The following is a 55,902-nucleotide window of genomic DNA, read 5'->3' as shown; positions in this document are numbered from 1 at the left end:
GCCCCGGTTTCTGGTCCCGTCTCGGCCGCGGAGTGCAGCGCCGTCCGGTCGTGGTCATCGCGGCATCCGTCGCCGGCATCGCCGCCCTCAGCCTGGGCCTGATCGGCGCCTCGGTGGGTCTGTCGCAGGCCGACCAACTGCTCGGCAAACCCGAGTCGGTGCAGGCGCAGGCCATCGTGGAGGAGTCCTTCTCGGCCGGCCTCACCAGCCAGACCATCGTGCTGGTTCCGGATGCGGCGGCGGCCGAGGCCACCACGCTCGCCACCGAGACGCCCGGCATCGAGTCCGTCCAGCCCGGTGAGAGCGCGAACGGGCTCACCCGGCTGAACCTGTCCCTTTCCAGCGAGCCCGGAAGTGATGAGACCTTCGCCGTCATCGACACCCTGCGCGGCACCTACGCCGACGCGTCGGGTGACGTGTCCGAGGCGCTGGTCGGCGGCAGCGACGCCACGGCGTTCGACAACAAGACGAGCGCCCAGGCCGACCAGGCCCTGATCATCCCCATGATCCTGGCGATCGTCTTCGCCATCCTGGCCCTGCTGCTGCGGTCCCTGGTCGCGCCGGTACTGCTGATCGTCAGCGTGTTGGCGACCTTCTTCGCCAGCCTCGGCGCCTCCAACTGGATCTTCCAGAATCTGATGGGGTTCCCCGCCTTCAACACCAACGTGGTGCTCTTCGCGTTCCTCTTCCTCGTGGCACTCGGTGTGGACTACAACATCTTTCTCACCACCCGGGCCCGGGAGGAGAGCATCCGGTTCGGCACCAAGGAGGGCATGGTGCGCGCCCTGTCGTCGACGGGCGCCGTCATCACGAGCGCCGGCATCCTGATCGCGGCGGTCTTCGCCGTGCTGGGCGTGCTTCCCGTCGTGGCCCTGACCCAGATCGGCGTCATCGTCTGCATCGGCGTTCTGCTCGACACGCTGGTCGTGCGCACCCTCGTGGTACCCGCGCTGGTGTTCCTCACCGGAGACCGGTTCTGGTGGCCGTCAAGTCCGGCCGCGAAGGCCCCGCGGGCATAGCGAATTCGACGGAGATTCTGCTCTGAACCGGGCGTTCGGGCTCAGAAACGGGTGTTTGACCGAAAATCTCCGTCGAATTGGTTCGACGCCAGGCTCGGCGGGCCGGGCTCGGGCGGCGTGCGGTGCTGCCAGCGCAGCCTCCGCTCGAGCTGGGCGCCGAGTGCCAGCAGCGTGGCCTCGCCGCCCGGCCGCCCGATCAGCTGCACGCCCATCGGCAGCCCGTCCGCGGTTTCGGCCACGGGCAGCACGAGGGCGGGCAACCCGCTCACGTTGACCATGGAGGTGAACGGGGTGTACTGCACCTGCTGGGCGAAGTTGCGCTCCCCGTCGCCGGCGTCGTACCAGCCCAGCGGGCGGGGCGTGAGCGCGAGGGCCGGAGTGAGCACGGCGTCGAAGCGGGACAGCTGCCGGATGAAGGAGCGCTCGTAGGCCGACAGCGCGGTGAGCGCTTGGGCAAGGTCCCGGGCGGACAGCTCCCGGCCCCGGCGCATCAGCCAGCGGGTGAGCGGCTCGAGCAGATCCTCCTGCTCCGGGGTGTCGGCGGGGATCCCCGCCGCGCCGGCCTGCCAGATGGTTCGGAAGGCCGGAGCATACGTGTCGTCGGGCTCCAGCGCCGTCTCCTCCAGGCCATGGCCCAGGGCCGCGAACCCGTCGACGGCCACCGCGAGGGCGGCCAGGGCCTCCGGCGCGATCTCGATCGGGTAGGAACTGTCCCAGGCGGAGGTGGTCATCACCCCGAGCTGGAAGCGACCCTCTCCGCGCACGGCGGCGGCCAGCAGGGGCGCGTCGTCGCCGGGGGCGCGCAGGGTGAACAGGTGTTGCGGATGCCCGCCCCGGGGCGCGATCATCGCGTCCAGCAGCAGGGCGGCATCCGTCACCGTCCGCGCCAGCGGACCGGCCACACTGAGACCACCGAGCGCGTCGATCCCCGACGCGGAAGGCACCCGGCCACGGGACGGCTTCACTCCGACGAGGCCGCAGGCCGCCGCCGGGATCCGTACCGAGCCGCCGCCGTCGGATCCCGGCGCGAACGGAAGCAGCCGGGCCGCGACAGCGACGGCGGCCCCACCGCTCGATCCTCCGGCACCCCGGGAACGGTCCCACGGGTTGCGGGCCGGCGGCCCGGCCAGGGTCTCGGTGTACGACGGCAACCCGAACTCGGGAGTGCTGGTCTTGCCCAGGCTCACGCCGCCGGCGTCGTCGAGCGCACGCACGAGGTCGTCGGACTCGGCCGGGACGAAACCCCGCATGAGCCGCGACCCGAAGCGGGCCGGTACGCCGGCCCGGCGCTGCAGGTCCTTGTCGGCAAAGGGAAGCCCCCACAGCGGTCTGGTGCGCGGCACGTGCTCCTCGACGAAGCGGGCACGCTCCCTGGCGGCCTCCGGGGTCACTGTCACGAAGGCACCCAAACCCGGATCGAGCGCCTCGATCCGGTCGAGGTAGTGGTCGGTCAGCTCGGTCGGGCTGAGCTCGCCGCGCTGCAACGCCTGCCATTGTTCGAGTGCGGTCAGTTCGTGTGGGGCGGCCATCCCCCGAGCCTAGTCAGCCAGGCGGGGCGGCGAGGAGACGGTCAGGGGTGCGACAGCCCGGTCAACAACGCCTGGAACGACCGTGGCGACGCACGGAGAACGGATGCCGCCGCCCACGCGCCGGCCCACGGCAGCACCTGGGCGACGTTGACGATCTCGTACTGAACAAGCGACCCCGTCTCGTCCTCGGGCAGCACCTGGTACTCGCCGCGGTACCACCAGCCGCGCCGGAGCACGAGTATCCGTCGGCCGCGGTCGGTGTGCACGCTGCCGCCCCCGGATGCTCCGGCGGCCATGGCGGCCACGAGCCGGTTGAACACCGCATCGGGGCCGGCCTCGAGGTGGCCCGCGAAGGAGCGCAGCACGGTGTGGCGCTCGGGCAGGGTGGGAAGAACATCCGTCATCCCTTGATTTTACGCGCCAGACGCCCAGTAGCCTGAATCCATGCCCCACGCCGTCTTCACTCCGATCGGAACCACGGCCCTCGTCACGGGAGCCTCGAGCGGCCTGGGAGCCGGCTACGCGCACGAACTGGCCCGGCGTGGGGCCGACCTCGTGCTCACCGCTCGCCGCGGGGAACGTCTGGCGGACCTCGCCGCGGACCTGGCCGCCACGTACGGCACCGTGTGCACGGTCATCCCGCTCGATCTGGCCTGCCCCGGCGCCGTCGGCGAGCTGGTCTCCGACCTGGGCACACGCCGGATCACCGTCGGCACCCTCGTCAACAACGCCGGTTTCGGCACCTACGGCACCGTGCTGGATTCCGACCCGGAACGCGAAGCAGAGCAGGTGGCGCTGAATGTGCAGGCGCTGACCGCGCTCACGCACGCGCTGCTGCCCGGACTCATCCACACCGCCCAGACGACCCCGGGCAGCGCGGCCCTGGTCAACCTCGCCAGCACGGCCTCGTTCCAGCCGGTGCCGCAGATGGCCGTCTACGCGGCCACGAAGGCCTACGTGCGCAGCTACACCGAGGCACTCTGGTACGAGACCCGGGCCACGGGGCTCAAAGTGACCGCCATCTGCCCGGGACCGGTGAGCACGGAGTTCTTCGCCGTCGCCGGGCGCACCACCTCCTCGTTTCGCGGCATGCTCACGGTCGACGACGTGATGCGCACCAGCTTCGCCGCACTCGACCGGGCGTCCACCCCGCCGCACGCGGTCAGCGGCCGGCGCAACGCCCTGCTCGCCGGACTCTGCGCCCGGCTCCCCCACCGGCTGGTCATCACGGCCACCGGTCGCCTGAACCGCCCGGCCGGCTGACCTGCGCGCGCCTCCCAAGCGCGCGTCGAACCGACGAAAAAGGGGGGTGCGGATGCCCGCACACCCCTCAGACCTGTCGGTTCACCGCCGGGACGGCTACTTGAGGCTCTTCTGCATGAGCACGGTGCCGAGCCAGCGGTCGAACTTGAAGCCGACCTTGCCCATCCGGCCGATCTCCTCGAAGCCGAAGTCACGGTGCAGCTTGATCGAGGCGTCGGCACCCTGGTCGGCGACGACCGCGATGATCTCCTTCAGCCCGGCCGTTTTGGAGCGCTCGATCAGCTCGCCGAGCAGCATCCGGCCCAGGCCCTTGCCCGTGGACGCCGCGCCGAGGTAGATCGAGTTCTCGACCGTGAACCGGTAGGCGCGTTTCTGCTTCCAGGGACTGACCAGGGCGTAGCCGAGTAGCTGGCCGGCCGGGGAGACCGCCACGATGAACGGCATCCCGAGCTTGCCGAGGTAGTAGAACTTGCTGCGCCATTCGGCCAGCGTCATCGGGTCGACGTCGAAGGTGACGGTGCTGTTGGCGACGTAGTAGTTGTAGATCTCCCGGATATAGGGCAGATCGGTGATTTGAGCCTCACGCATGGTGAACCCGAACGGCGCCTCGTGCACGGGCGTCGGTCGCAGATGCCGGGGCAATTGCCGGCGCGGCTGGTATTCCTCTTCAAGCACAGCTAACTCCTCCAGAGAAGTCCAGATTACCCGAGGGACCAGTCCACCGGCGTCGCCCCGGCGCGGCCGAGGAACTCGTTGGCCCGGCTGAACGGCTTCGACCCGAAGAATCCGCGCTTGGCCGAGAGCGGGCTCGGGTGCGCGGATTCGATCACCGGGGTGTCGCCGAGCAGCGGCCGCAGCGTGCCGGCATCCTTGCCCCACAGGATCGCCACCAGTGGCCGGTCGCGGGCGACGAGGGCCCGGATGGCCTGCTCGGTGACGGCTTCCCACCCGCGGCGCCGGTGCGAGCCGGCCAGTCCGGCCTGCACCGTGAGCACGCGGTTCAGCAGCAGCACGCCCTGGTTCGACCACGAGCTGAGGTCGCCGTCGGTGGCCGTGACGCCCACATCGTCACGCAGTTCCCGGCAGATGTTGGCGAGGCTCCGCGGAAGGGGGCGCACGTGGGCCTCGGCCGCGAAGGCCAGGCCGATCGGATGCCCCGGAGTCGGATACGGGTCCTGGCCGACGATGAGCACGCGCACCGCGTCGAACGGCTGGGCGAAGGCACGGAACACGTTCTGCGGCTCGGGCAGCCAGACCCGGCCGCTCCGGGTCTCGGTGCCGAGGAACTCCCCCATCGCGTCGATCTGCGGCCCGACGGGCGCGAGCGCCGCAGCCCAGCCCGCGTCGACGGCTCCACTGCGGGTCAGATCCTCGGCGGTGAAGGGCATGCCGGCGTCAGGCGCCGAAGGTGCTCACAAGCACCCCGCCGTCGGCCTGGCTGACCCGCCAGACACTGCCGGCCCCGACGACGCCGAGGGCACCCTCGCCGACGACCAGCGCGGTGTTCTCGTCGATGGCGAGTCCGCCGTCGATCAGGCCGGCCTCGGTGGCCGCGACCAGCCGGGACAGTGTGCCCCACTGGGCTGCATGCACCTCCACCGTGACGTCGAGCAATCCGATGCCGGGTTCGATGGTGATCTCGTCGAGGCCCTCGGCGGCGTTCCGGCCGCTGACCTCGACCCCGCCCATCCGCCAGCCGCCGATCAGGGCACGCTCGGCGGCGATCATCGCGCCGGCCGAGAAACCGAGATACGGGATGCCGGCCGCCACCTGGCGCCGGATCTCGCCGGCCACCGGGGCCACCGCGGCGAGGTAGGCAGGGGTGACTCCGCCGCCGATCAGGATGCCGTCGACTTCCGCGAGAGCCGTCAGGGCGAACTCGTCGCCCGGGGCGACGACGGTGATCCGGGCTTCGAACTCGCCGGCCGCAGACACCGCGGCGACCAGGTTGTCGGCGTGTTCGGCGCCGTCCCCGTCGCGCACGACCAGGATCGCGAGGAGCGGGTCGGTGCGACCGAGTGCGGCTCCGCGCGCCGCGGCCTCGGTCAGGAAGGCGCCGTAGACGGCCGCGTCGGTCTGGGCGTTCCAGCCGCCGCCGACCAGGTGCACGCTCACAGTGCGGCGCCCGCGGCGCGCTCGACGCGCTCGACGACCAGGGGCAGGCTGGCGGCCAGCAGGCTGGCGGCAGGCAGAGAGTCGGCGGGCAGGCTCGCCCCCGCGAGGCTCTCGACCACGGGCGGCAGCGACGACCAGGGGAACACGATCCAGGCATCCGTTTCGCACCACGTGAAATCGGGCACCAGCACCGTGCGGGGCTTGGTGTAGAGGGTGGCGGTGCGCACCTCGCAGGCGGTCTCGCGCAGCAGCGCGACGACCATCGCGAGGGTGTGCCCGGAGTCGGAGACGTCGTCCACGAGCAGCACGCGCATGCCGGTCAGCGACGGAGCGTCGAGCATCGGTCCGGACAGGATCGGCTCGGGAAGACGCTCGTCGACGCCGGTGTAGAACTGCACGTTGATGCTGCCGCAATTCTTGGTGCCGAGCGCGTACGACATCGCCCCGGCGAGCAGCAGTCCGCCGCGGGCGATGGCGATCACGACATCCGGCCGGAAACCGCTCGCCAGCACAGCCGAGGAGAGCTGGCGGGACGCGTCCGCGAACACATCCCAGCCCAGCACTTCCCGCTCAATACCGGTCACATCACTTGCAGCGTCGTCCGCGTCGAATCCCATTTCCCAATGGTAGGTCACGGCGCGGCCGCCGCCGCCGCCGGGTCAGGCGAGGTGCCGCTCGTCGTGGCCGTCGTACAGTGAGAGCGGCCGGATCAGTGCGTTCGACGCCGTCTGCTCGATGATGTGCGCCGTCCACCCGGTCAACCGGGCCGCGACGAAGATCGGCGTGAACGTGAGGGTGTCGAATCCCATCAGGTTGTACGCCGGCCCCGACGGATAGTCCAGGTTCGGCAGGATGCCGGTGCGCGTCGTCATCCCCGCCTCGAGGGATTCGTAGAGCTCCATCAGGTCGGGCCGGTCGTAGTGCTCGACCAGGGTGACCAGCGCGGTGCGCATGGTCGGCACCCGCGAGTCCCCGTGCTTGTACACCCGGTGGCCGAAGCCCATCACCTTGCGCTTGGCGGCGAGGGTCTCGTTCAGCCAGGTCTCGGCGCGTTCCCCGGCGCCCAGCCCGAGCCCGATCTCGTCGAAGATGTGCATCACGGCCTCGTTCGCGCCGCCGTGCAGGGCACCCTTGAGGGCGCCGATCGCGCCGGTGACCGCGGAGTGCAGGTCGGACCGGGTCGAGGTGATCACCCGGGCGGTGAACGTGGACGCGTTGAAGGAGTGCTCCGCGTACATGATCATCGACACGTCGAACGCGTTCACGACCACCAGCTCGGGCACCTCGCCGAACGTCATGAAGAGGAAGTTGGCCGAGTAGCCGAGGTCGCTGCGCGGTTCGATCGGCTCGAGGCCGTGGCGGCGGCGCTGGTCGTAGGCGACGATCGACGGCATCTGCGCCCACAGCCGCAGGCCCTTGGCGCGGTTGGCCTCCGGCGACGAATCGGCCGCGTCGGGGTCGTTCGCCCCGATCAGGCTGACCGCCGTGCGCACGACGTCCATCGGGTGCGCCGTCATCGGCAGCTCGTCGATGACGCGCTTCACGGCGGGCGTGAGGTGCCGGAGCGAGCGCTCCTGCTCCTCGAACTCGCCCAGCTCGGCGTCGGTCGGCAACTCGCCGTGCCAGAGCAGGTAGGCCACCTCCTCGAAGCTTTTCTGCGCCGCCAATTCCTGCACCGGGTAGCCGCGGTACAGCAGCGAGTTCGTTTCGGGGTTGACCTTGGACACCTGGGTGCGGTCGACCACGACACCGGCCAGGCCCTTGTAGACGGTCGGTTCGTTCTGACTCATGTCGCTCCCTTGCGTTGAGACTGGATCTGCGGGCGGAACCGGGCTGCTACGAAGCAACATCCGGATTGAGGGTGAAGTTGAAGACGCCGGAATCGAAGTGGCTGTACGACTCGTAGTCGAGCAGCTCGTAGAGCTTCGCCCGGTGCTGCATCTCGGGCAGCAGGCTGGTCAGCGACCCCTCCGCCTCGATGGTGTCGAGGCCGCGTTCGGCGGCCCCCATCGCGAGGCGGAGCAGGGACACCGGGAAGATGACGATGTTCATGCCGACATCCGCCAACTGAGCGGTCGTGTAGAGCTCGCCCTTGCCGAACTCGGTCATATTCGCCAGCACCGGCACGTCCACGGCAGCGCGGATCGCCGCGAACTCGGCCAGCGACGCCATGGCCTCGGGGAAGATCGCGTCGGCGCCGGCGTCGACGAGCATCTTCGCCCGGTCGACGGCGGCGGCCAGGCCGTCGACGGCACGGATGTCCGTGCGCGCCATGACCAGGAAGTTCGGGTCCCGCCGGGCATCCACCGCCGCGCGGATGCGCTTGGCTGCCGTGGACTCGTCGACGACCTGCTTGCCGTCAAGGTGCCCGCAGCGTTTCGGATTGACCTGATCCTCGATGTGCATCCCGGCGAGCCCGGCATCCTCGAGGGACTGGATGGTGCGCGCCACGTTCATCGGCTCGCCGAAGCCGGTGTCGGCGTCCACGATGGTCGGCAGGTCGCTCATCCGGGCGATCTGCTGGCTGCGGCCGGCGACCTCGGTGAGGGTGGTCAGGCCGATGTCGGGCAGGCCGAGGTCGGCGGAGAGTACCGCTCCCGACACGTACACACCCTCGAATCCCTTGGCCGCGATCAGGCGGGCCGAGAGCGGGTTGAACGCGCCGGGGAAGCGCAGCAGCCGGCCGCTGGCCAGGTCCGCGCGGAACGCGGCCCGTTTGTCGGCCGGAGTGACGTTCGAGTACAGCATCAGAAGATTCCGTTCGGGGTGGGGAGCGCGGCGAGCAGGCCGTTGTGGGCCACGATGGTGAGCTGGCCGAGCTCCCCGGCACCGAGCCGCGGCAGGCGTTCGGCCGCGCTGAGGAACCGTACGATCTCGCCCTCCTCCACGACGTCCTGCGCGAGGGTGCGGAACTTGTTCACGTATTCGGCCCGGCCGAACGGCTTGGCGCCGAGCGGGTGGGCGTCGGCCACGGCGATCTCGTCGACGATCCGGCTCCCGTCGGTCAGCTCGATCTCGACGCGACCGCCGAAGGCCTTCTCGGCCGGGTCGAGCGAGTGGTACCGGCGGGTCCACTCCGGATCTTCCGTGGTGGTCACCGTGTTCCAGAGGGCGATCGTGTCGGCCCGGCCGGCGCGTTCGGGCCGGTAGGAATCCACATGGTGCCAGCTGCCGTCCTGCAGGGCGACCGTGAAGATATAGGGGATCGAGTGGTCGAGGGTCTCCCGGCTCGCCCGGGGGTCGTACTTCTGCGGGTCGTTCGCTCCCGACCCGATCACGTAGTGGGTGTGGTGGCTGGTGTGGATGACGACGGATGCGACGTTGGCCGGGTCGACCAGCTGCGGGTGCTCGCGGTGGAGCTTCCGGGCCAGGTCGATCCACGCCTGCGCCTGGTACTCCGCCGAGTGTTCCTTGGTGTAGCTGTCGAGGATGGCGCGCTTCGCCTCGCCGTTGGAGGGCAACGACACCTCGTAGGCGGCATCCGGGCCGTCGAGCAGCCAGGCGATCACGCCATCTTCGCCCTCGTAGATCGGGGTGGGGCTGGTCTCGCCGCGCATCGCCCGGTCGACCGCTTCCACCGCCATCTTGCCGGCGAAGGCCGGGGCGTGCGCCTTCCAGCTGGAGATCTCGCCCTTCCGCGACTGCCGGGTGGCCGTGGTGGTGTGCAGGGCCTGGCCGACGGCCTGGAAGATGGTCTCGACATCGAGTCCGAGCAGGGTGCCGATGCCGGCGGCGGCCGACGGGCCGAGGTGGGCCACATGGTCGATCTTGTGCGCGTGCAGGCTGATCGCCTTGACCAGGTCGATCTGGATCTCGTAGCCCGTGGCGATGCCGCGCACCAGGTCGCGCCCGGTCAGGCCGCGCGCGGTGGCGAGGTGTTGGGCGACCGCGACGACGGGCGGGATGTTGTCGCCGGGATGGGAGTACTCGGCGGCCAGGAACGTGTCGTGGTAGTCGAGTTCGCGCACGGCCACGCCGTTGGCCCAGGCCGCCCATTCCGGAGACACCCGGCGGGAGCGCTGTTCACCGAACACCGTCGCGCCCACCCCGTTGAAGGAGCGCGGATGCGCCAGCGCCTGCGAGCGGGCCGCCACCACCGGCTGCCGGGTCAGCGACGCGGCAGCGACCGCGGCGTTGTCGATGACCCGGTTGATGATCATCTCGGTCACGTCGTCGTTCACCGCGACGGGGTCGGCGGCGCACTCGGCGATCTTCCAGGCGAGCTGGTCGGTGCGGGCGAGGTTCTCGGAGCTGCGGTGCACTCGAACGTGGTGAAGCTGCACGATGGGTCCTTTCGGTTAGTCGGCCGGAACGGCCGCGGACGCCTGGACCGCCGCGAGGACGCTCCGCAGGCTCTGGTTGAGGTGGACATGGGTGGCATGGGCGGCCAGGGACGAATCGCCGGCCGCGACGGCCTCGACGATGAGCAGGTGCTCGGCGGCGGCGGCCCGGAGCCGGGCCGGGTTGTCCCGGGCGAGGCGACGGATGCGGGCGAGGTGAGTGCGCACTCCGGCGAGCGCCCCGACGAGGAAGGGGTTCGCCACGGCGTCGTCGAGGGCCTGGTCGAACTCGTCGATCAGTTCGTAGTAGCGGTGTAGTCCGGCTTCGCCGTGCTGGAGCAGGTCGGGAGCGGCGAGGAACTGTGTGTGGAGGGCCTCGAAGACCGCCGGGTCACGGCGCTCCGCGGCGATGCGGGCGGCGTGTTCCTCCAGGGCGCGGCGCACCTCGTAGAGCTCACGGATGCTGTCCAGGCTCATCTCGGTCACCATGAAGCCCCGGCCGGGGCGCCCGGCCACCAGGCCGTCGGCGATCAGCCGCGCGATCGCTGCGCGCAGAGGGGTGCGCGACACTCCGATCCGGGCCGATTGTTCCACCTCGAGCAGCACCGTGCCGGGCGCCAGGAGGCCGTCGAGGATCTCGCCACGCAGCTGCCGGTAGGCGCGCTCACTCGCGCGAACCGGGGCCGTGCTCCCCGCCGTTGGGGTTTCTGTATACACAGATCACATGTTATTCCCTTTATGAGTGATTTGTGCCAGACTTCACGAATTCTATGTATACATAGGAACTTCAACGGGGAGGTTCGAATGTCAGGAGAAGCGGCAGCGGGGTATCACGACCTGTGGCACCGCAGCGTCGACGCCGACACGCGTTCGGCGTTCTGGCTGGAGGCCGCGCAGGCCATCGACTGGGTCACTCCTCCGCAGACGGCGCTGGAGGAACGCTCCCCCGGTACCTGGCGCTGGTTCCCCGACGGCGAGCTGAACACCAGCTACAACGCCCTCGACCGCCACGTGCTCGCGGGCCGCGGCGATCAGACGGCCGTCGTCTACGACTCGGCCATGTCGGGCACCCGCGTGCGTCTGAGCTACCGGGAACTGCTCGGCCGGGTCGAGCGTTTCGCCGGGGTGCTCCGCGCCAACGGTGTCGGCCAGGGCGACCGGGTGATCGTCTATCTGCCGATGATCCCGGAGGCCATCGTGGCGATGCTGGCCTGCGCCCGCATCGGCGCCGTCCACTCCGTCGTCTTCGGCGGTTTCGCCGCCAGCGAGCTCGCGGTCCGGATCGACGACGCCCGGCCCACCGTGATCGTGACCGCCTCCGGCGGCCTGGAACCGGGACGCGTGCTGGAATACCTGCCCCTGGTCGAGAAGGCGCTCGCCCGCAGCAAGGGCTCGGTTCGCGCCGTGATCGTGCGCGACCGCGAGATGGTCCCCGGCTGCGCCGCCGACTACTCGGGCACCAGCGACGTGGCCTGGCTGGACTGGGCCCACGAGGAGGACGAGGCGACCCCGGCGGCGCCGGTCAGCCTGCGCTCCGACGACCCGCTCTACATCCTCTACACCTCCGGAACCACCGGCAATCCGAAGGGAATCGTGCGCGACAACGGCGGCCACGCCGTCGCGCTCGCCTGGTCGATGGCCAACATCTACGGTGTCAAGCCCGGAGAGGTGTTCTGGGCGGCCTCCGACGTGGGCTGGGTGGTCGGCCACTCCTACATCGTCTACGCCCCGCTGCTGGTCGGCGCCACGACGGTCATCTATGAGGGAAAACCGGTCGGCACTCCGGATGCCGGCGCGTTCTGGCGCGTGGTGCAGGACTACCAGGTGTCGGTCCTGTTCACGGCGCCCACGGCCATCCGCGCCATCCGCCGGGTCGATCCCGACCTGCGGGAATTGGCGCGGCACGATGTGTCCAGCCTGAACGGGTTGTTCCTGGCCGGCGAACGCCTCGACCCGGAAACCTACCACTGGGCCAATGACGGGCTGCACTGCCCCGTGGTCGACCACTGGTGGCAGACCGAGACCGGCTGGGCGATCTGTGCCAACCCGCGCGGCATCGCCGATATCGAGACGAAGCCGGGTTCGGCCACGTTCCCGGTTCCCGGCTACGACGTGGCCATCCTCGATTCGAAGGGCAAGCCGGTCACCCGGGCCGGCAAGGACGGCAACATCGCCATCCGCCTGCCGCTGCCGCCCGGCACCCTGCTCGGAATCTGGGGTAGCGATGACCGTTTCACCAGCTCCTACCTGTCGGCCTTCCCGGGGTACTACGCCACCGGCGACTCCGGCCATTTCGACGACGACGGCTACCTCTACGTGATGGGCCGCACCGACGATGTGATCAACGTCGCCGGGCACCGACTGTCCACCGGATCGCTCGAAGAAGTGCTCACCCTGCACCCCGCGGTCGCCGAATGTGCGGTGCTGGGTGTGCACGACCCGCTCAAGGGCCAGCGAGCGGCCGGATTCGTCACGCTCAAGGCCGGTGCGTCGATCGACCACGACACCCTCGCCGCAGAGCTCATCGCGCTGGTGCGGGAGCACGTCGGGCCGGTGGCTGCCTTCCGCGATGTGACCATCCTGGACCGGCTGCCCAAGACCAGGTCGGGGAAGATCCTCCGCAAGACCATCCGCCAGATCGTCGACGGCGAGCCCTACACGGTTCCGCCCACGATTGAGGATCCCACGGTTCTCGACGACCTGAAACAGGCCGTGCACGGCGTCAGCCCGCACCCCTGAACCACAGCCTGACCCCCCACAGATCACCCGGCACCACCCCACAGTCACATCCCTTCACCGGAGCAAAGGAGCCCGCATGACGGAATCGCTGCAAAACACACTCTCGGACGGAGTACTACCGTCCAGGATCGACTACGTCGCGTACGAGAAGACGCCGAAGTTCATCAAGCTGAAGAAGCAGCGACGCGGATTCGTCCTGCCGCTGGCCGCATTCTTCTTCCTCTGGTACTTCGCCTTCGTTCTCGTCGCGGCCTACCTGCCCGAGGTGATGGCGATCCCCGTCTTCGGCAAGTTCAACCTCGGACTGGTGCTCGGCCTCGGCCAGTTCGTCACCACCTTCGCCATCACCATGTGGTACGTGTCGTATTCGAACCGCCGTCTCGACCCCCTCGGGGCCGAGCTGCGTGCCGAGCTTGAGGAGATGGACAAGAAATGATCGCAACCAGCATTCTGCAGACCCTGCCGGGCCGGCTGGCCCAGGCGGTCGAACCCACGGAGAACAACCCCGTGCTGAACATCTCGATCTTCCTCGCCTTCGTGGCGGTGACCCTGATCGTCGTCATCCGGGCGGGACGCAACAACAAGACCGCGGCCGACTACTACACCGGCGGCCGTTCCTTCACCGGCCCGCAGAACGGCTTCGCCATTGCCGGCGACTACCTCTCCGCGGCCTCCTTCCTCGGCATCGTCGGGGCGATCGCGGTCAGCGGCTACGACGGCTTCCTGTACTCGATCGGTTTCCTCGTGGCGTGGCTCGTGGCCCTGCTGCTGGTGGCCGAGCTCATGCGCAACACGGGCAAGTACACCATGGCGGATGTCCTCTCCTTCCGCCTGCGTCAGGGTCCCGTGCGCGTGGCCGCGGCGACGACCACCCTGGCTGTCTGCTTCTTCTACCTCCTCGCCCAGATGGCCGGAGCCGGCGGCCTCGTGTCGCTGCTCCTCGGCATCAACGACAAGGTCGGGCAGTCCGTCGTGGTCACCGTCGTCGGTGGCCTGATGATCATGTACGTGCTCATCGGCGGGATGAAGGGCACCACCTGGGTGCAGATCATCAAGGCATTCCTGCTCATCATCGGCGCATTCGCGATGACTGTCTGGGTGCTGGCCATCAACGGCTTCAACTTCTCCGCCCTTCTCGACACGGCCGTCGCCGCCTCGAGCAGCGGTGCGGCCGTCCTGGTGCCGGGCCTGAAGTACGGTACCAACCCGCTGGACTTCGTCTCGCTGGCCGTCGCCCTGGTGCTCGGCACCGCGGGTCTGCCGCACGTGCTGATGCGTTTCTACACGGTGCCCAGCGCCAAGGAGGCCCGTCGCTCGGTGGTCTGGGCCATCTGGCTGATCGGTGCGTTCTACCTGTTCACGCTCGTGCTCGGCTTCGGTGCCATGGCGCTCGTCGGAGCAGACGTCATCCTCGCCGCTCCCGGCGGCGTGAACTCGGCCGCACCGCTGCTGTCCCTCGCCCTCGGCGGACCGCTGCTGCTCGGCTTCATCTCCGCCATCGCGTTCGCCACGATCCTGGCCGTGGTGGCCGGGATCACGATCACCGCCGCCACGTCGTTCGCGCACGACATCTACATGAGCGTGATCAAGAAGGGCAAGGGCGACCCCGACGCCGAGGTCAAGGTTGCCCGTCGCACCGTCGTTGTGATCGGCGTCCTCTCGATCGCCGGCGGCATCGGCGTGCAGGGGCAGAACATCGCCTTCCTGGTGGCCCTGGCCTTCGCCGTCGCGGCGAGCGCGAACCTGCCGACCATCCTGTACTCCCTCTTCTGGCGCGGCTTCACCACCCGCGGCGCCGTGTGGAGCATGTACGGCGGCCTCGGTGTCACCGTCGGACTGATCATCTTCTCGCCGGTCTTCTCCGGCACGGAGACGTCGATGTTCGGCGCCGGCGTCAACTTCGCCTGGTTCCCGCTCAGCAACCCCGGCATCATCTCCATCCCGGTCGGCTTCTTCCTCGGCTGGCTCGGCTCGGTCACCAGCACTCGCAAGGAAGACCCGCTGCTGGCCGCGGAGATGTCGGTTCGGTCCATGACCGGGTTCGGCGCCGAGAAGGCCTCCGAGCACTGAGTCACGCAGCACGCAACACGCCGGCACGACCGGTTTGACCTCTGCTCCCCTCGACTGCACCCCAGTCGGGGGGAGTAGTGTCGTCCGCGGGCTAGAGGGCCAGGTCATTCGCCTGCGCCGAGCCTACGACGCATTACTGGAGAAGATTCTCAATGAAAGCTGCACGTTTCCACGGCCGCAAAGACGTCCGGATCGAAAACATCGAGGAGCCAGAGACTCGCAGCGGCACGGTGAAGATCGCCGTCGCCTGGTGCGGCATCTGCGGCACGGACCTGCACGAGTACCTGGACGGCCCGATCTTCATTTCGGAGCCCGGTCACCCGCATCCGCTCTCGCACGAATCCCTCCCGGTCACCATGGGCCACGAATTCTCCGGCACCATCGAAGAGGTCGGTGACGGCGTCACGGACCTCAAGGTCGGCGACAACGTCGTCGTGGAGCCCTACTTCGTCTGCAACGAGTGCCCGCCCTGCAAGGCCGGCAACTACCACCTCTGCGAGAAGATGGGCTTCATCGGCCTCGCCGGAGGCGGCGGCGGCCTGAGCGAGAAGGTCGTCGTCGACCAGCGCTGGGTGCACCCGATCGGTGACATCCCCCTCGACGAGGCCGCACTGATCGAGCCGCTCTCGGTTGCGCACCACGCCGTGGTCCGCAGTGGCGCGAAGGCCGGGGACGTCGCCCTCATCGGCGGCGCCGGGCCCATCGGACTGCTGACGGCCGCCATCCTCAAGGGGATCGGTGTGACCACGATCATCTCCGAGCTGAGCACCGCCCGCAAGGCGAAGTCCCTCTCGAGCGGCGCCGCTGACTACGTCATCGACCCGACCACCGAGAACGTCAAGGCCCGGGTGCTCGAGCTCACCGACGGCGTCGGCGCGGATGTCGCGTTCGAGTGCGCGGGCGTCAACATCGTGCTCGACACTCTGCTCGACGCCCTGCGCCCGGCCGGCGTGCTCGTCAACGTCTCCATCTGGGGACGCCCGGCCACGCTGGACATGCAGAAGCTCGTGCTCAAGGAGATCGACCTGCGCGGCACCATCGCGTACGTGCGCGACCACGAGGAGACCATCTCGCTGGTGACGAGCGGCAAGATCGACCTCAAGCCGTTCATCACCGGACGGATCGCGCTGGACGACCTCGTGACCGAGGGCTTCGACACTCTCGTCAACCACAACGACACCGCGGTGAAGATCCTGGTGCACCCCTAGGTCGAATGCGTGACCACGTCAGTCTTTCGGTGCCAGCGGCCCCCGCGCGATTCGGGTGGGGGCTGCCTGCGCGACCGGCTTGATCACGATCAGGTCCAGATTGACGTGCGCGGGGCGTTCCACGCTCGACACGATCGTTTCCGCAATATCCTCGGCGGTGAGCGGAGCAGGCACCCCGGCGTAAGCCGCGGCGGCCTTCTCCGCGTCACCGTTGAACCGCACCAGCCCGAACTCCTCGGTGTGCACCATGCCGGGGGCCACCTCGATCACCCGGATCGGCTCACCGTTCAATTCCAGGCGCAACACTTCCATCAGGGCATGCGCGGCGAACTTCGCCGCGTTGTAGCCCCCACCACCGAGGTAGGCGACATGACCGGCGATCGATGTGACCGTGACGATGTCGGCGGAGCCGCCCTCGGCGCGGATCGTCGCCCGCAGCAGAGGCAGCACGGCGCTCGTGACCCGCTTGACCGCGAGCACGTTGATCTCGAACATCCAGGCCCAGTCCTCGATCAGCGAGTCCTCCACCGTGTCCAGCCCGATCGCCCCGCCCGCGTTGTTGACGAGCGCGTGCACCGGCCCGGACGCCGCCAGGTAGTCGCGCAACGCATCGACGTCGGCTTGCCGGGTGAGGTCTGCCGTGAAGACCTCGGCTCCGGTCTCCGCGTGCAGCTCCGCCAGACGGTCCGCTCGGCGGGCCACCCCCACCACGTCCCAGCCCCGCCGGCGGAACAGCCGCACCGTGGCTGCTCCGATTCCCGAACTCGCACCGGTCACGACGACTCTCTGGGTTCCCATGGATCCATTCTGGCCGGTGCCGCGCTGTGATGACTCCACGCACCGCCGGGGCGCCGCATCCGCCGCACCCGCAGAAACGCCGGGTACCGCTCTGGGACAACGCCCGCTGGATCGCCATCACTCTGGTGGTGGTCGGGCACGCCATCCTGAAGCTGATCTCCGAATCGGATGTCGCGTACGAGTTCTACCTGTTCATCTACGCCTTCCACGTTCCCCTCTTCGTCGCCGTCAGTGGATACTTCGCTCGGTCGGGACCGCTCGGAACGCGACAGTTGCACCGCCTGGTCACCGACATCGTGCTGCCCTATCTGATCTTCGAGACGATCTGGACCACGATCCGCTGGCTTCTCGGCGGCGAGTTCCACCTGGATTACTCGTCACCGTCCTGGACGCTGTGGTTCCTGATCGCCCTGCTGGTCTGGCGCCTGGCTCTCCCCTTCCTCGTCCTGCTGCGCTACCCGCTGCTGATCAGCGTGATCATCTCGGTCGGCGCCGGGTACTTCGCGTCGATCGACTCCACCTTCGCGCTGTCACGCACCCTCGGCCTGCTTCCGTTCTTCGTCTTCGGCTGGCAGTTGCGCCAGTGGCAGCTCACCACGCGCTGGCAGAACCTCCCCGCGGCAGCGGTCTGGCGTTGGCGGATCGGCGCCATCACGCTGTTCACCGCTCTGCTGGGTGTCATCGTGGCGAACATCGGCGCCCTACGGGAAGCGCAATTGCGCCAGTTCCTGCTCTATAACGAGGCCTACCCGACGTTCGGCTACGACCAGTTCTGGGCCGGAGGCATCCGTCTGGGCCTGATCCTGCTCGCCTTCGCCCTCATCATGGCGTTCCTCCTGCTCATGCCTCGGCGGCGCACCCCGTTCACGGCGTACGGCGCCGCCACCATGTACATCTACCTGCTGCACGCCTTCGTGCTGTTCCCGCTGCGGGAGACCGGGGTGCTGGGCGGCCCGCAGCCGGGCTGGGTGCTGCCGGCGATGATCCTGTTCAGCGTGCTGATCTCGGTCGTGCTCTCACAGCGGATCGTGCGCAAGGTCTTCCACCCGCTGGTCGAACCGCGCGCACGCTGGCTCTTCCGCAGGAAGGCGCGGACCGACACCGGCACGATCGTGCTGCCGCACCTGGAAGCGCCCGCCGAGACGCCCGCCGAATCACCCTCCGGGCAGCCCGCGCCCCCTGCCCGGCCGCCCGGCCCGCCCACGGAGTCGCGCTGATTCGTTTCGTGACGCTGTGTTGCAGAACCGTTGCAGCGCCAACACGACGCTACCTAAACTCACAGTCAGAGCGCTGGAGGGTCCACGCTCGTCGAGGATAATCAGGGAGACGACCTCATGAGCGACAACGCTGCCGACTGGAAGTTCGAAACCAAGCAGGTGCACTCCGGCGCCCAGCCCGACCCGACCACGAACGCCCGGGCCACCCCGATCTACCAGACCACGTCCTACGTCTTCAACAACGCCCAGCACGCCCAGAACCTGTTCGCGCTGGCCGAATTCGGCAACATCTACACCCGCATCCAGAACCCGACCCAGGCCGTCGTCGAAGAGCGCGTCGCCGCGCTCGAAGGCGGCACCGCCGCCCTGCTCCTGGCCTCGGGCCAGGCTGCCTCCACGTTCGCCGTGCTGAACATCGCCCAGGCCGGCGACCACATCGTGTCGTCCAGCTCGATCTACGGCGGAACCTACAACCTGTTCAAGTACACCCTGGCCAAGCTGGGCATCGAGACGACCTTCGTCGAGAACCAGGATGACCCCGAGGAGTGGCGCCGGGCGCTGCGCCCCAACACCAAGCTCTTCTTCGCCGAGACCATCGGCAACCCCAAGATCAACGTGCTCGACATCCGCCTCGTGGCCGATGTGGCCCACGCCGGCGGGGTTCCCCTCATCGTCGACAGCACCATCGCCACCCCCTACCTGATCCGCCCGTTCGAGCACGGCGCGGACATCGTCATCCACTCGGCCACGAAGTTCCTCGGCGGCCACGGCGCCGTCATCGGCGGTGTCATCGTCGACGGTGGCACGTTCGAATGGTCCAAGAACGTGGAGAAGTTCCCCGGCCTGACCCTGCCGGACCCCTCGTACCACGGTGTCAGCTACACGGGCGCGGTCGGGGACGGCATCGCCTACATCATCAAGGCGCGCGTGCAGCTGTTGCGCGACCTCGGTTCCGCGATCGCCCCGGCGAGCGCCTGGCAGCTCATCCAGGGCATCGAGACGCTCAGCCTGCGCATCGAACGCCACGTGCAGAACGCCCAGGACATCGCCGAATGGCTCGAGAACCACCCCGACATCGCCTCCGTCAACTACGCCGGGCTCCCGTCGAGCCCCTGGTACGCCGCCGCCAACACGTACGCGCCCAAGGGCGTCGGAGCCGTGCTGTCGTTCGAGTTGAAGGGCGGGGTGGATGCCGGCCGCGCGCTGGTCGACAACCTCGCCCTGTTCAGCCACCTGGCCAACATCGGCGACGTGCGCTCACTCGTCATCCACCCGGCCTCCACCACGCACGCTCAGCTCACCCCGGAACAGCAGCTCACCGCCGGCGTGACCCCGGGCCTGGTGCGGCTGTCCGTCGGCATCGAGAACGTGACCGACCTGAAGGCCGACCTCGAGACCGGCCTTGCTGCCGCGCGCGCGGTCGTGCACGCATCCCGCGCCAACGCCTAGACACCGCAGCAGTTCGCCCGGCCCCCGCATCCATTCGCCGGAGGCCGGGCGGCGGTGTGGGAGCGCCGGGCGCGGCGCGTAACAAAGTGCCGGAAGGGCTGTTCACCCGGCAGAATAGGGGGCCTATGGACTGGCAATATTCGGCAGACACCGTCCCGTCGAGTTTCGTGACCGAAGCCCAGGCGCGGTCGCTGCTCGGCAAGCCCCCGGCGACCGGCGCGTGGCGTGACGGCGACCCGGTCGGCAACCGCCGGTTCCAGGATGTGGGCCCCCTGCACTTCGAAGCCGGCGGCAGCCTGGGTTCCGTGCGCATCGCCTATGAGACCTGGGGTGAGCTCTCCCCCAACGGCGACAACGCCGTCCTCGTGCTGCACGCCCTCACCGGCGACAGCCACCTGGCCGGTCCGGCCGGCCGCGGCCACGCGACCGCGGGTTGGTGGAGCGGCATCGTCGGACCGGGACTGGCCATCGACACCGACCGCTGGTTCGTGGTTGCTCCGAACATGATCGGCGGCTGCCAGGGCAGCACCGGTCCCGCCTCCCTCGCTCCCGACGGCTCGGAATGGGGCATCCGTTTCCCCTATCTGACCATCCGCGACCAGGTCGCCGCCCAGGTCGCGTTCACAGACCGGCTCGGAATCGACCGCTGGGCCGCCGTCGTCGGCGGTTCGATGGGCGGGATGCACGCGCTCGAGTGGGCGGTCGAACATCCGTCGAGGGTGGCCCGTCTGGCGATCCTCGCCGCACCGCCGGTCACGACCGCCGACCAGATCGCGCTGAACTCGGTGCAGATCGAAGCCATCCGGTGCGATCCCCTCTTCAACGCCGGGGACTACTACGACGCCGCGGACGGCGACGGCCCGACCCGGGGACTCGCCCTGGCGCGGCGGATGGCGCTGCTCAACTACCGCAGCCCGGAGGAACTCAACCTGCGCTTCGAACGCGGCTGGCAGAGCGAGATCAGCCCCCTGGGCGCCGGCGGCCGGTTCGCCGTCGAGTCCTACCTCGACTTCCACGGCAACAAGTTCACCCGGAGATTCGACGCCAACAGCTACATCGTGCTGGTCGAGGCGATGAATTCGCACGACATCGGCCGCGGCCGCGGCGGGGTCGCCTCCGCCCTGGCGCGGATCGAGGCGGTCAGTGTGGTCGTGGGTATCGACAGCGACCGGCTGTTCCCGGTCGAGGGCCAGCAGCGCATCGCCGCGCACCTGCGGGCCAATCTCGACGGCACGGATGCGGTGGTGCTGCACTCGGGCTTCGGCCATGACGGTTTCCTGATCGAGAACGCGGCGATCGGTTCCCAGCTCAGTCGGGTCCTGGCCCAGCCCGCTGCCCTCCCTCGGGGTTGACACGGTCCCGGTTGGGGACGATTTTGACAGTCAGTCTCACCAGGCCGAGAGGATCTGCCATGAAACCCGGATTCATCCTCATGCTCATCTTCGGCACGATCCTCTCCCTGCTCGGGTTCTCGCTGGCCCTGGCCGGCGGAACCGCCGCCGTGGTCACCGCCCGCGGTGACGACGGCTACCTGATCAGCCCGGCGCGCTCGTTCTCCGTTCAATCGTTCGCGCTCACCTCGCCGCGAATGAGTGCGATCGAGGTCGCGGAGGTCCCGGTGAACCTGGGTACCCTCCGGCTGCGGGCCGCTTCCACCGCGGGAGACGACGTCTTCATCGGTATCGCGCGGCAGGCCGACGTGGACCGGTACCTGGCCGGGGTCAACCACACCGAGCTGCGGAGCGTGAACGTCACCCCCTTCCGCGCGGTCTACCGGGAGATCCCGGGCACCGCAACGCCCCAGGATCCCGGCGAACAGACGTTCTGGGCCACGGCCGCGCAGGGCCCCGGTACGCAGGAGATCGACTGGGACCTGGCCGGCGGCAGCTGGTCGGTCGTCGTGATGAACGCGGATGCGAGCCCCGGCGTCACCGTCGCGCTGCAGGCCGGGGTGCGCTTCGGGTTTCTCGGCCCGCTGGCCGTCGGGTTGCTGCTGATCGGACTCGTTCTCCTGCTCCTCGGACTGCTGCTCACCGTGTTCGGCGCGATCGGCCTGGGCCGCGGCGGCCCGCCCTCGGCCCGCTCGGCGGCCGGGCCGGGGCCGGCCCCCGGCTACCCGGCGGACGCGGCCGAGTCACGCTATCCCGCGCGCCTCCACGGCACTCTCGACGTCGGGATCTCCCGCTGGCTGTGGCTGTTCAAGTGGATCCTGATTTTCCCCCACGTGGTGGTGCTCTTCTTCTTCTGGTTCGGGTTCGTCGTGACCACGATCGTTGCGGGGTTCGCCATCCTGTTCACCGGCCGGTATCCGGTGTCCCTCTTCCAGTTCAATGTCGGCGTTCTGCGCTGGAGCTGGCGGGTGTCCTTCTACGCCTATTCGGCGCTCGGCACCGATCGGTATCCCCCGTTCAGCCTGGCTTCGGACCCGGCCTATCCGGCGGACCTGGAGATCGAGTATCCGGAGCGCCTCTCGCACGGACTCGTTCTGGTCAAGTCCTGGCTGCTCGCGATCCCGCACCTGCTGGTCGTCGCCGCCTTCACCGGCACCGCGTCGACCTGGCTGGTCGACGGGGGCGACTGGGTCACCGGCAACACCCCCTCCCTGATCGGGGTGCTCGTGCTGATCGCGGCCGTCATCCTGCTCTTCACCGGACGGTATCGACCGGCTCTGTTCGATGTGATCCTCGGCATCAACCGTTGGATCTTCCGGGTCACCGTCTACACGGCGCTGTTCCGCGACGAGTACCCGCCGTTCCGGCTGGATCAGGGCGGCGCCGACGCGCTGGTTCCCGTCCCCGCCTCTGCTCCGGCCCCTCCCGCGGCTCCGGCCGCCGCCGCTGACCCGGTCACGCCCCCCGCCGCGGCGGACTAGCGGGGAACCGGTACCGGGCCGGTAAGGTTCAATAAGGAGCACAACGAGGGGCGACTCAGCCGGCATGCAACGTATCTACAAGGAACGTGACCGCCTGCTGCGCAAAGCCGCTCGACTGGGCGGGCTCGCCGGTTCATCCGCCGTGCTGCTCGTGATGCTCGTCCCCGGCGGCCTGAGCGTGAGTGTCCTGCTCGGGTCCCTGCCGCTCCTGCTGCTGCTGGTCGTCGGCCAGTATCTGCTGGGACGGACCGGGCGGATGCGCTGGGTCACTCTGATCCTGATCTCCGGCAACGCCCTCATCCTGCTCGTCGGGCTGTCTGCCCAGCGCGCCGCGGGACTGAACCTCGTCGAGGAGGCCGTGATCGGCGCCGTGGCAGCCGGTGCGCTCAGCTGCGTCGCCCTTGTGCTCGTGGTCAACGGGCCGCGCATGCTGCTGCTGCTCGCCGCGTTCTGCGCGACCGTGGCGAGCGTTCTCGCTGGCACCCGCGCCGCCGAGACCGCCGTCGTGCCGCTCCTGCTCACCCTCAGCTGCTGGACCGCCATCGCCGTGATCGCCTGGTGGCTGGCCCAGAGCGTTCCCCGCGTCATGCAGCGCATCGACGAGATCGGCCGGGCGCATCTGGCCGAGCGCCATGCCAGCGAACTCGAGGCGCAGCGGCGCCAGGACGCCCGCCTGCTGCACGACACCGTGCTGGCCACCCTCACCCTTCTCGCGCATTCCGGTGTCGGCGTCAGCCCGGCCGCGCTGCGGGACCAGTCCGGCGACGACGCCCGGCTGCTGCGGCAACTGCGCCTCGGCGGCCTGCCCACACCCCGCCGGTCCGGGGTGTACACGCTCGAGCCGGCCACCGAGTCCACCCTCGGCAGCACCCTCGAATCGGTCAAGCAGCGGTTCGGCCGGATGGGCCTCGAGGTGGACTGGCACGGCAGCGGGCAAGTCCTCCTGCCCAGCGATGTGCTCGACTCCTTCCTTCTCGCCCTCGGCGAGTGCCTCGAGAACGTGCGGCGTCACGCCGGCGTCGCTCGCGCCGACGTGACGATCACGGATGACGACACGACCGTGCGCGCCATGGTCACCGACGCGGGGGTCGGCTTCGACCTCAGTGGCGTCAGCGCCGAACGCCTCGGTTTCGCCGAATCCGTGGTGGCCCGGCTGCGGGACGTCGGCGGCAACGCCCGCCTGTTCTCCTCCCCGGGCTCGGGAACCACAGTCGTGCTGGAGGTACCCAAATGAGCCGACCCGGGATCGTGGACACCCGCCCCGGCGACAGCATCCCGGGCGACATCCCCCGCCGCGACCAGCGCCGCCTCGACCAGGCCCGCCGGCCCGGGCGACGGGACCGCGCCGGTCATACCGGGCCGCTCGACAAACGGGAGCGCCGGGAGCGGCGCCGTAGTTTCCGCCGTCCCGAGCGCACGGAGCAGACCGCCCGGGCGAACCAGAGCAGCCTCGGCGGCCGGCACCTCGGCATCGGCCTGTCCTTCAGCGGCGGCTTCATCGCCCTCTTCCTGTTCGGCCAGTTCGCCGTGCAGTGGTTCGACTACCCCACACCGATGCCCAGCCTGATCGCCTGGATCCTGCTGATGACGGTCACGATCCTGTCCCTCATCACGGTTCAACGGCTGGCGGCGCGGATGCCGGATTGGCTCTACGCCGCGGCGCTCGCCTCCGGCGCGGCTGTCGTGGTTCTGGACCTGATCGGGTCCTGGGGCGAGCCCGGTTCCGATGTGCACCCCACCGCGGCCGCAGCCGTCGGCACCCTGCTCATCTCCCTCGCCACCGTGCGGCGCGGCCGGGACCTCGTCACGGCCGCCCTGATCCTCGCCCTGCTCCTCGTCATCGGCGCGCTGACCGAGGAACGCACCGATCCGCTCACCCTCGCACCGGTCCTGCTGACCCTCAGCCTTGCCGTTCTGCCGCCGTTGCTCGGTGTGGCCACCGTGCGGGCGTTCCGGCGGATGGCCCAGCGCGAACTCGACCTGGTGCTGGTGCAGAGCACGATCTCCCAGCCCCAGTTCGCGGTGGGCATGCTGGCCTCCGAAGATCTCGCCCGGATCGACCTCGACGCGGAGACCCTGCTCGACGACGTCGCGAAGGGCCGGACGGCGCTGCCGCTCAGCATCGAGAAATCCACGACGGCAGCCTCCCTCGCCACTCAGCTGCGACTGCACCTGATCCGGGGACGCCGCGAGACCTGGCTGTACCACGCCATCACGGAGTCCGAATTCCTGGCACCGTCGGTCAATCTCACCGACCCGTCGGGGCTGGCCGGCATGCTCGACCCGGCCCAGCGTGATGCACTGCTGCGCACGATCTGGCTGTTGATCAGCGACACAACCCGCTCTGAGGCATCCGTTTCGCTGTCGCTCGGACCGATCAGGCCCACACACGGTGTCACCGCGCGTCAGAAGTTACGATTTCCAATCGAATTGACCACGACGGGTGTGCCACGGCGGCGAGTGGACCCCGAGACGTGGGAAGCTATCCGAAGAGTCGGCCCACACGTCGATTCCAGCCGGGACGGCAGCCTCCACGTGGAAATCGAATGCAGTATCGACAATCCTGCGGATGCTTAGGGTCTGAACACAATGGCGTCGAGCTTCTCATTCGGGGGCAAAGGCATGAGGAGACAGAAGTGACGAATACAACAACGGTGACCACCGAGGCTCCGAGCAAGACCAACCCCATCCGGCTGGCCCTGGTCGATGACCACCGCATGCTGCTGGGGGCGCTCACCGAGTGGATCCGTGGGGCCGCCGACGACATCACCATGGTCGCCGCCGTCACCACGTGGCCGGAGCTGCTCACGCACCCCGAGTTCCCCGTCGACGTCGTGCTGCTGGACCTCGACCTCAAGGACAACATCCCGGTGTCCCTGAAGATCTCCACCCTCAAGACCGCAGGCGTGAAGACCGTGCTGATGAGCACGTACTCCGAGGCCGGGCTCGTGCGCGAAGCCCTGGCCGCCGGTGCGCTCGGCTACCTGGTCAAGAGCGAAGAGGCAACCATGATCGTCGAGGCGATCCGCGCCGCCTACAGCGGCGAGTCCTTCATTTCCGCCGAACTGGACGAGGCGCTCAACAACGGCGCCGACGGTGGCTCGCCGCGGCTCAGCGCGCAGGAGCGCCGCGTGATGGCCCTCTACGGTGCGGGCGAGCCGGTCAAGGCTGTCGCCCACCAGCTCGGCATCTCCGAGGAGACCGCGAAGTCCTACCTCAAGCGGATCCGCGAGAAGTACCGCCTGGCGGGCTTCGACGTGGGCACCAAGGTGGCGCTGCGCAAGCGGGCCATCCACGACGGCATCCTGCTCCAGACCGACTGATCCGCGGCGTGGACACGGCTACGCCGCGTCCATGACCTGGATCACATCGGTGCCGTAGGGCAGCACCAGGCCGCTGCGACGAAGGGTGCGGTCGAGCCGGAACGTGCCCACCGTGAGCAGCAATCCGATGATGCTCAGGCCGAGGCCGATCCAGACCGGGGCGACATAGCCGTATCCGGCCGCGACGACGACGCCGCCGAGGAACGCGCCGAGGGCATTGCCGACGTTCAGGGCCGAGTGGTTGAGGGCAGCGGCGATCGACTGGCTGTCGTGCGAGACGTCCATCAACCGGGTCTGGATGGCCGGTGAGAGTCCCGACGCCGCGGCCCCCACGAGGAACACGCCGATCAGGAGGCCGGGCACGGACTGCGCCGACAGCGCCAGGCCGGTCAGGGCCAGCAGCATCACGCCGAAGAACAGGTACATGGTGCGGCGCACACTCCAGTCGGCCAGTGCGCCCCCGGCCAGGTTGCCGATGGTCATGCCCACGCCGATCACGACCAGCACGAGCGGCACCGCGCCGGCCCCGAGGCCGGTGACCTCCATCACCAGCGGGGCCACGTAGGTGTACACGGCGAAGAGCCCGCCGAACCCGATCGCCCCGATCATCAGGGCGAACCAGACCTGCAGCCGGCCGAAGGCCCGCAACTCGCTGCGCATGGTGGCGTGCGGGTTGCCGTCCTGCAGGGGAACCAGGGTGGCCACGGCCACGAACGTGGCGGCGAAGATGGCGGCGACGACGAGGTAGGACACGCGCCAGCCGGTGGTCTGGCCGAGCCAGGTGATCAGGGGCACGCCGATGACGTTGGCGATGGTCAGGCCGCTGAGCACGAGGGCCACCCCGCGGGCTCGCTTCCCGGGGCCCATCAGGTCCGCGGCGACGAGGGACGCGATGCCGAAGTAGGCTCCGTGCGGCAGGGCGGCCACGAACCGGGCCACCAGCACCAGACCGAACGCGGGTAGCAGGGCCGACGCGATGGTGCTCAGCGTGAACGCGGCCAGGAGAGCGAGCAGCAGCTGCTTGCGCGGCCAGCGGGCGGCCGCGGCGGCGATGGTCGGGGCCCCGACGACGACGCCGAGGGCGTACGCGGAGATGAGCCAGCCTGCCTGGGCGTTCGCGGCATCCGGTGCCGTGGCGTAGAGCCCGGGCAGCAGGTCCTGGGCGAGGTTGGGCAGCAGGCCCATGGCCACGAATTCGGTGGATCCGATGCCGAAACCGCCGAGGGCCAGGGCGAGCAGGGCAAAGCGGATGCGGGCCGGCGACAGTGTCGCCGGCCCGTCGGAGGAAGCAGGCATGCTTCCAGCCTATGGGGCCGCTGTGGCTCCCGACGGCGCGGCCTCGGCCAGCGCCGTTTCCAGACGCTCGACCTTGCCCGTGAGCTCGCCCGTACGACCGGCGCGGATATCCGCTTTGAGCACCAGGGACACCCGTGGCCCCCACGCACCCACCGCGTCGGTGGCGGCCTTGATCACCGCGAACACCTCATCCCAGTCGCCCTCGATCGTGGTGAACATCGAGTCGGTGTGATTGGGCAGGCCGGAGGCGCGCACGATGCGCACGGCTGCGGCCACGGCGTCGTGCACGGAGCCGTCGTCATCGTGGGAACCGGACGGGGCGACGGAGAATGCAACCAGCATGGTTACTCCTTCTGATCGAGGGTGGGAGGGGACTGGATCTGCCACACGGCCCAGCCGAGCAGCACGACCTCGAGCGCGTTGCGCACGGTCAACACCAGAACCATGGCCGGGTCGGCCACCAGCAGCAAGTCGTAGAGGTGCGGGTAGACCAGCTGGGTCAGTCCCGCGATCACGAGCACGAGCACGGCCGGGAACCGCCAGGCGCGGCCGTGCACCAGCAGCCCGAGGATGACGGGTGCGGCCAGCCAGGCGGTGAACTGCGGCGAACCGACCTTGTTGACGACGATCAGGGTGAGGACGAGCGCCAGCACCAGCGGCGGGAAGAGGCTCACCGGGTCGGCGCCTGACCGGATCCGGAACCCGGCGAGCGCCAGCACGGCCGCCACGCCGAGCAGGAGCAGTGGGGTCATCGCCGCGATGGCGGCGTTCGTGCCGGGGCCGATGACCTGGAAGGTGAGGATCTGCTGGTCGTAGTAGATGTACGTGCCCGGAACCCGGAGGGCGGCCTGCCACATCCAGCCGGCGGCCACCGGGGACTCGATCTGGATGCCGCGGTTGGTCTGCTCGCTCACGAAGCTGAACACGTTCAGGCCGCTGCCGAGTGCGAGCGCCGCGATCAGGATGCCCAGGCTGGTCACCGCCGCGGCGACCGCCACCCGCCAGCGGCGTCTCGACACGACGAACAACGCACCGATCAGGGCGACCGGCCAGATTTTGACCCAGGTGGCCAGGGTCAGCAGCACCGTTGCCCACACCGGCCGGGTGCGCATGAGCAGCAGGGCGACGATCGCCAGCGGCACCGTGACCGCGTCGATGCGGGCAAGGGCGACGGGACCGAGCATCAGCAGGAAGACCAGCCACCAGGCGGCCGCGAGCAGGGCACGCCGGCTGCGGCCGCGCTCGAGCAGGAGGGCGAAGGCCCCCGCGTTCAGCAGGGTGACCAGGCCGAGCCAGGTGACGGAGTAGAGGCCCGGGCCGAAAGCGAGCGCCGTGAGGATCGGCAGCAGCGCGAGGAGGGGATAGACGAAGCCCGTGGTGATCCCGACGACGTCTGCGCCGGCTGCCGCGCCGGCCGCCCAGCCGAGGTAGACGCCCTCCACATCGCCCAGCGGCCAGCCGGTGGAGGCGAAACACAGCCAGACCAGCACGCCGTGCACGAGGGCGAAGCCGATCCAGAGCAGCACGCGCGGTGCCCGCAGCGCCCTCAGGCCAGGGCGGGCGCCGAACGGTTCAACAGCGGATGCGAGCACGCTCCACTGTCCCACACCCATCCGGACCCGCGGGGGCGGCCCGGTCCCGCCCGTCGGCCCCGTTCCGGCTCAGCGACCCGCGAGCAGGGCCGCGATCGTGGCCGGCACGGCCTCGGCGATGTCCAGCGCCGCGATCGGGCCGCCGGCCGATGCCCGGGTGGCAGCCTGCGCGTGCACCAGGGCTGCTGTCGCCGCCAGGCTCGGCAGGGCCGCGGCATCCGCGTGGATCGCCCGGGCGTGCGTGGCCAGCAGGGCGCCGAGGATACCGCCGAGCACGTCCCCTGACCCGGCCGTGGCCAGCCAGGCCGGCCCCTGCGACACCGTCAACCGGGTGCCGTCCGGCGACGCGATCCGGGTGACGCTGCCCTTGAGCAGCACCGTGACGCCGAGGCCGGTCGCTGCACGCACCGCCCACTCCCCCGGGGCTGCGGCGACCTCCGAGCCGGCCACCGATTCGCCTTGCGGCGAGAGCAGCCGGGTGAGCAGGCGCGCGAGCTCGCGGTAGTGCGGGGTGATCACGACGGGACCGGCCGCCCGGCCGACCAGGTCGAGGGCCCCGGCGTCGCAGACCGTGGGCAGCCCCTCGGCCAGGGCGCCGAGCAGCGCAGCCTCCGTCACCCGGTCGCGGGAGGCCGCGTCCTGACCCGAGCCGAGGAGCCAGGCCTGCACCTGCCCGGATGCGGTGACGGCCTCGGGCCGGCGCTGCAGCACCAGATCGGAGGCACGTCTCGGGCCGAGGTAGCGCACCATCCCGACACCGGCGCGGGCGGCCGCCTCGACGCCGAGTACGGCGGCCCCGGGGTATTCGTCCGAGCCGGTGCGCACCCCCAGAACTCCGCGACTGTATTTGTCATCGCCGGCCCGGGGAACCGCGATCCAGTCCCGTGCCCGAGCGGAGTCCCATTCCAGCCATGCGTGCGGTTCGTCCATGCACTCACGATAGGTTGTTTTGCGTGCCTCGGGCCGGCCTCAGCGGCCTGCCCACTGACTCCTGGGGGAAATCCGTGGCCGTTGCCGCCCTGTTCGAACCGTTCACCCTGCGCGGTGTCACCATGCGCAACCGCCTCTGGGCCGCCCCGATGTGCCAGTACGCTGTGGGTGAGAAAGACGGCGTCCCCCGCATCTGGCACCTCGTCCATCTCGGCGCGCTGGCCGCCGGCGGCGCGGGCCTGATCGTGGCGGAGGCCACCGCGGTCAGCCCGGAGGGACGCATCTCCAATGCTGACACCGGCCTCTGGAACGATGCTCAAACCGCTGCCTGGACTCCCATCGTGGCCTTCCTGCATGCGCAGGGTGCCACGGCCGGCATCCAGCTCTCCCATGCCGGCCGCAAGGCATCCGTCTGGCCGGCCTGGGGTTCCGACCGGCACGGCACGATGGCGACGCAGGACGGCGGCTGGCCCACCGTCTCGGCGTCGGCCGTGCCGTTCCCCGGGTACGCACCGCCCGTCGCCCTCGACGCCGCGGGCATCCAGGGCATCGTCGCCGCCTTCGCGGCTGCGGCGCTGCGGGCGGTGGCGGCCGGGTTCGACGTCGTGGAACTGCACGCCGCCCACGGCTATCTGCTGCATCAGTTCCTGTCGCCGCTGAGCAACCGGCGCACCGACGAGTTCGGCGGCACGCTGCCGAACCGGGCGCGTCTGCTGCTGCAGGTCGTGGCCGCCGTGCGCGCGGCCATCGGCGCGGACCGTGCCCTGTTCGTGCGGTTCTCCGCCACCGACCACACCCCGGGCGGCTGGACCGAGGAGGAGACGGCCGAGGTTGCCGGCTGGGCCCGGGACGCCGGCGCGGACTTCTTCGACGTGTCCTCCGGCGGCAACGTGACCGGGGCGCGCATCCCGCTCGGGCCCGGCTACCAGGTGCCACTGGCCCGGCACCTGAAAGCGGCGGCGGATGTCCCGGTCAGCGCGGTCGGGCTGATCACCACCGCGCTGCAGGCCGAGCAGATCGTGGCGACCGGCCAGGCCGACGCGATCATGCTGGGCCGCGAACTCCTGCGCGACCCGCACTTTCCGTTGCGGGCCGCCCACGAGCTGGGCGTCAGCGTGGACTACTGGCCACCGCAGTACCTGCGCGCCATGTGGCCGGAGGCCTGACCGGCGACCCAGCGTGCGCTACAAGCGCCGTGTCGCGTCCTGCACTTCGCCGACGAGTTCTTCGATGATGTCCTCCAGGAACAGCACCCCCACCGTTTCACCGGTTGCGGTGAACGACCGGGCGAGATGCGCCCCGGAGCGGCGCATGGTGGCCAGGGCGTCCTCGAGGTCGGTGTCTTCGAAGATCGACACCAGTTGACGGATGCGCTTGCCCGGGATCGGTTCCGCGTAGCTGCCCTGCCCGGCCGAGGTTGCCGCATCGCCGTCGAGGTCGATGACGTCCTTGAGATGCACGTATCCGGTCGGTTCGCCGGACTCGTTGACCATCACGTACCGGGAGAAGCCGTGCTTGGTGACCGCCTTCTCCACGTCGGCGGGCGTCGCCGCCTCGGGCAGGCTGATCAGGCCGGCCAGGTTGACCGCCACGTCCCGCACCTTGCGGGTGGTGAATTCGAACGTGGCGCTGAGCGCCCCGGTGCCGTCGCGCAGCACGCCCTCCCGCGTCGACTGGGTGACGATGGTCGCCACCTCGTCCAGCGTGTAGGTGCTGGTGGCCTCCTGCTTGGGTGCCACCCCGAACATCCGCAGCACCAGGTTGGCCGTGGCGTTCAGCACCACGATCACGGGCTTGACCAGGCGCCCGAAGAACACGAGCGGCGGGGCGAGCACGAGCACGGCACGGTCCGGGATGGAGAACGACAGGTTCTTCGGCACCATCTCGCCGAACACGACGTGCAGGTAGGAGACCAGCAGCAGTGTGATGACGAACGCGATGGCACCGATGGCCTCGACCGGCAGCGGGGTGAGGCCCAGCGGGATCTCGAGGAGGTGGTGGATCGCCGGTTCGGAGACGTTCAGGATGAGCAGCGAGCAGACCGTGATGCCCAACTGGGTGGTCGCCAGCATCAGGGTGGCGTGTTCCATCGCCCAGAGAGCCGTGACGGCACGCTTCTTGCCGGCCTCGGCGAGCGGTTCGATCTGCGAACGGCGCGCGGAGATGACCGCGAATTCCGCCGCGACGAAAAAGGCGTTGGCTGCGAGGAGGACGACGAGCCAGACCAGCCCTGCCCAGTCACTCATTGTGGTTCACCTCGGTCTCCTCTGCGGGTTCGACCACGGGCGTGAATCGCAGCCGGTCGATCCGACGGCCGTCGAGCCGTTCCACGGCCAGCAGACCGGCGGGCAGTTGCACGGTGTCGCCGACCACGGGCAGGCGGCCCAGCTGGCTCATCACGAACCCGGCCACGGTCTCGTACGGGCCGTCTTCCGGGATGGCGACGCCGGCGCGTTCCAGCAATTCGTCCGGGCGGAGCATGCCGGGGAAGGTCAGCGAATCGGTCGACAGCACCACGCCGGCCCGGGCCCGGTCGTGCTCGTCGGCCACCTCGCCGACGAGTTCCTCGACCAGGTCTTCCAGGGTGGCCACGCCGGCCGTGCCCCCGTACTCGTCGACCACGATCGCCATCTGGTAGCCGCGGCCGCGCAGCTCGGTCAGCAGTCCGTCGAGTTTCATGGTCTCGGGAACGCGGATGGCCTCCGACTGGAGTGCCGACACCGGGACATCCGCCCGCCGTCGCCGGGGAACGGCCACGGCCTGCTTCACGTGCACGATGCCGACGATGTCGTCGACGCCCTCGTCGACGACGGGGAAACGGGAATAGCCGGTCTGGCGAGTGAGCTCGATGACGGCCTGGGCGGAATCGGTGCGCTGGATGCTGGCCACCCGCGGGCGCGGTGTCATCACATCCGACGCCGTGTGCCCGGAGAAGAGCAGCGTGCGGTGCAGCAGCGTCGCGGTGTCCTTCTCCAGCAACCCGGCGCTGGCCGAGCGGCGAACGAGGGAGGACAGTTCCTCGGCGGTGCGCGCGCCGGAGAGTTCCTCCTTCGGTTCGATCCCGATCGACCGGAGCACCCCGTTGGCGCTGCCGTTGAGCACGACCACGGCGGGCTTGAACACGGTCGTGAAGAGGGTCTGGAACGGGATGACCATCTTCGCGGTCTGCACCGGCAGCGCGAGGGCGAAGTTCTTCGGCACCAACTCGCCGATGATCATCGACGCCAGGGTGGCGACGACGACCGCGATTGTGACCGCCACAAGAGGAACTACCGCCGGGGACAGCCCCAGGGCGGTCAGCGGCGGTGAGAGCAGGCCCGTCAGCGCCGGCTCCATGGTGTAGCCGGTGAGCAGGGTGGTGAGGGTGATGCCGAGCTGGGCGCTGGAAAGGTGCGTCGAGGTGATCCGGAGCGCGGCGATGGTCAGGCCGAGGCGGGTCTCCCCGCGGTCGCGACGCGCCTCGAGCTCGGAACGGTCCAGATTGACCAGGGCGAACTCGCTGGCGACGAAGAGGCCCGTGCCCACCGTGAGCAGCAGCCCCACGGTCAGCAGAATCCACTCATACATGGATGCTGTCACCGGCCGATGAAGAGGCGGCGGTCACCGGCGACGAACCATGCGGGTGGCGGAAGGCAGGGTCGGGCGAAAAGGCAGAAGGGGGGTCGTCCATTATTTCGCCAAGTCTACCGCCCGGCACCGACCGTGCGCGCGGCCGGAGCCCCGCCGGCGTTCGCTCCCCGCTACCAGGAGACGGGCAGCGCCTTGCCCTCCTCGTAGCCGGCCGCCGATTGGATGCCGACCAGCGCCCGGGTGTGGAATTCCGCGACCGAGGTCGCACCGGCATAGGTGAAGGAGCTGCGCACCCCGGAGGTGATCATGTCGAGCAGGTCCTCGACCGACGGCCGCAGCGGATCGAGGTAGATCTTCGAACTGGAGATCCCTTCGGCGAAGAGCGTCTTGCGGGCCAGTTCGTAGGCGTCGAGGCGGTCGAACCGCTGGCGCACGGCCTTGGTCGAGGCCATCCCCCAGCTCTCCTTGTAGATGCCGCCCGACGCGTCCCGGTCGAGCAGTCCGGGAGCCTCGATCGTGCCGGCGAACCACGACCCGATCATCACGGATGCCGCGCCGGCGGCCAGCGCGAGCGCCACGTCGCGCGGGTAGCGCACTCCGCCGTCGGCCCACACGTGCGCTCCGAGCTCCCGGGCTGCTGCCGCGGTCTCGAGCACGGCGGAGAATTGGGGTCGGCCCACGGCCGTCATCATGCGCGTCGTGCACATGGCGCCGGGGCCGACACCGACCTTCACAATGGAGGCGCCTGCGCCCACGAGGTCGCCCACGGCATCCGCGGTCACGACGTTGCCCGCCACAATCGGAATGCCGAGCCCCAGGTCCGCGACGATCTTGATCGCCCGCGTCATACCGCCCTGGTGACCGTGCGCGGTGTCGATCACGAGCACGTCGACCCCCGCGGCGACCAGCGCCGTGGCCTTGGCCGCGATGTCGCCGTTGATGCCGACCGCGGCAGCCACGCGCAGACGGCCCTGCGCGTCGAGGGCCGGCTGGTAGAGGGTTGAGCGCAGCGCACTCTTGCGGCTGAGGGTGCCGATCACCCGGCCGTGGTGCTGCACGGTGGCGAAGTCGAGCTCAGCCTCCGTCATCACGTCGAACGCGCGGCGCGGGCCCTCGATGTCGTCGGCGTCGAGGGAGGTCATGGCGCCGTGCAGGAGGTCCCCGAGGAGCGCGTCGGGCAGCGCGGTCGCGAGCCGGGACGCGTCGATGGCGCCCAGGTAGTCGCCGTTCGGGTCGGTGATGACCAGACCCTGTCCGGCCACGGGCGGCACCTGCCGCAGCGCGAGCGCCACGGTGTCCCCCGGGGCGAAGTTGAACGGGGTGTCGAAGCGGGTCGACTGGGCCTTGACCCAGCGGATCGCGGCGTCGAGGTCCTGCAGGTGCATGTCCTGCGGCAGCACGCCGAGCCCTCCGCGACGGGCCAGAGCGGCCGCCAGCCGCGGACCGGTCACCGAGTTCATGTTGGCCGACACGATCGGAATCGTGGCCCCGCTGCCGTCACCCGGGGCGAGGGAGACAGCGAGGCGGCTGCTGACTTCTGATTGGCTGGGCACGAGGAAAACGTCGGAATACGTGAGATCGTGGCTGGGAACCGCTCCATAGAACTGCATGCAAATAACGCTAGCGCCCCGCGCGGATGCCCGCTGCCACGCCCGATGGGATTAGGCTGGATGGGCAGACCGCATCGGGTATCCAGAATGCCCGGGACATTCAAAATCAACGTAGAGAGTGGGAACCGGCTGTGTCAAGCCAGTTGACCGGTAGTGGATCCGACGAAACCACGTCGGGTGAATTCGGAGCGAATGAGTGGCTCGTCGACGAACTGTACGAACGGTACCTCGTCGACAAGAAGCTGGTGGACGAGTCCTGGTGGCCCGTCCTGGAGAGCTACCACCAGACCGCGAACGGACGTAGCGGCGGTTCCGGCGCTCCCGCGGACGAGGCCTCCGCAGGCGCAGCGCCCGCGAGCCAGGCTCCCGCAGTGAGCGCGCCGGCGGGCACCCCGGCCTCCAGCGCCGAGGCCCTCGCAGCACCCGCTGAACCGGCCCCGATCACGTCGCCCATCCCCGTGGTCAACGGGCAGCGCACCGCGCGCACGACCTCCAGCGCCCCCAAGCCGGTCCCCGTGCCGGCCGACATGCCCATCGCGTCGCAGCAGTCGGCCGCCGCTGACGCCGAGGTCGACGTCGTCACCCCGCTCCGCGGCATGTCCAAGAGCCTCGCGGCGAACATGGCGACCAGCCTGACGGTCCCCACGGCCACCAGCGTGCGCACCATCCCGGCGAAGCTGCTCATCGACAACCGAATCGTGATGAACAACCACATGAAGCGCTCACGCGGCGGCAAGGTTTCGTTCACGCACCTGATCGGCTGGGCTCTGATCCAGGCGCTGAAGATGTTCCCCAGCCAGAACGTGTACTACAACGAGATCGACGGCAAGCCCTCGGTCATCGCCCCTGCCCACGTCGGCCTCGGCATCGCCATCGACCTGCCCAAGCCCGACGGCACCCGCTCCCTCATGGTCCCGGCCATCAAGCGCGCGGACACCATGACCTTCGGCGAGTACCTCTCCTCCTACGAGGACCTCGTCACCCGGGCCCGCAAGGGCAAGCTGAGCGCGGATGACTTCTCCGGGGCCACGGTCTCGCTGACCAACCCCGGCGGCATCGGCACGGTGCACTCGGTGCCGCGCCTGATGAAGGGCCAGGGCTGCATCATCGGCGCCGGCGCGCTCGACTACCCGGCCGAGTTCCAGGGTTCCAGCGTCAAGACCCTCACCGGCCTGGCCATCTCCAAGACCATCACGCTCACCAGCACCTACGACCACCGGGTCATCCAGGGAGCGGGCTCGGGCGAGTTCCTGAAGATCGTGCATGAGCTGTTGATCGGCCAGCACAACTTCTACGAGGACATCTTCTCGGCCCTGCGCATCCCGTATGACCCGATCCACTGGGCTCCCGACATCAGCGTCGACCTGGCCAGCGCGGTCGACAAGACCGCCCGGGTGCAGGAACTGATCAACGCCTACCGCGTGCGCGGCCATCTGATGGCCGACATCGACCCGCTGGAGTACACACAGCGCACGCACCCCGACCTCGACATCTCCAACCACGGCTTGACCTTCTGGGACCTGGACCGCCAGTTCGTGACCGGCGGCTTCGGCGACAAGCGTCTGATGCTGCTCCGCGACATCCTCGGCGTGCTCCGCGACTCCTACTGCCGCACCACGGGCATCGAGTACATGCACATCCAGGACCCTGCCCAGCGCAAGTGGATGCAGGAGAAGATGGAGAAGAGCTACGTCAAGCCCACGCATGACGAGCAGATGCGCATCCTCGGCAAGCTCAACGAGGCCGAGGCCTTCGAGACCTTCCTGCAGACGAAGTACGTGGGCCAGAAGCGGTTCAGCCTAGAGGGTGGCGAGTCCACCATCGCCCTGCTCGATTCCATCCTGCAGGGTGCAGCGGATGCCGGCCTCGACGAGGTCTGCATCGGCATGGCCCACCGCGGCCGTCTGAACGTGCTCACCAACATCGCCGGCAAGACCTACGGCCAGATCTTCCGCGAGTTCGAGGGCACGCAGGATCCCCGCACGGTGCAGGGTTCGGGCGACGTCAAGTACCACCTCGGCACGGAGGGCACCTTCCGGGCCACCGACGGCACGGAGATGCCGGTCTACCTGGCCGCGAACCCCTCGCACCTCGAGGCGGTGGACGGCGTCCTCGAGGGCATCGTGCGCGCCAAGCAGGATCGCAAGCCGATCGGCACCTTCTCCACGCTCCCGGTCCTCGTGCACGGCGATGCCGCGATGGCGGGCCAGGGCATCGTCCTGGAGACGCTGCAGATGTCCCAGTTGCGCGGTTTCCGCACCGGCGGCACCATCCACCTGGTCGTGAACAACCAGGTCGGCTTCACCACGTTGCCCGGCGACGGCCGCACCTCGGTGTACTCGACGGATGTCGCCAAGACCATCCAGGCCCCCATCTTCCACGTCAACGGGGACGACCCCGAAGCCGTGGTGCGGGTGGCCGAACTCGCCTTCGCGTACCGCCAGGAATTCAAGCGGGACGTCGTCATCGACCTCGTCTGCTACCGCCGGCGCGGACACAACGAGGGCGACGACCCCTCGATGACCCAGCCGCTGATGTACAACCTGATCGAGGCCAAGCGGTCCGTCCGGAAGCTGTACACGGAAGCTCTCGTCGGTCGTGGCGACATCACCCAGGAGGAATACGAGGCATCCCACGCCGACTTCCAGGACCGCCTCGAGCGCGCGTTCATGGAGACGCACGCGGCGCAGTCCTCCTCGATCCCGATCGTCGGCGCCACACCGCAGGGCCTCGGCGCCGGCAACAACGGAGCCGGCCGCCACGACGACCAGGTCGGCGAACCGGCGACCACCGGGGTGCCCGAGGCCGTCGTGCACCTGATCGGCGACGCCTTCATGAACAAGCCCGCGGGCTTCACGGTGCACAACAAGCTGCAGCAGCTCATGCAGAAGCGCCACGACATGAGCCGCAACGGCAACATCGACTGGAGCTTCGGTGAGCTTCTCGCCCTCGGCTCCCTCCTGGTCGAGCGCACCCCGGTGCGCTTCGCGGGCCAGGATGCCCGCCGCGGCACGTTCGTGCAACGCCACGCGGTGCTCCACGACCGGGTCAACGGTCAGGAGTGGTTGCCGCTGGCCAACCTCAGCGAGGACCAGGCCCGGTTCTGGATCTATGACTCGCTGCTCAGCGAATACGCCGCCATGGGCTTCGAGTACGGCTATTCGGTGGAACGCGCCGACGCCCTCGTGCTGTGGGAGGCCCAGTTCGGTGACTTCGCCAACGGCGCCCAGACGGTCATCGACGAGTTCGTTTCCTCGGCCGAGCAGAAGTGGGGCCAGCGGTCATCCGTCGTGCTGCTGTTGCCGCACGGGTATGAGGGCCAGGGCCCCGACCACTCGTCGGCCCGCATCGAGCGCTATCTGCAGCTGTGCGCGGAGGACAACATGACCGTCGCGCGCCCGTCGACGCCGGCCTCGTACTTCCACCTGCTGCGCCGCCAGGCGTACATGCGCCCCCGTCGTCCGCTGATCGTGTTCACGCCGAAGTCGATGCTGCGCCTGCGCGGGGCGACCAGCCCGGTCGCCGATTTCACCTCCGGCCGGTTCGAAACGGTCATCGACGACGCCCGGATCACCGACAAGTCACGGGTCAAGCGGGTGCTGTTCATGGCCGGCAAGCTCTACTACGACCTGCTCGCCGAACTCGACAAGAACCCCAACCCGGAGATCGCGCTGGTACGGATGGAGCAGTTCTACCCGCTGCCTGCCGCCGAGCTCAAGCACGTCGCCGACCAGTACCCCGACGCCGAACTCGCCTGGGTGCAGGATGAGCCGGAGAACCAGGGTGCCTGGCCGTTCTTCTACCTGGAGACGAACAAGCTGGGCCCGCGCCCGGTGCGCCTCTTCTCCCGCGCGGCGTCGGCGTCTCCGGCGGCCGGGTCGGCGAAGCGGCACGCCGCCGAGCAAGCCGAGCTGCTGCGTCAGGCCCTCACCCTGTAGACGGTCTCTACGACACAACCGCACGGCAGACGGGCCGCACCTCCGGGTGCGGCCCGTTCCGCGTCTGTCCTGAGCCGAGTCCTGCTCGGGTCATTGTCGACGTCGGCATCAGGCTCTACGCTGGCACCACTGCCCACAGACAAGGAGCCCCATCATGCCCATCCCCGCGAACCGAATGGGCGAACCCTGCTGGGCCGACCTGATGACCTCCGACCTGCCCCGTGCCCGCGAGTTCTACACGCGGCTGTTCGGCTGGACGGCCAGCGATTCCGGTTCGGAGTACGGCAACTATGTCACCTTCCAGAAGGGTGACGTGGACGTCGCCGGCATGGGCGCCCAGGAGCCGGGTTCCACCCTGCCCGATGCATGGACGACCTACCTGGCGGTGACGGATGCCGACGCCACCGTCGCCACCGCCCGCGCAGCGGCCGCGCAGGTGCTGGCCGAACCGATGCAGGTGGGGACCATGGGACGAATGGCCATCCTGATGGATCCGACGGGTGCGCCCTTCGGCGTGTGGCAGGCCGACGAGTTCACCGGTTTCGGTGCCTTCGGCGAAGTCGGCACACCGGTCTGGCACGAGCTGAACACCCGCGACTACTCTGCCGCCCTGGATTTCTATACCCGGGTGTTCGGGTGGACGCCGGCCGTGCTGAGCGACACGGACGACTTCCGCTACAGCACGATCGGAGAGGGGGACGACATGGTGGCGGGCGTCTTCGACGCGGCGGGCCACCTACCGGACAGTGTTCCCTCCCACTGGCAGCTCTACGTCGGGGTACCCGATGTGCACGCGGCCGCCGCGACCGTGACGCAACTCGGGGGCACGGTCATCCGTGAGCCGTGGACGGCGGAGTTCGGCACCTTCTCGCTGGTCACCGACCCGACCGGGGCGCTGTTCGTGCTCGGCTCGGTCGACGAGCCGAACGACGCGGAGCCGGACGCCGACCTGCCGATCGGTTAGTGCCCGGACTGGATGGTGCGCAGTTTCAGCAACACCTGGTCGCGCAGGTCTTCGGGCGCCATTTCGCGGCAGGCGCGCTGCACAGCCTCGGTCAGGGTGCGCCCGACCAGGTGCTCGTTGTTGCAGTCGCTGCAGTTCGCGAGGTGCTCCTGAATGTCGGCAGCGTCCTCGCCGCAGAGTTCGTTGTGCAGGTATTCCTCGAGTTCGGCCTTGGCCTTCTCGCATCCACAGTCGGTCATGCTGGTGTGCTCCTGGTATGAGTCTGGTCCGCTGCCGCTGTTCCCATGCCGCGCTCCTGGGCGTAGCCGGCCAACAGGTCGCGCAGGAGACGCCGGCCACGATGCAGGCGGCTCATTACGGTACCAATGGGTGTTTTCATGATTTCGGCGATCTCCTGGTAGGAGAACCCCTCGACGTCGGCGAAGTAGACAGCCAGCCGGAAGTCCTCGGGGATCGACTGCAACGCGTTCTTCACGGCGCTGTCGGGCAGGTGATCGATAGCCTCGGCCTCGGCCGACCGGTTCGACATGGCGGTGCGGGATTCCGCGCCGCCGAGCTGCCAGTCCTCGAGGTCGTCGATGGTGCCCTGGAACGGCTCACGCTGCTTCTTGCGGTAGGTGTTGATGAAGGTGTTGGTCAGGATGCGGTACAGCCAGGCCTTCAGATTGGTGCCCTGTTCGAACTGTTTGAAGGCAGCGAACGCCTTAACGAACGTCTCCTGGACCAGGTCCTGGGCGTCGGAGGGATTGCGCGTCATGCGCATAGCCGCGGCGTACAGCTGGTCGATAAAGGGCAGTGCCTGCTCTTCGAACAGGTCTCGCATTTCAATCGCATCGGTTGTCATCACCGACAATCCTAAGCCGTCGCGCTGGGCGGCCTCGGGTCGCTCGAGCACCATGGACATCGTCACCCGGGCCTCCCTCTCTCTTCGATCACCGACTATTCTGATAACCGATGTTGATCTCGAGATATTCCAAGCCTGAGTTCGATCCCTATGGCGACACGTCGCCCGAGGTGACGGATGCCCGGTGGCCCGCGCCCACGGCGTCCGGCCCCCTCTCCGCGTCGCTGTCCTTGCCGGGGTCGAAGTCGCTGACCAACCGGGAGCTCGTCCTCAGCGCCCTCGCCACGCATCCGTCGCTGCTCCGGGCCCCGCTGCACTCCCGCGACACCGATCTGATGGTGGCCGCACTGCGCCAGCTGGGCTGTGTCGTCGACGAGGTCGACGGCGACGGCGAATTCGGTCCCGACCTGCAGGTCATCCCCGGCGAGTTGGTCGGGTCGACGACCATCGACTGCGGGCTGGCCGGCACTGTGATGCGTTTCCTGCCGCCGGTCGCCGCGCTCGGCCTCGGGCCCACCACTTTCGACGGTGACGCCGGCGCCCGCCGACGCCCGATGGGTACGACCATCTCGTCCCTGCGGGCCCTCGGCGCCGACATCAACGACGACGGTCGCGGTGCCCTGCCCTTCACCGTGCACGGCACGGGCGCTCTGACCGGCGGTGAGATCACCATCGATGCCTCCGCCTCGAGCCAGTTCGTCTCCGGCCTGCTGCTGGCCGCGCCGAGTTTCGAGCAGGGCCTCCACCTCCGCCATTCGGGCGAGCGTCTGCCGAGCCTGCCGCATATCGAGATGACCATCGCCACCCTCGCCCGCCGCGGCGTCACGGTGCACAGCCCCGCCGTGGGCGAGTGGGTCGTGGCTCCCGGACGCATCAACGGGGCCGATATCGACATCGAGCCCGACCTGTCGAACGCAGCGCCGTTCCTCGCCGCGGCGCTCGTCGCCGGCGGCAGCGTCACCATCACCGGCTGGCCGGCCGCCACCACCCAGGTCGGCGCCGACCTCGCCGACCTGCTGCCGCTGTTCGGCGCCGAGGTCTCTCGGGAGGGCGACCGGCTCACGGTCACCGGCACGGGCAGCATCCGTGGTGTGCAGCTCGACCTGTCCACCGGCGGGGAGCTCGCTCCCACCCTCGTGGCCCTGGCCGCCCTGGCCGACACGCCCAGCACGATCACGGGGATCGGGCACATCCGCCACCACGAGACCGACCGACTGGCCGCGCTGGCCACCGAGATCAACCGGCTCGGCGGCGCCGTCACCGAGCTACCCGACGGGCTGCAGATCGACCCGCAGCCGTTGCAGGGCGGGCCGTGGAACACCTACGACGACCACCGCATGGCCACCGCCGGGGCGCTGATCGGCCTGCGCGTTCCCGGCGTGCAGATCGAGAACATCGGCACGACGGCGAAGACCCTCCCCCAGTTCACGGACCTCTGGCAGACCCTCGTCTCCGGGGTTCGGTCGTGACCTGGTGGGCGAGCGCCGACGACGATGAGCCCGAGTTCGACGAGTCGAGCGTGCGCGTGCGGCCGGGCCGCAAGGGCAGCAAACCGCGCACCAAGACCCGTCCCGACCACGAGAACGCGCTGACCGGGCGCATCCTGTCGGTCGACCGCGGCCGGTACACGGTCATGCTCGACGAGAACCTGCCCGCCGAGCGCCGGGTGACCGCCGCCCGGGCGAGCGAGCTGCGCAAGCAGGCCGTCGTCACGGGCGACAACGTCGACATCGTCGGCGACACGACCGGGGCGGCAGGCAGTCTCGCCCGCATCGTGCGCATCGTGCCCCGCACGACGCTGCTCCGCCGCAGCGCGGACGACACCGACGCCGTCGAGCGCGTGATCGTCGCCAACGCCGACCAGATGCTGATCGTGGTGGCCGCTGCCAACCCGGAGCCGCGCATCCGCCTCGTCGACCGGTACCTCGTCGCCGCCTACGACGCGGGCGTGACGCCCATCCTCTGCATCACCAAGACGGACCTGGCCGACCCGGCCGCGTTCCTGCACAACTTCGCCGGCCTCGACCTGCCCGTTTTCCAGAGCCGCGACGATGCCATGCCGCTGGCGGAGATCTCCGAAGCCCTGGTCGGGCACGACACGGTCTTCGTCGGCCACTCCGGCGTCGGCAAGTCCACCCTGGTCAATGCGCTCGTGCCCGACGCCCATCGTGCCGTGGGCGTCGTCAACACGGTGACCGGGCGCGGACGGCATACCTCGTCGTCGACCATCTCCCTGCGTCTGCAGACGGATGCCGGCCGCGGCTGGGTCATCGACACCCCCGGCGTTCGCTCCTTCGGTCTCGGTCACATCAACACCGACAACATCCTGAAGGCGTTCACGGACCTGGCCCTGATCGCCCTGAAGTGCCCGCGCGGCTGCACCCACCTGCCGAACTCGCCCGATTGCGCGATCAATGAGGCTGTCGCGGCCGGCAAACTCGGCGAGACCGGCAAGGTGCGCCTCGATTCTCTGCAGCGTCTCCTCGCCACCTTCGCGGCCGCCCCCACGCACTAGCGCCTGAGGGCGGGCCGGTAGCGTGGGAGCATGACGGATTCCACGCGGCTCACAGCCGGCGACCAGGCCCCCCAGTTCACCCTGACCGACCAGGACGGCAACACCGTTTCGCTGGCCTCCTGTGCGGGCTCGAAGGTCGTCGTCTACTTCTATCCGGCCGCGATGACGCCCGGCTGCACGAAGCAGGCCTGTGACTTTCGCGACAACCTCGGCTCACTGGCCTCGGCCGGTTACCAGGTGCTCGGGATCTCCAAGGATTCCCCGGCCACGTTGAAGAAGTTCCAGGAGACCGAGCACCTGTCCTTCCCGCTGCTCAGCGACACCGACCTCGCGGTGCACACGGCCTACGGCGCCTGGGGCGAGAAGAACCTCTACGGCAAGACCGTCACGGGCGTGCTGCGCTCCACCTTCGTGATCGACGAGTCCGGCCGGATCGAGCTTGCCCTCTACAACGTGAAGGCAACCGGCCATGTCGCGAGCCTGCGCAAGAAGCTCGGCCTGCCGGCCTGATATTCGTGCCGTCGCCCGGCGCTCCGTTACCGCGGCGAGCCGGGCACCTCAGGGGTCGACGTCTCGGCGATGACCGGGCGCTGGAACAGGAGCACGAGCACCACGACCGAGGGCAGCAACAACGCCCAGCCCAGGTCAGGCCGGGCGTAGAGCCCCTGGAAGGATCCGACGGCGACCGCGATCTGCACCAGCTGCCAGGTGACGGCGGCGCCCCGGATCCAGGACCGGCGCCGCAGCGAGTTGATCGCGATGGCAGTCACCCAGCTTGCGGCGATGAGCACCAGCACGAGAATGGCGACCGCACTGGCCAGCGAGGTCGGGGTCTCGGTCAGCAACTCCAGAATGAGCCACACGACTGCGGCCCAAAGGAGGCCTGCCTCCGCGAATAAAATCGTCGCGAGGAGCAGCAGGGCCCGCGGCCGGCGCACCGTGGCGCGGGCGTCTTCGTCGTTGCCGCTGTGGTCTGACCGTGCATTCACAGAGATATCCCATTCAAAACTATTGATTTGACTCCACCATTATGCGACCATATTTGAGGCCCGGTTGACGCTCACAGGGACGTGAGTCGATCTGAACGAGTAGATCCACTACCCTTCCTGCAACCGGCAGCCTCTCATCTTCGGCCAATCGGCCAGGCATCCCCGCAATCAAGGAGCATCTCTATGGACTGGCGCGACAAAGCTGCCTGCCTCACCGCTGACCCGGAACTCTTCTTCCCGGTGGGCAACACTGGCCCCGCTGTGGACCAGATCGAGAAGGCGAAGTCCGTCTGCGCCCGCTGCAACGTCACCGAGGTGTGTCTGCAGTACGCCCTCGAGACCGGACAGGACTCCGGCGTCTGGGGAGGCCTGAGTGAAGACGAGCGGCGCGCCCTCAAGCGTCGCGCGGCTCGGGCCCGGCGCGCTTCGTAACGCAGCGACCACCACGAACGTCAAGGCCCGGCCGACCAGCCGGGCCTTTTCCGTGTCTCGGGGTATTGAGGACCAGCGGCCGGCTACGCCTCGCGCATGTAGCGCAGCGGGATCTCGATCGTCACTTCGGTGCCGCTGCCCATCATGGTGTGCCAGTCGATGCTGCCGCTGAGTTCACCCTGGATCAGGGTGCGCACGATCTGGGTTCCCAGACCTGACCCGACCTTGCCCTCCGGAAGGCCGGTGCCGTTGTCGCGCACACGCACAGTGAGGGTCTCCTCGTTGCGCTCGGCCTCGATCGACACCTCCCCCTCGCGTCCGGCCAGACCGTGCTCGACGGCGTTGGTCACAAGCTCGGTCAGAGCGAGGGCGAGCGGCGTTGCGTAGGAGCTGGGCAGGATCCCGAAACTGCCGGATGATTTCGGATGCGCGGTGGTGTTGTGAGCGCTCGCCACCTCCATGATCAGCAGCAGCACACGGTCGAAGACCACGTCGAAGTCCACCTTCTGACTGAGCCCCTCGGACAGCGTGTCGTGCACGACGGCGATGGCGGCCACGCGCCGCATGGCCTGGTTGAGGGCCTCCCGGGCGGTGTCGGAGTGCGTGCGGCGAGCCTGGATCCGCAGCAGGGAGGCGACCGTCTGCAGGTTGTTCTTCACCCGGTGGTGAATCTCGCGGATGGTGGCATCCTTCGTGATCAGCTCACGCTCCTGGTGCCGCAACTCCGTGACGTCCCGGCAGAGCACGATGGCCCCGATCCGTTCGCCCCGATTACGAATCGGGATGGCGCGCAGCGAGACTGTGACCCCTCGCGCCTCGACGTCGGTGCGCCACGGCGCCCGGCCCGTGACCACGAGCGGCAGGGTCTCGTCGACGACCGCCGTCCCGGTGAGCAGGCTGGTGGTCACCTCGGCCAGTGACTCACCCTCGAGTTCGTCGGCGAATCCCATCCGGTTGAAGGCGGACAGGGCGTTCGGGCTGGCGAAGGTGGTGACGCCGTCGACGTCGAGCCGGATGAGCCCGTCCGAGGCGCGCGGGGCACCGCGCCGCGGGCCGGTGGGTGCGCCCAGATCGGGGAAGTCGCCGGACGCGATCATGGCGAAGAGGTCGTTGGCGCAGTCGTTGAAGGTGAGTTCCTGGCGGCTCGGCGTGCGTGCCTCGCTCAGGTTGGTGTGCCGGGTGAGCACCGCGACCGGGGTGTCCGAGATTTTCGAGCCGGTGGAGCTGAGCCGCCGCCGCACCGGGATGGCCCGCACCCGGGTGGGGGTCTCCTCATACCAGTCGGGGGCCGTGGTGTCGACGATCTTCGCCGTCTCGTAGGCCTCGGTAACCTGCTGGCGCCATTCGACCTTGATGGTCTGACCGACGAAGTCCCGGTAGAACAGTGTCGCGGCACTCGAGGGACGCGCGTGGGCCACGGCCACGAAGCTACCGGTGCTGCTGGGCACCCACACGACGATGTCGGCGAAAGCGAGGTCGGCCAGGAGCTGGCCATCCGCGACGAGCATGTGGAGCCAGTCCACATCCTCAGCGCTGCTGCGGCCCTGGGCAAGTACGAGATTACTGAGCGTCGACACAGCAATAGCCTAGGTCCCCCGGACGCGCGCCACCGTCCTTGTGGTGCCGTCTCACGGATTGGGCCATGCTGAGCAGATGAGCACAGTAAGCGGAAAGCCCGATCGGACGCTGGTTGTCCTCCTGTCCGTGATCGGGGCCCTGGTCGTCATCGCCCTGGTCGTCGTCTTCACCGCCGGAGAACCCGAGCAACTGGATGCGGGCACCCCGGAAGGCGTCGTCCAGGCGTATTCCGCCGCCGTCATCGACGGCGATGAGCAGGCAGCGGGCGAGTACCTCACCGCGGGCGCGTTCGCGGACTGCGAGGACTTCGATCGGGGGCCGACCGACAACATCCGGGTCACCCTCATCTCGACGACCGAGCGGGCCGAGTCCGCAGACGTGAAGGTGTCCATCATCACCTCCTACGGCAGCGGCCCCTTCGGCGCCGACGAATATGAGACCGAGGGCGTCTTCGACCTGGTGACCGACAACGGCATCTGGCTGATCGACGACGCTCCCTATGAGCTCGCCATCTGCCCGAACCCGAAGTCGGGCTCGTGATGGTCAGCGTCGTGCTGCTGGTCGCCGTTATGGTGATCGGAGCGGGCATCGCCGGGATCGTGGTCGCCGTGCGCAGGTCCTCCCCGCACGGGGAGGGCACAGCCCAGCCCACGGCGCGCCGGGTGATCGTGTTCATTCTGCTCTTCGCTCTGGTCGTGATCGCGGCCATCGGGCTGAGCGGTCTGCTCGGGCGCCTCCTCGACTCCGGCAACGAACTCGTCTCCGGTGACGTGACCGGGCTCGCCCGCTCACTCGCCTTCACCCTGATCGCCGGTCCTTTCGCCGCGGTGCTCTGGTGGGTGCTGTGGCGGCGGATGGACAGCACGGAACGATCGTCGATCGCCTGGGGGCTCTACCTGGCCGCCATGTACACCGTCTCGCTCGTCACCTTCTCGGTCTCCCTGCTCACCGCGGCGGCTGTGCTCGTGCGCGACGACTGGCAACCCCGCCTCATCGCCACCGGAGTGGTTTGGGCCGGGGTCTGGGTCTGGCACCTCTGGATGTCCCGGCACCCGCAGAAGAGCCCGACCCAACTCCGCAGCGTCGCCCCGGTGCTCGCCACTGTCTTCGGTCTCGTGATCGCGGTCGGCGGCGCCGTCGCGGCCCTCAGCTCTCTTCTCGATGCCGCTCTCGACGCCCTCGCCTCGAGCCTCACTCTGGGCGAGCCATGGTGGACGTTGACCTTTCAGGCACTCATCTGGTGCGGTGGCGGCAGCCTGATCTGGTGGTGGCACTGGATTCGGGGCGCGGCTCGCGACATCCGCGGCGGCCTCGCCGAACTGGCGCTTGTGGCCGTCGGTGTCGCCGGGGCGGCCGTTCTGACTCTGGTCGGGTCCGGAACCGTGTTGTTCGTGCTCCTCCGGCTGGCCGTCGACCGCACCGACCCGATCAACGATCTCCTTGATCTCCTGGGTTTCGGTCTCTCCGCCGCGACCATTGGCGCACTGGTCTGGCGGTACCACCGCACCCTCGTACGGCGCCGGTCGGAGGCCACGAAGCTGGCCTCGAAGCTGGTGACCTCCGGCTTGGGACTGGTCGCCGCGGCATCCGGGCTGGGTGTCGTCGTCAATGCGATCCTCGCCGCGACCATCGCGCCGCTCGCCGGGTCGGACACCCGCACCCTGCTACTCGGCGGGATCAGCGCGCTGGTGGTCGGCGGTCCGGTCTGGTGGGCGGCGTGGCGACCGGCCCTGCCCGTCGAACCGGCGGAGGTCCGCTCCACCGGCCGACGCGTGTACCTCATTCTGGTGTTCGGCGTGAGCGCTGTCGTGGCTATCGTGACGCTTCTCGTGATCGGTTACCGTCTGTTCGAATTCGCCCTGGCCGACGTCACCGGCGGCAGCCTGGTCGATCGGGTGCGGGCCCCGCTGGGGCTGCTGGTGGCCACCGGCCTGGCCGCCGGCTACCACTTCGCCGTCTGGCGCCGCGACCGTTCCACCCTCGGTGAGGCTCCCCAGCCGGCACGCACCATCGCCCGGGTGATCCTGGTCACCGATGCGGAACCGCAACCCCTCATCCAGTCGATCCACGAGGTGACCGGCGCATCCGTTTCCGTACTGCGGCGCTCCGACGCGGCAGGATCATCGGTGTCGGCGGACCAGCTCGGCCAGGCTCTCCAGGGGGTGACCGGCAAACGCGTGCTGGTGGTCACCGGCCCCGGTGACCGGGTAGAGGTGATCCCGCTTCAGGAGTGAGGCCGTAGATCTGCGTCTCAGGTTGCCAGGGGGTCGACGACGGGCCGGCGCCATCTCGATTCCTTCCGACGGCGCCCGGCCGCCGGGGCCGGCACCGGCAGCAGTTCGGTGCGAACGAAGCGACGGATGCTGATGCGCGCCGGCGACTTCGGTGCCGTGTCCCGCAGTGTGCGCCCGGCGACGACCGCAGCATCCGTCGCCTGCTGGTCCTGAGGCACCAGGATCGGCGACTCGATCCCGCCGAAGCGTCGCAGCGCCGACACGACCTGCCCGTTCGGGTCGAGCCCGACGGCGCTGGTGCGAACCCGGTTCATGACGACGCTGACCTGGTCGGTCGTGACCACGTCAGCCAGGTCCACCCAGGCACGAAGGAACCGGGCCATGCCGACCGGGTCGGCCAGCCCGCAGGCGACCACATGGTCGGCGCAGCCGAGTGCGGTGAGGGTGGCCGCGTTGCGGCGCGGCGCGAAGAGGTCACTGGAGATCTCCTCATCGCTCTCGAGGTTGAAGCCGGTGTCGAGCACGACGTAGTCGACCCAGTTGCGGAGCGCGTCGATGGTGCGCGTCACCCGATCGGCGGAAAGCTCGGGCCAGCGCGACGGGCGCCCGATGCCGGTGAGTACCCAGAAAGCGCCCTGTGGTGAGTTGTAGCGCTGCGCGATGCGCTCGAATTCCGGCCGGGTGAGGCTGCCCGAACCCGCCAGCCGGCACGCGGCGGCGAAGCCGGGTGCCTCATCGAGCATCCCCAGAGTTGGCGCGACAGACCCGCTGTAGGTGTCGATGTCCGCCAGCGCGACCGTGTGCCCGGCGGCGGCGATCTCCGCCGCGATGTTGATCGCCAGGGTGGTGCGGCCCGGAGCGCCCGCAGGCCCCCAGACAGCGATGACACTCGCCCGCCGCTTGGCGCCGGACGTTCCCCCGGGGTCGCCGACCCGTAGCGGAATCGCGACTCCACTGCTGATCAACGCCTCGGTCTCGGCCCAGGCCGCGGCGGCGTCCACCACGTCGAACAGCCCGAGGTCGGCCGCGTTCCGCCGTTCCTGATCGTTGGCGGCGAGCGCGATCACCCGTGCGCCGTGCGCATCGCAGGCAGCAATCAGCTCAGCCGTGAGCGTGCTGCGGCCGGCCCCGACGAGCACAAACTCCGGAGCGCTCTGCCGCAAGGCCAAGATCACCTCGGCCGCGGTCGCCGCGCGCGCGACGATTACATGCCCCTGCTCGATGATGTCGATCAGCAGGCGGTCTTCCGTGTTCCGGTCGAGAGCCAGGGCGAGGGTGGCCACGGCTACTGCTCCAGGGGCTCGTTGACGGGCACGACGGCGAGGGCGTCGCGATTCGCGATGGACTCCAGCACCTCGGCGACGTTGTCCTTGGGCACCAGGAGCTCCAGCGATCGGATGCCGGTTCCCACCGTCAGCCCGGTGGGTTCGACCAGAAGCACGACCGAGGCCTGGCCGACGAGAACGGTCGGGGGTCCGTAGGCGTTCTGGTCGGTTTTCCGAGCGGCCCAGAGGTCCACCACAGTGCCGGGCCCGATGTTCGCGGCAAGAGCGCTGGTCAGCTCCACGACCACGCTTGTGGTCTCCGTGCCCGAGGTACGGCCGACCGCAGACACCGGCACGAGCTCACCGGCCGCGATGGTGCGCGTGACTACGAGCCCGTCGTCAGGCAACCAGTCGGGGGTCACATACAGGTCACCAGTCCCGTCCAGGCGCACCTGGGTGGCCACGAGGTCGCCGGCCTGGACTCGATCCCCCACGGCGAGCGCAGAGCGGGCGGCGAACACGGCAGTGCTCTGGTCGCTGGCGGACACGATCAGGTAGACGCCCCCGACCGCGGCGACGACCAGGCCCAACCCGATCGCGAATCGAGGGTCGAACCAAAAACTGCGGCGCGTGCTCTTCGCGGGTCTCTTCACAATCCCCTGCCTCCCCGGTGCTGTCTCAAAATCCGTGCTGCCTCGTGTCCGGAGTCCATCGTCGTCGTCTCCGCCCCCTACGCGGGAAAGTTATCCACAGCCGCGCCTCCACCGGATGTCGGGACGCTCGGGGACGGATAATCGATCCATGAACGATTCCGAGGCACTCTCCGGCGTGGGTCGGTTCCTCACCCTTGCCGACACCGCCGTGATTCTGGCGCTGACGACGGCCCAGGTGCTGGAACTGGTGCGTACCGGTGAGTTGCCGGCCATCCGGCTCGGCACCCACAGCGCGAGGGCCACCACGACCGGTTCGACGGCTGTCAGCGTCTGGCGGGTTGAGCGCGTCGTGCTTGAATCCTTCATCGAAGCGAAGTACGAGGAGGCCCGGCGCCTGTCGCTGTGGGAGCAGTCCGATTTCGCGAACATCCCGGAGCTGTCCGGCGGCACCATCATCCGTCCCGACGAGTGACACGAAATCGGCCGCCCTGCACCGATCAGGGCAGGCGCACGAGTTGGATCTCGGCCACGGGCACGATGCGGTAGTTGCGCACCTCCGCCTCGCGGCGCAGTGTGCCGGCCGCGTGCAGGGCCAGATCGACGTGATCCCGACCCACCCGGTCGATGGTGCCGGGTAGCACGCCGGCCCGGGTGTGCACTTCCACGCTTGCGCGCCGCCGGCACAGATCTCTCAGCACGAAGGCCAAGCCGATGCGGTCCACGACTCTGGCGGCCGACTCCGGTTCGATGCCCAGCGATCCCGAGACTTCCTCCCGTCGCAGCACGACCCCGGCAATGGCAGCGAGTGGGAGCACGCACTGGGACCCGGCCGCACCGGAATCCAGCAGGTCTCCCGCCAACCAGTCCCGCCCGAAGGTAGTCGGCCGAACAGTGATGGTCTCCCCCATCGCGAGCACAATCCGAAGCACGCCAGTGTCACTGCGCACTCCCGCAGCAGCGCCGCGTGCCGGTCCGGCAGGCGTTTGCACGAGACTGGTCAACCGGTTTCGCAGCGACAACCGCCCCAGCCGCAGCCGTTCCTCCTCAGCGCGCAGATCGATCTCCTCTGTATTCAGCTCGTGTTCGAGCTGCCCCTCGAGGTCGTCGAACAGATTGTCCCAGCGCACATCCCGAAGTTAGCTTTTTCCACCGCCACGCCGCCCGGGTTATCCACAGGCCTTAAAAGCACTCGACACCGCCGTTCTCGGCTGATTGAGTGTCGTTCACGCTGCCCCCCCCACCTAGGGGGTGCATCAGGTCCCCCGGGCACCGGGTCCATCACAACTGCGAACCATCCGAGCCCGGGACCACCCGAACTTGAACCAGCCGAACCCTTGAACCAACCGGTTGCCCCGGCGATAGAGCCGGAATGACCGGATTCACGCACCTCGGAGGAGTCATGAGCGATCCAGCCGCAAACCCGGCCCGCGGGCCCCGGTCACGGGGCGACAAGTTCGTCGAAGACGACTTCTTCGGCCATCAGCCGAGCACGCGGGAGCAGTTGCCAGATCCGGAGCCGCTGCTGATAAACCTCACCCGTTGCGTCATTGAAGTCCTCGCCGGCGCGCGCGAACTCGACCAGCTCGCCCGCTGGGTCAGCGACGACGTTTACCGGCACCTACTCAAACGGGTCGTATTATCGGCGCGGGCCCGTGCCGTCAAGGGCCAGCGCGCCCAACGGCCGGCCATCACGATCGGCCGCGTAACAATGACCGAGCCTCGGGACGGCGTGATTGAGGCGGTGGTGATAGTTCACAGCAAGGTGCGCGTGCGTGCGGTTGCGCTTCGTCTCGAAGGCATGGACCAACGCTGGCGGGCAAGCGCCATCAACGTGTTGTAGTGACCGGCATGGACCGCCTGGAGTCGCCGGACGGGGTGTCCCGTTTGACACCCGTGAGCGCGATTTTCTATCGGGCGGGTTCTATGCGAATTTCCGACCCGAGCAGGTTGCACACCCGCATGATCGCGGAGAAGTGTCCGTAGGAGGTCCGGCTTACGGGCGCTAAAGCGGTTTCGTTTCAGAGAGTTCCCGTAGCGCAGCGATGTGTCCATCGAACGCCGCTCGTCCTCGAGCGGTGAGTGAAACGGTCGTGGTGCGACGGGAGTCCGTTCGTTCGGGCGATGTTTGCTTCGATGTGTGCACGTAGCCGAGTTTGAGCAGGTTGCGGATCGTTTTAGTGAGGCAAGGATGCCTGTTGCCCATGGGGGACAGCACCCACCTCTCGCCCCAGTTCCCGCGAATTATCGGGCTCACGGGTGCCCGACGATGCGACAGATGTGCGCGCCTTTGCGGGGGTTTTTGCTTCCAGCCTTGCACGCGGAAACCTCCAACTGGCCCTTAAGCGAGTTGTAGTAGCCCATTCCCCACAGCGGTCCAGCCGTCGATGCGGGCAACCAGGTCCACCCCGCAGGATCGCCCGTGTAGTCGTCGAAACGATGGTCCTCGAAGACCTCAAAAGCTCGACGTTGCAATGACAGATACTCCGGGACACTCAGCCCGAGGACGCGATGCTCGAGCAACGCCGTGCGCAGCCCGGCCGAAGTCAATCCTCGGGTCCACTCAGGTATGCCGTGGGACAGGACGAGTGCATAGGGGCGATTCGGTCGATCCGTGCTCGCGCTCAACATCTCGGACTGTATTCTGCAGGGTTGATCGTAGTTGGCCAGTTCGACGAGCTGTGGCATTCCTTCCAGCTGCATTGAAACCGGGGGAAACACGAAGCAGCTCTCGCCTCCGGAGAGGGTGATCGGTGCGGGTTCGCCGAGGGCATCGGCAAATGACTGTAGTCCGTGATCGCGCCACCATTGCGCACAAGAAGTCCAAATCTCCTCTGGTGATCCTTGGAATCCGATCAGCATGCTTGTCACGTCGCCGCCTGACTTTTGCTTTCGATGTATGCCTTGAGCCGTTGCAGGTGATCGCCGTCTTCCTTCTTCATAATGGTCGCGACCATCGGAAGCATCATGCGGCGCAAGCCATTGGCTTCCAGTTCGCACGTCCAGTCGACGTTTGTGCCGTCGCCATCCGGTGCGAGGCGGTAGTGGTAGGTGACCGTGATGCCCTCGGCTTCGGCGCTGATACCGACGAGTGTGTCTGGTTCGTACTCGGCGATGACGAGGTCCGCGGTGGACTCCTTCTTGCCGACCACACGGGTCTCCCGAAATGTGGATCCCGCGCCAATAGGGCCGGCGGTGAGCTTCGTCGACCTCTTGATGTTGTCGAGGAACTCGGTCGCTTCCCGCGGATCAGAGATTACTGCGAACACCTCTCGAGGGGTTCGCTCGACGTGGGCATTTAACTGGAAGCCTTTCATGGGTGTCCTTCGGTCTTGGCGAGTGGGACGTACGCGTTAGCGTGCTCGATATGCAGGTCGTCGTCGCGCGCGCGGCCGCAGCGATAAACAACAAAAGGAGATGCGGTGGCCAGGGCGTATGGGCTCGAGGTCAGCCAGTCGACGCCGATGTGGGCGAAGGTCTTCGCTACTTCCTCAAGACCGCCACCGTGCCGCCGTGCGACGGACAGCCGCGGCGGCATCCATCGATACGCAACCGGATAGGATGCGTGCATCGGGGCGGCAACCTCGATGCACGCGTCGAAGCGGATGTGCGAATCCTCCGTCACATATGGGTCGTCGTGAGTGATGGCGACAAGGGTGTCCAAGGAGTAGTCGATTCCCCGTGCGGCGGCGTAGGCAAACAGGTCATCCCAGAGACTGAGGAACGGCTGTCCTGGCGCTAGCAGGTGCTCGTAACCGTGGTGACGAACAACGAGAAGGTGACGACCGGGCGTGTGCTCAACCGTGACGGGCGTCTTGTGCATGTCGAAGCGCAGAGTGAGCGGCGTCTCGTCGGTGAACTCGTCGAACGTTCGGCTGCCGAGCAGCTCGTCGGCGACGGCGCGGTAGCCCCTAAGCACTGCTCGGAACTCGGCGGGGCCGAGACCAAACTGCCGGATGAAGGCGCGCGTAAACGTCTCATTCGTTGCAAAGCCTGCGTCGAGCGCGATCTCCAGCACGTTGTCCAGGCTGACCTTCATCCGGTACACCGCGCGCTCCAAGCGCAGCCGACGCACATATTCCTTCGGTGCCTCGCCGATGACCTGATGAAACACGCGGTGGAAGTGGTGCGGGGAGAACCCGGCTATCGTCGCGAGGTCATCGAGGATCAGCGGCTCTTCGAGATTCTCCTCGATGTGCAGCAGCACCCGTGCGACGGCTTCGTCATGACGACGAGTCGACTCACGGCGGGTAGGGCTGAACATAAAACGAGCGTATCCGCGCAGATTGGGTAGCCGCTCGACTTTTCTTGCGAATATATGCAGCGCGAGATTCGACGGTGACTCTTGGGTGGTGGGAGGAGCTTTTTGGAAACCCTCTCTCTGGCCAACTGGGACGACCTCGACTCCGCTCACGCCGGTCAGGTCCTCGGCATTACCGCAGCGTCTTACCGGATCCGCTTGCACCGCACGGTCGGAATTGCGCCGGCAGCCATCATCCTCAAGGAATTGGCTACCACGCAACCTTGAGTCGCAGGAACCAGACAAGTCGGCCGCTCAGGGTTCGCTAAGGCGGTAGGCCGTAATGAAGTCTCGCCCGAACGCAACGTACCTGTGGCCCAATCACCACGTCGAGGAGATGCGCCACGGCATAGTTGAACTCATGACAGGGTTCGCGGACAGAGCTGAGCAAATTGCGGCGCACTTGGTCGCCCACGAAACCGGCGCGGAAGCCATTCCTTACGACATAGACGGCCGCCAATCCGCTGTGGACTACCACCTGGAATGGCCAGACGGAAGGCGTGGCGTCCTCGAAGTGACGCTGGTCACCGAGGCAACATCTATCGCCTGGCAGGGCATGGCTGCCAAGGAAGATTGGCGGTGGCCGTCAGCGAGGTCGTGGGAATTCCGCCCTGCCAGCACCAATTTCCTATACAAGCAAACGCGACGGGCAGTTATACGTGCAGCACAGCTCTGCGACGAATGGTTGGTCGATGCCCCCGAAGAACTGCCCATGAGTGTGCTGGCGGAGGAGTCCGAAGTTGCAGGGTTCCTTGCCGATGACGTCGGAACGCTGCGGCGGACGCCGTTCAGTGCTGGGGTGACGCTTTACCCGAGCACGCGCACCGAGTTCGTGGATTCCGCACCGGACGACTTCTCCGCCATTGTGACGAGCTGGCACGACCAACCGCACATGGCTTCCCACATCCGAAAGGTGAGAAACGCAGCTGATGTTTCGGAACGGCACCTGTTCTTGGTGCCGCTTGATGAAGTGTTACCAGCGCGGTTCTTCACCGATGACTTCGAACTACCTGTACGCCCGCCGCACGGGTTCGAAGAGGTGGACTCGTTATGGGTCTGGTCCAACTATTGGCATCGCTCCCTCGTGTTCCGGGATCAATCATGGCGCTGGCTCGAATTCCCCGGCACCCCCGTCTAAGACTGCGCGATGAGGGTTCGTTTCGCGGTCCGTGGGTGCACCCAGCCCTAGTCCGTTTCGCTAGCACTCTCCCGGTGTCTCTCTGCATCCAGAAGGACTCGCCGACGGCTACTCCCCTGGACCAGCACCAAGCCAGCCGCGAGAACGGAAGCAGCTGAAGTGGCGAGCATAACGG

The 55,902-nt window shown here is 68.5% G+C and carries 54 protein-coding genes (1 of these 54 only partly in view); 25 read left to right on the top strand and 29 right to left on the bottom strand.

Annotated elements, in window-relative coordinates:
* Positions 1-1,019, top strand: partial view of an MMPL family transporter gene (locus E3T49_RS06620; protein WP_134424173.1) — the end only. Its footprint begins 1,048 nt before the window's first position; 1,019 of the gene's 2,067 nt are visible here — the last part of the coding sequence; the start codon falls outside the window, past its left edge; the stop codon is at positions 1,017-1,019.
* Positions 1,020-1,060: 41 nt separating this feature from the next.
* Here the strand turns inward: E3T49_RS06620 and E3T49_RS06615 are convergent, their stop codons facing one another.
* The gene (locus tag E3T49_RS06615) at positions 1,061-2,548 is read right to left on the bottom strand and encodes an amidase (protein WP_134424171.1); all 1,488 of its coding nucleotides are present in this window, start codon (positions 2,546-2,548) and stop codon (positions 1,061-1,063) included.
* A 41-nt stretch (positions 2,549-2,589) separates the two neighbouring features.
* Positions 2,590-2,952 carry a hypothetical protein gene (locus E3T49_RS06610; RefSeq protein ID WP_134424170.1) on the bottom strand — a complete coding sequence of 121 codons (363 nt, stop codon included), beginning with the start codon at positions 2,950-2,952 and terminating at the stop codon, positions 2,590-2,592.
* 40 nt (positions 2,953-2,992) lie between these two features.
* Between E3T49_RS06610 and E3T49_RS06605 the strand changes: the two genes are divergently transcribed.
* Positions 2,993-3,811 carry an SDR family NAD(P)-dependent oxidoreductase gene (locus tag E3T49_RS06605; RefSeq protein ID WP_134424168.1) on the top strand — a complete coding sequence of 273 codons (819 nt, stop codon included), beginning with the start codon at positions 2,993-2,995 and terminating at the stop codon, positions 3,809-3,811.
* Between the two features lie 96 nt (positions 3,812-3,907).
* On the opposite strand, the gene E3T49_RS06600 is transcribed toward E3T49_RS06605, so the two are convergent.
* From E3T49_RS06600 to E3T49_RS06565, 8 genes are read right to left on the bottom strand one after another with little or no spacing between them, the layout of a single operon-like run.
* On the bottom strand, positions 3,908-4,486 hold the full coding sequence (locus tag E3T49_RS06600; protein ID WP_174722390.1) for a GNAT family N-acetyltransferase: 579 nt from the start codon (positions 4,484-4,486) through the stop codon (positions 3,908-3,910).
* Between the two features lie 26 nt (positions 4,487-4,512).
* Positions 4,513-5,199: a uracil-DNA glycosylase gene (locus E3T49_RS06595; RefSeq protein ID WP_134424166.1), complete on the bottom strand. Its 687-nt coding sequence runs from the start codon at positions 5,197-5,199 to the stop codon at positions 4,513-4,515.
* 7 nt (positions 5,200-5,206) lie between these two features.
* Positions 5,207-5,926: a Type 1 glutamine amidotransferase-like domain-containing protein gene (locus E3T49_RS06590; protein WP_134424165.1), complete on the bottom strand. Its 720-nt coding sequence runs from the start codon at positions 5,924-5,926 to the stop codon at positions 5,207-5,209.
* Positions 5,923-6,543 (bottom strand): phosphoribosyltransferase, encoded by a 621-nt coding sequence (locus E3T49_RS06585; RefSeq protein WP_134424164.1) that lies wholly within the window; start codon positions 6,541-6,543, stop codon positions 5,923-5,925. The genes E3T49_RS06590 and E3T49_RS06585 overlap by 4 nt, the downstream gene beginning before the upstream one ends.
* A 42-nt stretch (positions 6,544-6,585) precedes the next feature.
* The gene (locus E3T49_RS06580; protein ID WP_134424163.1) at positions 6,586-7,716 is read right to left on the bottom strand and encodes a bifunctional 2-methylcitrate synthase/citrate synthase; all 1,131 of its coding nucleotides are present in this window, start codon (positions 7,714-7,716) and stop codon (positions 6,586-6,588) included.
* A gap of 46 nt (positions 7,717-7,762) precedes the next feature.
* On the bottom strand, positions 7,763-8,674 hold the full coding sequence (prpB, locus tag E3T49_RS06575) for a methylisocitrate lyase (protein ID WP_134424162.1): 912 nt from the start codon (positions 8,672-8,674) through the stop codon (positions 7,763-7,765).
* Entirely contained in the window at positions 8,674-10,212 is a 1,539-nt protein-coding gene (locus E3T49_RS06570; RefSeq protein WP_134424160.1) for an MmgE/PrpD family protein, read from the bottom strand. The genes prpB and E3T49_RS06570 overlap by 1 nt, the downstream gene beginning before the upstream one ends.
* 12 nt (positions 10,213-10,224) lie before the next feature.
* Complete coding sequence (locus E3T49_RS06565; RefSeq protein ID WP_134424159.1) at positions 10,225-10,923, bottom strand: GntR family transcriptional regulator; 699 nt, start codon at positions 10,921-10,923, stop codon at positions 10,225-10,227.
* 87 nt (positions 10,924-11,010) lie between these two features.
* Between E3T49_RS06565 and E3T49_RS06560 the strand changes: the two genes are divergently transcribed.
* From E3T49_RS06560 to E3T49_RS06545, 4 genes are all read left to right on the top strand, one after another.
* Entirely contained in the window at positions 11,011-12,945 is a 1,935-nt protein-coding gene (locus tag E3T49_RS06560; protein ID WP_134424158.1) for an AMP-binding protein, read from the top strand.
* A 76-nt stretch (positions 12,946-13,021) separates the two neighbouring features.
* The gene (locus E3T49_RS06555) at positions 13,022-13,381 is read left to right on the top strand and encodes a DUF485 domain-containing protein (RefSeq protein WP_134424157.1); all 360 of its coding nucleotides are present in this window, start codon (positions 13,022-13,024) and stop codon (positions 13,379-13,381) included.
* Positions 13,378-15,015 carry a solute symporter family protein gene (locus E3T49_RS06550; RefSeq protein ID WP_134424156.1) on the top strand — a complete coding sequence of 546 codons (1,638 nt, stop codon included), beginning with the start codon at positions 13,378-13,380 and terminating at the stop codon, positions 15,013-15,015. The genes E3T49_RS06555 and E3T49_RS06550 overlap by 4 nt, the downstream gene beginning before the upstream one ends.
* Before the next feature lie 152 nt (positions 15,016-15,167).
* Positions 15,168-16,223, top strand: a complete 1,056-nt coding sequence (locus E3T49_RS06545; protein ID WP_134424155.1) for a 2,3-butanediol dehydrogenase — start codon at positions 15,168-15,170, stop codon at positions 16,221-16,223.
* Between the two features lie 18 nt (positions 16,224-16,241).
* On the opposite strand, the gene E3T49_RS06540 is transcribed toward E3T49_RS06545, so the two are convergent.
* Positions 16,242-17,021 carry an SDR family oxidoreductase gene (locus tag E3T49_RS06540; RefSeq protein ID WP_134424154.1) on the bottom strand — a complete coding sequence of 260 codons (780 nt, stop codon included), beginning with the start codon at positions 17,019-17,021 and terminating at the stop codon, positions 16,242-16,244.
* A gap of 29 nt (positions 17,022-17,050) precedes the next feature.
* Here E3T49_RS06540 and E3T49_RS06535 point away from each other — a divergent pair, with 29 nt between their 5' ends.
* The 7 genes from E3T49_RS06535 to E3T49_RS06505 all read left to right on the top strand — a co-directional run bounded on the left by E3T49_RS06535 (position 17,051) and on the right by E3T49_RS06505 (position 25,882).
* Positions 17,051-18,238, top strand: coding sequence for an acyltransferase family protein (locus E3T49_RS06535; RefSeq protein ID WP_134424153.1), 1,188 nt, complete (start codon positions 17,051-17,053; stop codon positions 18,236-18,238).
* A 117-nt stretch (positions 18,239-18,355) separates the two neighbouring features.
* Positions 18,356-19,687: a bifunctional o-acetylhomoserine/o-acetylserine sulfhydrylase gene (locus tag E3T49_RS06530; protein WP_134424152.1), complete on the top strand. Its 1,332-nt coding sequence runs from the start codon at positions 18,356-18,358 to the stop codon at positions 19,685-19,687.
* A 125-nt stretch (positions 19,688-19,812) separates the two neighbouring features.
* Entirely contained in the window at positions 19,813-21,039 is a 1,227-nt protein-coding gene (gene metX, locus E3T49_RS06525) for a homoserine O-acetyltransferase MetX (RefSeq protein ID WP_134424151.1), read from the top strand.
* Between the two features lie 59 nt (positions 21,040-21,098).
* The gene (locus tag E3T49_RS06520) at positions 21,099-22,559 is read left to right on the top strand and encodes a DUF4389 domain-containing protein (protein ID WP_134424150.1); all 1,461 of its coding nucleotides are present in this window, start codon (positions 21,099-21,101) and stop codon (positions 22,557-22,559) included.
* 64 nt (positions 22,560-22,623) lie between these two features.
* The gene (locus E3T49_RS06515; RefSeq protein WP_134424149.1) at positions 22,624-23,793 is read left to right on the top strand and encodes a sensor histidine kinase; all 1,170 of its coding nucleotides are present in this window, start codon (positions 22,624-22,626) and stop codon (positions 23,791-23,793) included.
* The gene (locus E3T49_RS06510) at positions 23,790-25,136 is read left to right on the top strand and encodes a hypothetical protein (RefSeq protein ID WP_134424148.1); all 1,347 of its coding nucleotides are present in this window, start codon (positions 23,790-23,792) and stop codon (positions 25,134-25,136) included. Before E3T49_RS06515 ends, E3T49_RS06510 begins: the two co-directional genes overlap by 4 nt.
* A gap of 59 nt (positions 25,137-25,195) precedes the next feature.
* Positions 25,196-25,882, top strand: a complete 687-nt coding sequence (locus E3T49_RS06505) for a response regulator (RefSeq protein ID WP_277613090.1) — start codon at positions 25,196-25,198, stop codon at positions 25,880-25,882.
* 18 nt (positions 25,883-25,900) lie between these two features.
* Here the strand turns inward: E3T49_RS06505 and E3T49_RS06500 are convergent, their stop codons facing one another.
* The 4 genes from E3T49_RS06500 to E3T49_RS06485 are packed head-to-tail and all read right to left on the bottom strand — an operon-like array spanning position 25,901 to position 29,700.
* Complete coding sequence (locus E3T49_RS06500; protein WP_134424146.1) at positions 25,901-27,178, bottom strand: MFS transporter; 1,278 nt, start codon at positions 27,176-27,178, stop codon at positions 25,901-25,903.
* A 9-nt stretch (positions 27,179-27,187) separates the two neighbouring features.
* Complete coding sequence (locus tag E3T49_RS06495) at positions 27,188-27,520, bottom strand: thiamine-binding protein (RefSeq protein WP_134424145.1); 333 nt, start codon at positions 27,518-27,520, stop codon at positions 27,188-27,190.
* 2 nt (positions 27,521-27,522) lie between these two features.
* Entirely contained in the window at positions 27,523-28,791 is a 1,269-nt protein-coding gene (locus E3T49_RS06490) for a glycosyltransferase family 87 protein (protein ID WP_134424144.1), read from the bottom strand.
* A 48-nt stretch (positions 28,792-28,839) separates the two neighbouring features.
* Positions 28,840-29,700, bottom strand: a complete 861-nt coding sequence (locus tag E3T49_RS06485) for an ADP-dependent NAD(P)H-hydrate dehydratase (RefSeq protein WP_134424143.1) — start codon at positions 29,698-29,700, stop codon at positions 28,840-28,842.
* 74 nt (positions 29,701-29,774) lie between these two features.
* On the opposite strand from E3T49_RS06485, the gene E3T49_RS06480 reads away from it, so the two are divergent.
* Positions 29,775-30,866, top strand: coding sequence for an NADH:flavin oxidoreductase/NADH oxidase (locus E3T49_RS06480; RefSeq protein WP_277613091.1), 1,092 nt, complete (start codon positions 29,775-29,777; stop codon positions 30,864-30,866).
* Between the two features lie 18 nt (positions 30,867-30,884).
* On the opposite strand, the gene E3T49_RS06475 is transcribed toward E3T49_RS06480, so the two are convergent.
* The 3 genes from E3T49_RS06475 to guaB1 form a co-directional block, all read right to left on the bottom strand.
* On the bottom strand, positions 30,885-31,946 hold the full coding sequence (locus E3T49_RS06475) for a hemolysin family protein (RefSeq protein WP_134424141.1): 1,062 nt from the start codon (positions 31,944-31,946) through the stop codon (positions 30,885-30,887).
* A complete protein-coding gene (locus E3T49_RS06470; protein ID WP_134424140.1) occupies positions 31,939-33,267 on the bottom strand; it encodes a hemolysin family protein in 1,329 nt (442 codons plus the stop codon). Before E3T49_RS06470 ends, E3T49_RS06475 begins: the two co-directional genes overlap by 8 nt.
* Positions 33,268-33,440: 173 nt before the next feature.
* Positions 33,441-34,880, bottom strand: coding sequence for a GMP reductase (gene guaB1, locus E3T49_RS06465; protein ID WP_134424139.1), 1,440 nt, complete (start codon positions 34,878-34,880; stop codon positions 33,441-33,443).
* Between the two features lie 131 nt (positions 34,881-35,011).
* Here guaB1 and E3T49_RS06460 point away from each other — a divergent pair, with 131 nt between their 5' ends.
* Both E3T49_RS06460 and E3T49_RS06455 read left to right on the top strand, forming a co-directional pair.
* Positions 35,012-38,818 carry a multifunctional oxoglutarate decarboxylase/oxoglutarate dehydrogenase thiamine pyrophosphate-binding subunit/dihydrolipoyllysine-residue succinyltransferase subunit gene (locus tag E3T49_RS06460; RefSeq protein WP_174722389.1) on the top strand — a complete coding sequence of 1,269 codons (3,807 nt, stop codon included), beginning with the start codon at positions 35,012-35,014 and terminating at the stop codon, positions 38,816-38,818.
* A 154-nt stretch (positions 38,819-38,972) separates the two neighbouring features.
* Complete coding sequence (locus tag E3T49_RS06455) at positions 38,973-39,782, top strand: VOC family protein (RefSeq protein WP_134424137.1); 810 nt, start codon at positions 38,973-38,975, stop codon at positions 39,780-39,782.
* On the opposite strand, the gene E3T49_RS06450 is transcribed toward E3T49_RS06455, so the two are convergent.
* Both E3T49_RS06450 and E3T49_RS06445 read right to left on the bottom strand, forming a co-directional pair.
* Complete coding sequence (locus E3T49_RS06450) at positions 39,779-40,021, bottom strand: zf-HC2 domain-containing protein (RefSeq protein ID WP_134424136.1); 243 nt, start codon at positions 40,019-40,021, stop codon at positions 39,779-39,781. The two genes, E3T49_RS06455 and E3T49_RS06450, sit on opposite strands and share 4 nt — an antisense overlap.
* The gene (locus E3T49_RS06445) at positions 40,018-40,626 is read right to left on the bottom strand and encodes a sigma-70 family RNA polymerase sigma factor (protein ID WP_241972695.1); all 609 of its coding nucleotides are present in this window, start codon (positions 40,624-40,626) and stop codon (positions 40,018-40,020) included. The genes E3T49_RS06450 and E3T49_RS06445 overlap by 4 nt, the downstream gene beginning before the upstream one ends.
* A 110-nt stretch (positions 40,627-40,736) precedes the next feature.
* Between E3T49_RS06445 and aroA the strand changes: the two genes are divergently transcribed.
* From aroA to bcp, 3 genes are read left to right on the top strand one after another with little or no spacing between them, the layout of a single operon-like run.
* Positions 40,737-42,095 carry a 3-phosphoshikimate 1-carboxyvinyltransferase gene (gene aroA / locus E3T49_RS06440; RefSeq protein WP_134424135.1) on the top strand — a complete coding sequence of 453 codons (1,359 nt, stop codon included), beginning with the start codon at positions 40,737-40,739 and terminating at the stop codon, positions 42,093-42,095.
* Positions 42,092-43,141, top strand: a complete 1,050-nt coding sequence (gene rsgA / locus E3T49_RS06435) for a ribosome small subunit-dependent GTPase A (RefSeq protein ID WP_134424134.1) — start codon at positions 42,092-42,094, stop codon at positions 43,139-43,141. Before aroA ends, rsgA begins: the two co-directional genes overlap by 4 nt.
* A 30-nt stretch (positions 43,142-43,171) precedes the next feature.
* The gene (bcp, locus tag E3T49_RS06430; RefSeq protein WP_134424133.1) at positions 43,172-43,651 is read left to right on the top strand and encodes a thioredoxin-dependent thiol peroxidase; all 480 of its coding nucleotides are present in this window, start codon (positions 43,172-43,174) and stop codon (positions 43,649-43,651) included.
* Positions 43,652-43,677: 26 nt separating this feature from the next.
* On the opposite strand, the gene E3T49_RS06425 is transcribed toward bcp, so the two are convergent.
* Positions 43,678-44,130 carry a hypothetical protein gene (locus E3T49_RS06425; protein ID WP_241972686.1) on the bottom strand — a complete coding sequence of 151 codons (453 nt, stop codon included), beginning with the start codon at positions 44,128-44,130 and terminating at the stop codon, positions 43,678-43,680.
* Between the two features lie 183 nt (positions 44,131-44,313).
* On the opposite strand from E3T49_RS06425, the gene E3T49_RS06420 reads away from it, so the two are divergent.
* Positions 44,314-44,562, top strand: coding sequence for a WhiB family transcriptional regulator (locus tag E3T49_RS06420; protein WP_035837005.1), 249 nt, complete (start codon positions 44,314-44,316; stop codon positions 44,560-44,562).
* A gap of 83 nt (positions 44,563-44,645) precedes the next feature.
* Here the strand turns inward: E3T49_RS06420 and E3T49_RS06415 are convergent, their stop codons facing one another.
* Entirely contained in the window at positions 44,646-46,139 is a 1,494-nt protein-coding gene (locus E3T49_RS06415; protein WP_134424132.1) for a sensor histidine kinase, read from the bottom strand.
* Positions 46,140-46,215: 76 nt separating this feature from the next.
* Between E3T49_RS06415 and E3T49_RS06410 the strand changes: the two genes are divergently transcribed.
* Together E3T49_RS06410 and E3T49_RS06405 are read left to right on the top strand one after the other, a co-directional pair.
* Positions 46,216-46,680, top strand: a complete 465-nt coding sequence (locus E3T49_RS06410; RefSeq protein ID WP_134424131.1) for an LpqB family beta-propeller domain-containing protein — start codon at positions 46,216-46,218, stop codon at positions 46,678-46,680.
* Positions 46,680-48,374 (top strand): DUF5671 domain-containing protein, encoded by a 1,695-nt coding sequence (locus E3T49_RS06405; RefSeq protein WP_241972694.1) that lies wholly within the window; start codon positions 46,680-46,682, stop codon positions 48,372-48,374. Before E3T49_RS06410 ends, E3T49_RS06405 begins: the two co-directional genes overlap by 1 nt.
* Before the next feature lie 17 nt (positions 48,375-48,391).
* Here the strand turns inward: E3T49_RS06405 and E3T49_RS06400 are convergent, their stop codons facing one another.
* Together E3T49_RS06400 and E3T49_RS06395 are read right to left on the bottom strand one after the other, a co-directional pair.
* The gene (locus tag E3T49_RS06400) at positions 48,392-49,657 is read right to left on the bottom strand and encodes a CpaE/TadZ family protein (protein WP_174722388.1); all 1,266 of its coding nucleotides are present in this window, start codon (positions 49,655-49,657) and stop codon (positions 48,392-48,394) included.
* 2 nt (positions 49,658-49,659) lie between these two features.
* Entirely contained in the window at positions 49,660-50,292 is a 633-nt protein-coding gene (locus E3T49_RS06395; protein WP_134424130.1) for a hypothetical protein, read from the bottom strand.
* Positions 50,293-50,440: 148 nt separating this feature from the next.
* On the opposite strand from E3T49_RS06395, the gene E3T49_RS06390 reads away from it, so the two are divergent.
* The gene (locus tag E3T49_RS06390) at positions 50,441-50,764 is read left to right on the top strand and encodes a helix-turn-helix domain-containing protein (RefSeq protein ID WP_134424129.1); all 324 of its coding nucleotides are present in this window, start codon (positions 50,441-50,443) and stop codon (positions 50,762-50,764) included.
* Between the two features lie 25 nt (positions 50,765-50,789).
* Here E3T49_RS06390 and E3T49_RS06385 read toward each other — a convergent pair whose 3' ends face one another.
* Positions 50,790-51,419, bottom strand: a complete 630-nt coding sequence (locus tag E3T49_RS06385; RefSeq protein ID WP_134424128.1) for a hypothetical protein — start codon at positions 51,417-51,419, stop codon at positions 50,790-50,792.
* Positions 51,420-51,691: 272 nt separating this feature from the next.
* Between E3T49_RS06385 and E3T49_RS06380 the strand changes: the two genes are divergently transcribed.
* Positions 51,692-52,132: an Rv3235 family protein gene (locus E3T49_RS06380; protein ID WP_241972685.1), complete on the top strand. Its 441-nt coding sequence runs from the start codon at positions 51,692-51,694 to the stop codon at positions 52,130-52,132.
* 162 nt (positions 52,133-52,294) lie between these two features.
* Here E3T49_RS06380 and E3T49_RS06375 read toward each other — a convergent pair whose 3' ends face one another.
* Genes E3T49_RS06375 through E3T49_RS06360 form a run of 4 tightly spaced genes read right to left on the bottom strand, consistent with a single transcriptional unit; the run spans position 52,295 to position 54,553 of the window.
* Positions 52,295-52,495, bottom strand: coding sequence for a transcriptional regulator (locus tag E3T49_RS06375; protein WP_134424127.1), 201 nt, complete (start codon positions 52,493-52,495; stop codon positions 52,295-52,297).
* Between the two features lie 47 nt (positions 52,496-52,542).
* Positions 52,543-53,151 (bottom strand): hypothetical protein, encoded by a 609-nt coding sequence (locus E3T49_RS06370; protein ID WP_134424126.1) that lies wholly within the window; start codon positions 53,149-53,151, stop codon positions 52,543-52,545.
* A gap of 5 nt (positions 53,152-53,156) precedes the next feature.
* Positions 53,157-53,606, bottom strand: coding sequence for an SRPBCC family protein (locus E3T49_RS06365; RefSeq protein WP_134424125.1), 450 nt, complete (start codon positions 53,604-53,606; stop codon positions 53,157-53,159).
* Entirely contained in the window at positions 53,603-54,553 is a 951-nt protein-coding gene (locus E3T49_RS06360) for an AraC family transcriptional regulator (protein WP_134424124.1), read from the bottom strand. The genes E3T49_RS06365 and E3T49_RS06360 overlap by 4 nt, the downstream gene beginning before the upstream one ends.
* 397 nt (positions 54,554-54,950) lie before the next feature.
* Here E3T49_RS06360 and E3T49_RS06355 point away from each other — a divergent pair, with 397 nt between their 5' ends.
* The gene (locus E3T49_RS06355; RefSeq protein WP_134424123.1) at positions 54,951-55,727 is read left to right on the top strand and encodes a hypothetical protein; all 777 of its coding nucleotides are present in this window, start codon (positions 54,951-54,953) and stop codon (positions 55,725-55,727) included.
* Positions 55,728-55,902: the final 175 nt, after the last annotated feature.

The organism is Cryobacterium cryoconiti, from assembly GCF_004403065.1.
GTDB lineage: Bacteria > Actinomycetota > Actinomycetes > Actinomycetales > Microbacteriaceae > Cryobacterium > Cryobacterium cryoconiti.
The sequence above is the reverse complement of the archived record's forward strand: the minus strand, read 5'-3'. Positions and strand labels throughout refer to the sequence as shown.

Bases quoted from the DNA above. Each gene is read 5' to 3' on its own strand.
- E3T49_RS06615 (WP_134424171.1), bottom strand. From the start codon at position 2,548: ATGGCCGCCCCACACGAACTGACCGCACTCGAACAATGGCAGGCGTTG.
- E3T49_RS06610 (WP_134424170.1), bottom strand. From the start codon at position 2,952: ATGACGGATGTTCTTCCCACCCTGCCCGAGCGCCACACCGTGCTGCGC.
- E3T49_RS06605 (WP_134424168.1), top strand. From the start codon at position 2,993: ATGCCCCACGCCGTCTTCACTCCGATCGGAACCACGGCCCTCGTCACG.
- E3T49_RS06595 (WP_134424166.1), bottom strand. From the start codon at position 5,199: ATGCCCTTCACCGCCGAGGATCTGACCCGCAGTGGAGCCGTCGACGCG.
- E3T49_RS06585 (WP_134424164.1), bottom strand. From the start codon at position 6,543: ATGGGATTCGACGCGGACGACGCTGCAAGTGATGTGACCGGTATTGAG.
- E3T49_RS06580 (WP_134424163.1), bottom strand. From the start codon at position 7,716: ATGAGTCAGAACGAACCGACCGTCTACAAGGGCCTGGCCGGTGTCGTG.
- prpB (WP_134424162.1), bottom strand. From the start codon at position 8,674: ATGCTGTACTCGAACGTCACTCCGGCCGACAAACGGGCCGCGTTCCGC.
- E3T49_RS06560 (WP_134424158.1), top strand. From the start codon at position 11,011: ATGTCAGGAGAAGCGGCAGCGGGGTATCACGACCTGTGGCACCGCAGC.
- E3T49_RS06555 (WP_134424157.1), top strand. From the start codon at position 13,022: ATGACGGAATCGCTGCAAAACACACTCTCGGACGGAGTACTACCGTCC.
- E3T49_RS06550 (WP_134424156.1), top strand. From the start codon at position 13,378: ATGATCGCAACCAGCATTCTGCAGACCCTGCCGGGCCGGCTGGCCCAG.
- E3T49_RS06545 (WP_134424155.1), top strand. From the start codon at position 15,168: ATGAAAGCTGCACGTTTCCACGGCCGCAAAGACGTCCGGATCGAAAAC.
- E3T49_RS06540 (WP_134424154.1), bottom strand. From the start codon at position 17,021: ATGGGAACCCAGAGAGTCGTCGTGACCGGTGCGAGTTCGGGAATCGGA.
- E3T49_RS06535 (WP_134424153.1), top strand. From the start codon at position 17,051: ATGACTCCACGCACCGCCGGGGCGCCGCATCCGCCGCACCCGCAGAAA.
- E3T49_RS06530 (WP_134424152.1), top strand. From the start codon at position 18,356: ATGAGCGACAACGCTGCCGACTGGAAGTTCGAAACCAAGCAGGTGCAC.
- metX (WP_134424151.1), top strand. From the start codon at position 19,813: ATGGACTGGCAATATTCGGCAGACACCGTCCCGTCGAGTTTCGTGACC.
- E3T49_RS06520 (WP_134424150.1), top strand. From the start codon at position 21,099: ATGAAACCCGGATTCATCCTCATGCTCATCTTCGGCACGATCCTCTCC.
- E3T49_RS06515 (WP_134424149.1), top strand. From the start codon at position 22,624: ATGCAACGTATCTACAAGGAACGTGACCGCCTGCTGCGCAAAGCCGCT.
- E3T49_RS06510 (WP_134424148.1), top strand. From the start codon at position 23,790: ATGAGCCGACCCGGGATCGTGGACACCCGCCCCGGCGACAGCATCCCG.
- E3T49_RS06500 (WP_134424146.1), bottom strand. From the start codon at position 27,178: ATGCCTGCTTCCTCCGACGGGCCGGCGACACTGTCGCCGGCCCGCATC.
- E3T49_RS06495 (WP_134424145.1), bottom strand. From the start codon at position 27,520: ATGCTGGTTGCATTCTCCGTCGCCCCGTCCGGTTCCCACGATGACGAC.
- E3T49_RS06490 (WP_134424144.1), bottom strand. From the start codon at position 28,791: ATGGGTGTGGGACAGTGGAGCGTGCTCGCATCCGCTGTTGAACCGTTC.
- E3T49_RS06485 (WP_134424143.1), bottom strand. From the start codon at position 29,700: ATGGACGAACCGCACGCATGGCTGGAATGGGACTCCGCTCGGGCACGG.
- E3T49_RS06475 (WP_134424141.1), bottom strand. From the start codon at position 31,946: ATGAGTGACTGGGCAGGGCTGGTCTGGCTCGTCGTCCTCCTCGCAGCC.
- E3T49_RS06470 (WP_134424140.1), bottom strand. From the start codon at position 33,267: ATGTATGAGTGGATTCTGCTGACCGTGGGGCTGCTGCTCACGGTGGGC.
- guaB1 (WP_134424139.1), bottom strand. From the start codon at position 34,880: ATGCAGTTCTATGGAGCGGTTCCCAGCCACGATCTCACGTATTCCGAC.
- E3T49_RS06455 (WP_134424137.1), top strand. From the start codon at position 38,973: ATGCCCATCCCCGCGAACCGAATGGGCGAACCCTGCTGGGCCGACCTG.
- E3T49_RS06450 (WP_134424136.1), bottom strand. From the start codon at position 40,021: ATGACCGACTGTGGATGCGAGAAGGCCAAGGCCGAACTCGAGGAATAC.
- E3T49_RS06445 (WP_241972695.1), bottom strand. From the start codon at position 40,626: ATGACAACCGATGCGATTGAAATGCGAGACCTGTTCGAAGAGCAGGCA.
- aroA (WP_134424135.1), top strand. From the start codon at position 40,737: ATGTTGATCTCGAGATATTCCAAGCCTGAGTTCGATCCCTATGGCGAC.
- bcp (WP_134424133.1), top strand. From the start codon at position 43,172: ATGACGGATTCCACGCGGCTCACAGCCGGCGACCAGGCCCCCCAGTTC.
- E3T49_RS06420 (WP_035837005.1), top strand. From the start codon at position 44,314: ATGGACTGGCGCGACAAAGCTGCCTGCCTCACCGCTGACCCGGAACTC.
- E3T49_RS06410 (WP_134424131.1), top strand. From the start codon at position 46,216: ATGAGCACAGTAAGCGGAAAGCCCGATCGGACGCTGGTTGTCCTCCTG.
- E3T49_RS06405 (WP_241972694.1), top strand. From the start codon at position 46,680: ATGGTCAGCGTCGTGCTGCTGGTCGCCGTTATGGTGATCGGAGCGGGC.
- E3T49_RS06390 (WP_134424129.1), top strand. From the start codon at position 50,441: ATGAACGATTCCGAGGCACTCTCCGGCGTGGGTCGGTTCCTCACCCTT.
- E3T49_RS06380 (WP_241972685.1), top strand. From the start codon at position 51,692: ATGAGCGATCCAGCCGCAAACCCGGCCCGCGGGCCCCGGTCACGGGGC.
- E3T49_RS06375 (WP_134424127.1), bottom strand. From the start codon at position 52,495: ATGGGCAACAGGCATCCTTGCCTCACTAAAACGATCCGCAACCTGCTC.
- E3T49_RS06370 (WP_134424126.1), bottom strand. From the start codon at position 53,151: ATGCTGATCGGATTCCAAGGATCACCAGAGGAGATTTGGACTTCTTGT.
- E3T49_RS06365 (WP_134424125.1), bottom strand. From the start codon at position 53,606: ATGAAAGGCTTCCAGTTAAATGCCCACGTCGAGCGAACCCCTCGAGAG.
- E3T49_RS06360 (WP_134424124.1), bottom strand. From the start codon at position 54,553: ATGTTCAGCCCTACCCGCCGTGAGTCGACTCGTCGTCATGACGAAGCC.
- E3T49_RS06355 (WP_134424123.1), top strand. From the start codon at position 54,951: ATGACAGGGTTCGCGGACAGAGCTGAGCAAATTGCGGCGCACTTGGTC.